At 71.6% G+C, this 56,331-nt stretch carries 52 protein-coding genes, 2 pseudogenes and 1 riboswitch (2 of these 55 running past the window's edge); of the genes and pseudogenes, 20 read left to right on the forward strand and 34 right to left on the reverse strand.

Features of this window, described 5'->3' with window-relative positions:
• The 14 genes from ACIBCU_RS01565 to rsmH form a co-directional block, all read right to left on the reverse strand.
• On the reverse strand, positions 1–340 hold the 5' portion of the coding sequence (locus tag ACIBCU_RS01565; RefSeq protein ID WP_362930431.1) for a cell division protein SepF. Its footprint begins 272 nt before the window's first position; 340 of the gene's 612 nt are visible here — the first part of the coding sequence; its start codon is at positions 338–340; the stop codon falls past the left edge of the window.
• Positions 341–467: 127 nt separating this feature from the next.
• A complete protein-coding gene (locus ACIBCU_RS01570) occupies positions 468–1,187 on the reverse strand; it encodes a YggS family pyridoxal phosphate-dependent enzyme (RefSeq protein ID WP_399228470.1) in 720 nt (239 codons plus the stop codon).
• A 6-nt stretch (positions 1,188–1,193) separates the two neighbouring features.
• The gene (gene pgeF / locus ACIBCU_RS01575) at positions 1,194–1,925 is read right to left on the reverse strand and encodes a peptidoglycan editing factor PgeF (protein ID WP_399228471.1); all 732 of its coding nucleotides are present in this window, start codon (positions 1,923–1,925) and stop codon (positions 1,194–1,196) included.
• 17 nt (positions 1,926–1,942) lie between these two features.
• Positions 1,943–3,157 carry a cell division protein FtsZ gene (ftsZ, locus tag ACIBCU_RS01580; protein WP_362930437.1) on the reverse strand — a complete coding sequence of 405 codons (1,215 nt, stop codon included), beginning with the start codon at positions 3,155–3,157 and terminating at the stop codon, positions 1,943–1,945.
• A gap of 276 nt (positions 3,158–3,433) precedes the next feature.
• Positions 3,434–4,228, reverse strand: coding sequence for an FtsQ-type POTRA domain-containing protein (locus ACIBCU_RS01585; protein ID WP_362930439.1), 795 nt, complete (start codon positions 4,226–4,228; stop codon positions 3,434–3,436).
• Positions 4,229–4,277: 49 nt separating this feature from the next.
• On the reverse strand, positions 4,278–5,372 hold the full coding sequence (murG, locus tag ACIBCU_RS01590; RefSeq protein WP_362930441.1) for an undecaprenyldiphospho-muramoylpentapeptide beta-N-acetylglucosaminyltransferase: 1,095 nt from the start codon (positions 5,370–5,372) through the stop codon (positions 4,278–4,280).
• A 6-nt stretch (positions 5,373–5,378) separates the two neighbouring features.
• On the reverse strand, positions 5,379–6,845 hold the full coding sequence (gene ftsW, locus ACIBCU_RS01595) for a putative lipid II flippase FtsW (protein ID WP_399228474.1): 1,467 nt from the start codon (positions 6,843–6,845) through the stop codon (positions 5,379–5,381).
• A 130-nt stretch (positions 6,846–6,975) separates the two neighbouring features.
• Positions 6,976–8,409, reverse strand: a complete 1,434-nt coding sequence (gene murD / locus ACIBCU_RS01600) for a UDP-N-acetylmuramoyl-L-alanine--D-glutamate ligase (RefSeq protein ID WP_362930445.1) — start codon at positions 8,407–8,409, stop codon at positions 6,976–6,978.
• On the reverse strand, positions 8,391–9,461 hold the full coding sequence (mraY, locus tag ACIBCU_RS01605; protein ID WP_362930447.1) for a phospho-N-acetylmuramoyl-pentapeptide-transferase: 1,071 nt from the start codon (positions 9,459–9,461) through the stop codon (positions 8,391–8,393). The genes murD and mraY overlap by 19 nt, the downstream gene beginning before the upstream one ends.
• Positions 9,458–10,876, reverse strand: a complete 1,419-nt coding sequence (gene murF / locus ACIBCU_RS01610; RefSeq protein WP_362930450.1) for a UDP-N-acetylmuramoyl-tripeptide--D-alanyl-D-alanine ligase — start codon at positions 10,874–10,876, stop codon at positions 9,458–9,460. Before murF ends, mraY begins: the two co-directional genes overlap by 4 nt.
• Before the next feature lie 4 nt (positions 10,877–10,880).
• Complete coding sequence (locus ACIBCU_RS01615) at positions 10,881–12,608, reverse strand: UDP-N-acetylmuramoyl-L-alanyl-D-glutamate--2,6-diaminopimelate ligase (RefSeq protein WP_399228478.1); 1,728 nt, start codon at positions 12,606–12,608, stop codon at positions 10,881–10,883.
• 16 nt (positions 12,609–12,624) lie between these two features.
• Positions 12,625–14,616, reverse strand: a complete 1,992-nt coding sequence (locus tag ACIBCU_RS01620) for a penicillin-binding transpeptidase domain-containing protein (protein WP_399228480.1) — start codon at positions 14,614–14,616, stop codon at positions 12,625–12,627.
• A gap of 4 nt (positions 14,617–14,620) precedes the next feature.
• Positions 14,621–15,142, reverse strand: coding sequence for a septum formation initiator family protein (locus ACIBCU_RS01625; protein ID WP_399228482.1), 522 nt, complete (start codon positions 15,140–15,142; stop codon positions 14,621–14,623).
• Between the two features lie 49 nt (positions 15,143–15,191).
• Positions 15,192–16,157 carry a 16S rRNA (cytosine(1402)-N(4))-methyltransferase RsmH gene (gene rsmH / locus ACIBCU_RS01630; protein WP_399228484.1) on the reverse strand — a complete coding sequence of 322 codons (966 nt, stop codon included), beginning with the start codon at positions 16,155–16,157 and terminating at the stop codon, positions 15,192–15,194.
• Between the two features lie 409 nt (positions 16,158–16,566).
• On the opposite strand from rsmH, the gene ACIBCU_RS01635 reads away from it, so the two are divergent.
• The 4 genes from ACIBCU_RS01635 to ACIBCU_RS01650 all read left to right on the forward strand — a co-directional run bounded on the left by ACIBCU_RS01635 (position 16,567) and on the right by ACIBCU_RS01650 (position 22,156).
• Entirely contained in the window at positions 16,567–17,130 is a 564-nt protein-coding gene (locus ACIBCU_RS01635) for a carbonic anhydrase (RefSeq protein ID WP_362930460.1), read from the forward strand.
• A 189-nt stretch (positions 17,131–17,319) separates the two neighbouring features.
• Positions 17,320–18,366 (forward strand): MoxR family ATPase, encoded by a 1,047-nt coding sequence (locus tag ACIBCU_RS01640; RefSeq protein ID WP_362930462.1) that lies wholly within the window; start codon positions 17,320–17,322, stop codon positions 18,364–18,366.
• Positions 18,366–19,739, forward strand: coding sequence for a DUF58 domain-containing protein (locus ACIBCU_RS01645; RefSeq protein ID WP_399228488.1), 1,374 nt, complete (start codon positions 18,366–18,368; stop codon positions 19,737–19,739). Before ACIBCU_RS01640 ends, ACIBCU_RS01645 begins: the two co-directional genes overlap by 1 nt.
• Entirely contained in the window at positions 19,736–22,156 is a 2,421-nt protein-coding gene (locus ACIBCU_RS01650) for a DUF3488 and DUF4129 domain-containing transglutaminase family protein (protein ID WP_399228490.1), read from the forward strand. Before ACIBCU_RS01645 ends, ACIBCU_RS01650 begins: the two co-directional genes overlap by 4 nt.
• A gap of 203 nt (positions 22,157–22,359) precedes the next feature.
• Here ACIBCU_RS01650 and ACIBCU_RS01655 read toward each other — a convergent pair whose 3' ends face one another.
• From ACIBCU_RS01655 to ACIBCU_RS01665, 3 genes are all read right to left on the reverse strand, one after another.
• Positions 22,360–22,764, reverse strand: a complete 405-nt coding sequence (locus tag ACIBCU_RS01655) for a DUF3040 domain-containing protein (protein ID WP_033303312.1) — start codon at positions 22,762–22,764, stop codon at positions 22,360–22,362.
• A gap of 289 nt (positions 22,765–23,053) precedes the next feature.
• Positions 23,054–23,824 carry a class I SAM-dependent methyltransferase gene (locus ACIBCU_RS01660; RefSeq protein WP_399228493.1) on the reverse strand — a complete coding sequence of 257 codons (771 nt, stop codon included), beginning with the start codon at positions 23,822–23,824 and terminating at the stop codon, positions 23,054–23,056.
• Between the two features lie 102 nt (positions 23,825–23,926).
• Positions 23,927–24,466: an SAV_6107 family HEPN domain-containing protein gene (locus ACIBCU_RS01665; protein ID WP_362930470.1), complete on the reverse strand. Its 540-nt coding sequence runs from the start codon at positions 24,464–24,466 to the stop codon at positions 23,927–23,929.
• Positions 24,467–24,633: 167 nt separating this feature from the next.
• Between ACIBCU_RS01665 and ACIBCU_RS01670 the strand changes: the two genes are divergently transcribed.
• The 5 genes and pseudogenes from ACIBCU_RS01670 (at position 24,634) to ACIBCU_RS01690 (ending at position 30,444) form a co-directional block, all read left to right on the forward strand.
• Positions 24,634–25,407 (forward strand): ATP-binding cassette domain-containing protein, encoded by a 774-nt coding sequence (locus ACIBCU_RS01670; protein ID WP_399228496.1) that lies wholly within the window; start codon positions 24,634–24,636, stop codon positions 25,405–25,407.
• Positions 25,379–27,466 (forward strand): YhgE/Pip domain-containing protein, encoded by a 2,088-nt coding sequence (locus ACIBCU_RS01675; RefSeq protein WP_362930474.1) that lies wholly within the window; start codon positions 25,379–25,381, stop codon positions 27,464–27,466. Before ACIBCU_RS01670 ends, ACIBCU_RS01675 begins: the two co-directional genes overlap by 29 nt.
• Positions 27,467–27,495: 29 nt before the next feature.
• Positions 27,496–28,107 carry a TetR/AcrR family transcriptional regulator gene (locus ACIBCU_RS01680; RefSeq protein ID WP_362930476.1) on the forward strand — a complete coding sequence of 204 codons (612 nt, stop codon included), beginning with the start codon at positions 27,496–27,498 and terminating at the stop codon, positions 28,105–28,107.
• A gap of 346 nt (positions 28,108–28,453) precedes the next feature.
• Positions 28,454–28,837: pseudogene (locus tag ACIBCU_RS01685) on the forward strand (DUF4126 domain-containing protein); the annotation flags it as partial.
• Positions 28,838–28,947: 110 nt separating this feature from the next.
• Entirely contained in the window at positions 28,948–30,444 is a 1,497-nt protein-coding gene (locus ACIBCU_RS01690) for a phytoene desaturase family protein (protein WP_399228498.1), read from the forward strand.
• A 55-nt stretch (positions 30,445–30,499) separates the two neighbouring features.
• Here ACIBCU_RS01690 and ACIBCU_RS01695 read toward each other — a convergent pair whose 3' ends face one another.
• From ACIBCU_RS01695 to ACIBCU_RS01715, 5 genes are all read right to left on the reverse strand, one after another.
• Positions 30,500–31,420, reverse strand: a complete 921-nt coding sequence (locus ACIBCU_RS01695) for a hypothetical protein (protein ID WP_362930480.1) — start codon at positions 31,418–31,420, stop codon at positions 30,500–30,502.
• A gap of 50 nt (positions 31,421–31,470) precedes the next feature.
• Complete coding sequence (gene metF / locus ACIBCU_RS01700) at positions 31,471–32,388, reverse strand: methylenetetrahydrofolate reductase [NAD(P)H] (protein WP_362930482.1); 918 nt, start codon at positions 32,386–32,388, stop codon at positions 31,471–31,473.
• A gap of 119 nt (positions 32,389–32,507) precedes the next feature.
• Positions 32,508–33,158, reverse strand: coding sequence for a thiamine phosphate synthase (gene thiE / locus ACIBCU_RS01705; protein WP_399228501.1), 651 nt, complete (start codon positions 33,156–33,158; stop codon positions 32,508–32,510).
• Positions 33,159–33,305: 147 nt separating this feature from the next.
• Complete coding sequence (locus ACIBCU_RS01710) at positions 33,306–33,671, reverse strand: Rv2175c family DNA-binding protein (RefSeq protein WP_104789789.1); 366 nt, start codon at positions 33,669–33,671, stop codon at positions 33,306–33,308.
• Positions 33,672–33,733: 62 nt separating this feature from the next.
• Complete coding sequence (locus tag ACIBCU_RS01715) at positions 33,734–34,975, reverse strand: NAD(P)/FAD-dependent oxidoreductase (RefSeq protein ID WP_399228504.1); 1,242 nt, start codon at positions 34,973–34,975, stop codon at positions 33,734–33,736.
• Between the two features lie 146 nt (positions 34,976–35,121).
• Positions 35,122–35,234, forward strand: a riboswitch (TPP riboswitch).
• Between ACIBCU_RS01715 and thiO the strand changes: the two genes are divergently transcribed.
• The 5 genes from thiO (at position 35,232) to ACIBCU_RS01740 (ending at position 40,478) form a co-directional block, all read left to right on the forward strand.
• On the forward strand, positions 35,232–36,446 hold the full coding sequence (gene thiO / locus ACIBCU_RS01720) for a glycine oxidase ThiO (RefSeq protein ID WP_399228506.1): 1,215 nt from the start codon (positions 35,232–35,234) through the stop codon (positions 36,444–36,446). It overlaps the preceding riboswitch by 3 nt.
• Positions 36,443–36,745, forward strand: coding sequence for a sulfur carrier protein ThiS (thiS, locus tag ACIBCU_RS01725; protein ID WP_399228508.1), 303 nt, complete (start codon positions 36,443–36,445; stop codon positions 36,743–36,745). The genes thiO and thiS overlap by 4 nt, the downstream gene beginning before the upstream one ends.
• 2 nt (positions 36,746–36,747) lie before the next feature.
• Positions 36,748–37,542, forward strand: coding sequence for a thiazole synthase (locus ACIBCU_RS01730; protein ID WP_362930490.1), 795 nt, complete (start codon positions 36,748–36,750; stop codon positions 37,540–37,542).
• Between the two features lie 128 nt (positions 37,543–37,670).
• Positions 37,671–39,593 (forward strand): Stk1 family PASTA domain-containing Ser/Thr kinase, encoded by a 1,923-nt coding sequence (gene pknB, locus ACIBCU_RS01735; RefSeq protein WP_399228511.1) that lies wholly within the window; start codon positions 37,671–37,673, stop codon positions 39,591–39,593.
• Positions 39,594–39,614: 21 nt separating this feature from the next.
• Entirely contained in the window at positions 39,615–40,478 is an 864-nt protein-coding gene (locus tag ACIBCU_RS01740) for a deoxyribonuclease IV (RefSeq protein WP_399228513.1), read from the forward strand.
• Positions 40,479–40,511: 33 nt separating this feature from the next.
• Here the strand turns inward: ACIBCU_RS01740 and ACIBCU_RS01745 are convergent, their stop codons facing one another.
• Positions 40,512–41,144, reverse strand: a complete 633-nt coding sequence (locus ACIBCU_RS01745; RefSeq protein ID WP_399228515.1) for a sulfite oxidase-like oxidoreductase — start codon at positions 41,142–41,144, stop codon at positions 40,512–40,514.
• Positions 41,145–41,299: 155 nt separating this feature from the next.
• On the opposite strand from ACIBCU_RS01745, the gene bfr reads away from it, so the two are divergent.
• The gene (gene bfr, locus ACIBCU_RS01750; protein ID WP_356707303.1) at positions 41,300–41,779 is read left to right on the forward strand and encodes a bacterioferritin; all 480 of its coding nucleotides are present in this window, start codon (positions 41,300–41,302) and stop codon (positions 41,777–41,779) included.
• A 42-nt stretch (positions 41,780–41,821) separates the two neighbouring features.
• Here the strand turns inward: bfr and ACIBCU_RS01755 are convergent, their stop codons facing one another.
• Entirely contained in the window at positions 41,822–42,091 is a 270-nt protein-coding gene (locus ACIBCU_RS01755) for a bacterioferritin-associated ferredoxin (RefSeq protein WP_399228518.1), read from the reverse strand.
• A 159-nt stretch (positions 42,092–42,250) separates the two neighbouring features.
• Positions 42,251–43,597 carry a class II 3-deoxy-7-phosphoheptulonate synthase gene (locus ACIBCU_RS01760; protein ID WP_187355852.1) on the reverse strand — a complete coding sequence of 449 codons (1,347 nt, stop codon included), beginning with the start codon at positions 43,595–43,597 and terminating at the stop codon, positions 42,251–42,253.
• Positions 43,598–43,701: 104 nt separating this feature from the next.
• Between ACIBCU_RS01760 and ACIBCU_RS01765 the strand changes: the two genes are divergently transcribed.
• The 3 genes from ACIBCU_RS01765 to ACIBCU_RS01775 all read left to right on the forward strand — a co-directional run bounded on the left by ACIBCU_RS01765 (position 43,702) and on the right by ACIBCU_RS01775 (position 46,372).
• A complete protein-coding gene (locus ACIBCU_RS01765; RefSeq protein WP_079159714.1) occupies positions 43,702–43,758 on the forward strand; it encodes a trp operon leader peptide in 57 nt (18 codons plus the stop codon).
• A gap of 95 nt (positions 43,759–43,853) precedes the next feature.
• Complete coding sequence (locus ACIBCU_RS01770) at positions 43,854–45,764, forward strand: anthranilate synthase family protein (RefSeq protein ID WP_399228520.1); 1,911 nt, start codon at positions 43,854–43,856, stop codon at positions 45,762–45,764.
• Between the two features lie 74 nt (positions 45,765–45,838).
• Complete coding sequence (locus ACIBCU_RS01775; RefSeq protein WP_362930500.1) at positions 45,839–46,372, forward strand: hypothetical protein; 534 nt, start codon at positions 45,839–45,841, stop codon at positions 46,370–46,372.
• On the opposite strand, the gene ACIBCU_RS01780 is transcribed toward ACIBCU_RS01775, so the two are convergent.
• The 5 genes and pseudogenes from ACIBCU_RS01780 to ACIBCU_RS01800 all read right to left on the reverse strand — a co-directional run bounded on the left by ACIBCU_RS01780 (position 46,369) and on the right by ACIBCU_RS01800 (position 51,292).
• Positions 46,369–47,364 carry a 2-hydroxyacid dehydrogenase gene (locus ACIBCU_RS01780; protein ID WP_399228522.1) on the reverse strand — a complete coding sequence of 332 codons (996 nt, stop codon included), beginning with the start codon at positions 47,362–47,364 and terminating at the stop codon, positions 46,369–46,371. The two genes, ACIBCU_RS01775 and ACIBCU_RS01780, sit on opposite strands and share 4 nt — an antisense overlap.
• Positions 47,365–47,461: 97 nt before the next feature.
• Positions 47,462–48,499 (reverse strand): 6-phosphofructokinase, encoded by a 1,038-nt coding sequence (locus ACIBCU_RS01785; RefSeq protein ID WP_399228524.1) that lies wholly within the window; start codon positions 48,497–48,499, stop codon positions 47,462–47,464.
• Between the two features lie 112 nt (positions 48,500–48,611).
• Positions 48,612–49,304, reverse strand: coding sequence for a response regulator (locus ACIBCU_RS01790; protein WP_399228526.1), 693 nt, complete (start codon positions 49,302–49,304; stop codon positions 48,612–48,614).
• A complete protein-coding gene (gene macS, locus ACIBCU_RS01795) occupies positions 49,301–50,518 on the reverse strand; it encodes a MacS family sensor histidine kinase (RefSeq protein ID WP_362930508.1) in 1,218 nt (405 codons plus the stop codon). The genes ACIBCU_RS01790 and macS overlap by 4 nt, the downstream gene beginning before the upstream one ends.
• Positions 50,505–51,292 (reverse strand): annotated as a pseudogene (locus ACIBCU_RS01800) (lysophospholipid acyltransferase family protein). The gene macS and the pseudogene ACIBCU_RS01800 overlap by 14 nt, the downstream one beginning before the upstream one ends.
• A gap of 232 nt (positions 51,293–51,524) precedes the next feature.
• Here ACIBCU_RS01800 and ACIBCU_RS01805 point away from each other — a divergent pair.
• Complete coding sequence (locus tag ACIBCU_RS01805; RefSeq protein WP_399228528.1) at positions 51,525–52,304, forward strand: alpha/beta hydrolase; 780 nt, start codon at positions 51,525–51,527, stop codon at positions 52,302–52,304.
• Entirely contained in the window at positions 52,297–52,965 is a 669-nt protein-coding gene (locus ACIBCU_RS01810; RefSeq protein ID WP_362930514.1) for a hypothetical protein, read from the forward strand. The genes ACIBCU_RS01805 and ACIBCU_RS01810 overlap by 8 nt, the downstream gene beginning before the upstream one ends.
• 17 nt (positions 52,966–52,982) lie before the next feature.
• Here the strand turns inward: ACIBCU_RS01810 and ACIBCU_RS01815 are convergent, their stop codons facing one another.
• From ACIBCU_RS01815 to ACIBCU_RS01830, 4 genes are all read right to left on the reverse strand, one after another.
• Complete coding sequence (locus ACIBCU_RS01815; protein ID WP_399228530.1) at positions 52,983–53,744, reverse strand: endonuclease/exonuclease/phosphatase family protein; 762 nt, start codon at positions 53,742–53,744, stop codon at positions 52,983–52,985.
• A gap of 71 nt (positions 53,745–53,815) precedes the next feature.
• Entirely contained in the window at positions 53,816–54,757 is a 942-nt protein-coding gene (locus tag ACIBCU_RS01820; protein WP_362930517.1) for an ROK family glucokinase, read from the reverse strand.
• A gap of 75 nt (positions 54,758–54,832) precedes the next feature.
• On the reverse strand, positions 54,833–55,324 hold the full coding sequence (locus tag ACIBCU_RS01825; RefSeq protein ID WP_362930519.1) for a DUF5304 domain-containing protein: 492 nt from the start codon (positions 55,322–55,324) through the stop codon (positions 54,833–54,835).
• 80 nt (positions 55,325–55,404) lie between these two features.
• Positions 55,405–56,331, reverse strand: partial view of an ArsA-related P-loop ATPase gene (locus ACIBCU_RS01830; RefSeq protein WP_399228533.1) — the 3' portion only. The gene runs 237 nt beyond the window's last position; 927 of the gene's 1,164 nt are visible here — the last part of the coding sequence; its start codon lies beyond the right edge, outside the window; it ends in the stop codon at positions 55,405–55,407.

Below are 56,331 nucleotides of genomic sequence, written 5' to 3' on the forward strand. Positions count from 1 at the left end.
TGTAGGGCTCCCGCTCGGACACGACCTTGGGCATGATCACCGGTGAGTTCTTCTCCATGTTCGGGCGGTCAGGTGTGATGGATGCCACGGGGGCGATTCGGGCGGGTCGTCCACTTTCCGCCGGGAGCTGAACCGGTTCCCGTGGCGCGGGCGGCTGTACCGATCGCACCGGTTCGTCCCGTTCCCGCTCCACAGGATGCGCGGGCTGGTGCCGCCGCCGGTCCCGCTCGGGCTCCGGCTCGGGTTCGAATTCGTCGTCGGGGTCGAACCCCGGACCGTCATACCCATCGTCCTCCACGAGGCCGAGGTAGACCGCCATCTTGCGCATCGCGCCGGCCATGCTCCGAGTCCTCCGCTCTGTGGTGGATCGGCATTCGTGTCACCAAGTGCCCGAGATCCACTCCGGCCTGCCCGCTTCAAGCGGGAATGACCATATTTTCTGCTGTGGTCCGACTTGCTTCGCGACGTTACCCGAGCCGGGGTCGGACTCCGAGTACCGCCGTACCGACGCGTACATGTGTCGCCCCGGCCGCGACGGCGTCCTCGAGATCCGCGCTCATCCCAGCAGAGACCATGTTCGCAGCCGGATGGTTCCCGCGCAGGCGGGATGAGAATTCCATCAGCCGGTCGAACGCGGCCCGTTGCCGGCCGGCGTAGGGACCGGCGAGCGGGGCGACGGTCATCAGGCCGTCGAGTCTGAGTCCTTCCGCCGCTTCCACCGAGGCCGCCAACTCCTCGATCGCGTCCGGCGCGACCCCGCCCCGGTCCCCTCGCTCACCGCTCTCGGCGTCGAGGGCGACCTGGACGAGGCAGCCGAGCTCACGCTCGCCCCGGACCGCCGCCGCCGAGAGTGCGGTGACCAGCTTCACGCGGTCCACCGACTGCACCACATCGGCATAACCGGCCACGGACCGGACCTTATTGGTCTGCAACTGTCCGACAAAGTGCCATGTGAGTGACAGATCCGCACAAGCCTCGGCTTTTGGCGCCGCGTCCTGATCACGATTCTCCGCGACCTGCCGCACACCGAGTTCGTGCAGAATGCGCACATCGCTCGCGGGGTAGGTCTTGGTGACCACGATGAGGGTCACTTCCTCCCGCTTGCGGCCGGCCGAGACGCAGGCGGAAGCAATGCGCTCCTCCACCTGTGCCAGGTTTGCCGCGAGTTGAGCCCTGCGATCCGTCATGCCCTATCAGTCCAACCAGACATATCCGGCGAGCCGTCCTGTGGTGCGGTCGCGGCGGTACGAGAAATGGTCGCCGGACTCCAGGGTGCAGAACGGCGAGCTGTGCAGGTCCCCGACGCCGAGCTCCGCGAGCTGGGCGTGGACCCCGGCCGTGACGTCCACCGCGGGTGTCCCCCAAGAGGTCTCCGACCACGACGCCGGGACGGCCTCGGCGACCTCCGCGCGCATCTGCTCCGGAACCTCGTAACACCGTCCGCAGACGGCCGGCCCGGTGTGCGCGGTGATCCGGGACGGTTCCGCCCCGAGTGCGATCATGGCCTCGACCGCGGCCGGTACGACTCCCGCGACCAGACCGGGCCTTCCCGCGTGGGCGGCGGCGACGACACCGGCCGCCGGATCGGCGAGCAGCACGGGCGTGCAGTCGGCGGTGAGCACCGCGAGCGGGAGTCCGCGCCGCGCCGTCACCACCGCGTCCACCGCGGGGATGTCAGCGGTGTCGCCCCAGGGGCCGTCCACCACAGCCACGTCACGCCCGTGCACCTGATTCATCCAGACCACCCGGTCCGGGTCGAGACCGAGGGAGCGGGCTGCGCGCGCACGGTTCGCGCCGACGGCGGCGGGATCGTCGCCGACCGCACCGCCGAGGTTGAGCTCCTCGTACGGAACGGCGCTCACTCCGCCCCACCTGTCGGTGAAGGCGAAATGGGCGCCGCCCGCCGAAGTCTCCGCGGCTTTCACCGCGTGCTGCGGACCTATCACTTCAAGAAGTCCGGTACGTCCAGCTCTTCGGCCTGGTTGTCCTGGTAGGGACGGGCCGTCGGGACGTGCGGCGGGGTGACCGGCGGCAGCGAGGTCTCGTTCGCCACCGGGGCCGGCTCGGCCGGCGTCTGGGGCTCCTCGCGCGGGGGCACGGAGCCCAGTCCGCCGGTCTGGCGGGCCGGTTCGGCGGTCCGGGCCGGCGGAGCCGACTCCTCGCGCTTGCCGGCACTGGATCCGAGGACGTTCTCCCGGCGGGCCGGCGGCTGTCCGCCGTCGAAGCCCGCGGCGATGACGGTGACCCGCACCTCGTCGCCCAGCGCGTCGTCGATGACCGCGCCGAAGATGATGTTCGCCTCGGGGTGGGCCGCCTCGCTCACCAGCTGGGCGGCCTCGTTGATCTCGAAGAGACCGAGGTCGCTGCCGCCGGAGATCGAGAGCAGGACACCGCGGGCGCCGTCGATGGACGCCTCCAGGAGCGGCGAGGAGATCGCCATCTCCGCGGCGGCCACCGCGCGGTCGTCGCCGCGGGCGGATCCGATGCCCATGAGAGCCGATCCGGCCTCGGACATGACCGACTTGACGTCGGCGAAGTCGAGGTTGATCAGACCCGGGGTGGTGATGAGGTCGGTGATGCCCTGGACACCCGAGAGCAGCACCTGGTCGGCCGACTTGAACGCGTCGAGCACGCTGACCTGGCGGTCCGAGATGGACAGCAGCCGGTCGTTGGGAATGACGATGAGGGTGTCGACCTCTTCGCGGAGCTCGGCGATGCCGTCCTCCGCCTGGTTCGCGCGTCGCCGGCCCTCGAATGTGAACGGGCGGGTGACCACGCCGATCGTCAGGGCGCCCAGCGAGCGCGCGATGTTGGCGACGACGGGTGCGCCGCCGGTGCCGGTGCCGCCGCCTTCTCCGGCGGTGACGAAGACCATGTCGGCCCCCTTGAGGACCTCCTCGATCTCCTCACGGTGGTCCTCTGCCGCCTTACGACCGACGGCCGGGTTCGCCCCGGCGCCGAGGCCACGGGTGAGTTCACGGCCGACGTCGAGCTTGACGTCGGCGTCGCTCATCAACAGTGCTTGCGCATCGGTGTTGATCGCGATGAACTCGACGCCCTTGAGACCGACCTCGATCATTCGGTTGATGGCATTGACACCACCGCCGCCGACACCGATGACCTTGATGACTGCGAGGTAGTTCTGCGGTGCTGCCACGTCGAAGGCCTCTCGCCTCGAGTTACGTGTCGTCGCTTCGCGGTAGTCCCGCCGCGACGACGGATGCCGATTGGGTCGGTCCGAACGCCGACCCAAACCCTAACCTTGAAGTTTAGGGTTACCAGTGTGTCTGCTTCTTGGACTCTTCCGAACAGGACACTAAGTCGACAAGTGGCGCACGTTCAACGAACACGCCGAACCTCCCGTTTTTCTTTTCACCCTATGTGATCACCCGTAGCGCTGACCAACCAGGGGGCTGGCCAGGCCAAACGTGCGTCAACTCTTCGACACCGCAGGGGCGGTGGGAGCACTCACGTCGAAGTGTCCCGCTTTGGGTGACGCTTTCATGAGAGCGGTGAGCACCCGCGCCTTCACGGGCCCTTCCTCACTACTGCCCCACATCACGGTCCGCCCCCGGGTCAGTTCGAGGACGGTGGAGTCGTACGAGGTGACCCGCACGGTCTTGGTCTCCCCCGCCACCTGCCCCGGAAGGTCCCCAGCGACACGGACCGCTTCGCGCAGCAGACGGTCACTGCCGAAGCGGCGCAGACTGGCCGACTGATCAGGCGTCAATTCGAGCATCGGTACATGCGTCGGCGCTCTGTCCACGGTTGCGAAGCGCACGCCTTTTGCGTCCACTTCAATGAACTTTGCGCCCTTTTCGACCAACAGGACCGCTTTCCGTTCGGTCACCTTAAGGCTGACACCGTGTGGCCATGACCGTACGACATCCACGGAGTCGATACGAGGCAACTTCTGGCGCAACCGGTCCGCGATCACCCCGGTGTCCACGGAGATCAGCGGTGATCCGACCGGGGCCGCCGCGGCGGCCTCCACCTCGCTCCGCGTCAGCACGTCGGTGCCGGTGGTCGTGACCCGCTCCAGCCTCAGCCAGGACGAGCCGTAGAGCACCCAGACCGTGGCGGCGGCGGTCAGCACGAGGCCGACAGCGGCCAGGACGAGCCGCGTACGGCCCGTCAGTCTTCGCCCCTGGGGGCCGATGTGCGGCGGGCGGGCCGGGGTGTCGGCCCGCTCGGCCTCACCGCGCTGGGCGGTCGTCGGTCCGGCCACGCTCGCTCCTTCGCCGGACCCGGGGCGCGTGCCCCGGGTCCGCACCGCCTCACGCCTTGCGGCGTGCGGCAATCGCTTCGTACACCATGCCGACGAGCAGGTCGTCGGCGTCCCGTCGCCCGAACTCCGCGGCGGCACGGGACATCTCGTACAGCCGGTGCGGGTCCGAGAGCACCGGAAGGACGTTGCCCTGCACCCATTCCGGGGTGAGCGCCGCGTCGTCCACCAGCAGACCACCGCCGGCGTTGACCACCGGCTGGGCGTTGAGCCGCTGTTCGCCGTTGCCGATCGGCAACGGGACGTAGGCGGCGGGCAGCCCGACGGCGGAGAGCTCGGCGACGGTCATCGCGCCCGCGCGGCAGAGCATCATGTCGGCCGCGGCGTAGGCGAGATCCATCCGGTCCACGTACGGTACCGGGATGTAGGGCGGCATCCCCGGCATGTTGTCGATGCGCGGCATTTCGTTCTTCGGGCCGACCACGTGCAGGATCTGGATCCCGGACCGCTGGAGCAGCGGGGCGATCCGCTGGACCACCTCGTTGAGGTGGCGGGCGCCCTGCGAGCCGCCGGAGACGAGCAGCGTCGGCAGGTTGGGGTCGAGACCGAAGGCGGCACGCGCCTCCGGGCGGACCCGGGCCCGGTCGAGGGTGGCGATGGTGCGGCGCAGCGGGATGCCGATGTAGCGGGCACCGCGCAGCTTGCTGTCCGGGGTGGAGACGGCCACGCCGTGGGCGTACCGCGAACCGATCTTGTTGGCCAGGCCCGGCCGGGCGTTGGCCTCGTGGACGACGATCGGGACTCCGGCGCGCTTGGCGGCGAGGTAGCCGGGCAGGGCGACGTAGCCGCCGAAGCCGACCACGCAGTCCGCCTTGGTGCGCTCCAGGATCTGCTCGGCGGCCTTGATGGTGCCGCGCAGCCGCCCCGGGACGGTGATCAGCTCGGGGGTGGGCTTACGCGGCAGCGGTACGGCAGGGATCAGTGCCAGTTCGTACCCCCGCTCGGGTACGAGCCTGGTCTCGAGTCCGCGCTCCGTGCCGAGGGCAGTGATTCCCACGGTCGGGTCCTGCCTCCGCAGGGCGTCTGCGAGGGCAAGCGCGGGCTCGATGTGCCCGGCGGTCCCCCCGCCGGCGAGTACGACATGCACCGAAATTCACCGCTCTCCGGACGGACGCTTCATGACGCGCCGTCTCATCGTCTTCCATCTGACCCCGGGCCTCCGCATGGCCAGGGCCGCTCTCGCCGCCGGGTCCTCTCGCGCGAAGGCGATCAGGAGTCCGACAGCGAACATGGTCGGCAGCAGGGCGGAACCCCCGTAGGAGAACAGCGGCAACGGGACACCGGCGATCGGCAACAGGCCGAGCACCGCACCGATGTTGATCACGGCCTGCGCCGTGATCCAGGTGGTCACGCCTCCCGCTGCGTACCTCACGAAGGGGTCCTCCGTGCGTCCGGCCACGCGGATACCCGCATAGCCTAGAGCCGCGAAGAGGGCCAGCACCGACAGCGTCCCCGCCAGGCCCAGTTCCTCCCCGGTGATGGCGAAGATGAAGTCGGTGTGCGGTTCGGGAAGTTGACCCCATTTTTCCACACTCGCACCGAGCCCGGAACCGAACCATCCGCCTGAAGCGAGAGCATAGATTCCGTGCACCGCCTGCCAGCACGAGTCGCCGGGGCCGGGTTCGGACGCTCCGATGCAGCCGAGCCGGGACATCCGGTTGGGGCTGGTCTTGATGAGCAGGAAGCCGATGAGGCACGCGAAGGCGAGCACACCGGCGAAGAGCCTGGTGGGAGCGCCTGCGAGCCAGAGCAGGCCGAAGAGGATCGCGGTGAGGATGATCGCGGTGCCCATGTCGCCGCCGAGCATGATCAGTCCGAGCAGCATGAACGCGACCGGCACGAGCGGCACGAGCATGTGCTTCCACTGGGCCAGCAGCCGCTTGTCCTGTTTGCGGGCGAGCAGGTCCGCGCCCCAGAGGATGAGGGCGAGCTTGCCGAACTCGCTGGGCTGGAGCTGGAAGGGGCCGCCGAGATAGATCCAGTTCTGGTTGCCGTTGACCGACATCCCTATCCCCGGCACCTGGACCAGGACCATCAGGAAGACCGTGCCCATGAGCAGCGGGTAGGCCAGCGCCCGGTGGAGTTTGACGGGCATCCTGGAGGCCAGCAGCATCAGGCCGGCCCCGATCACGGCGGCGATGAACTGCTTGCGGAAGAAGTAGGTGCCGGGCCGTGCCAGCTCCAGCGCCTTGATCATCGAGGCGGAGTAGACCATGACGAGGCCGAGCACGGTGATGAGCATGCCGGCACCGAGGATCAGGTAGTACGCGGTCAGAGGCCGGTCCCAGGCCCGTCGTGCCCGCTCGTACGTCCGCCGCACCCCGGCGCCCCGGCGCGGCCTGGGCTGCCCGCCGCCGGACCTGGACGGTCCCCCGCCACGCGGCGAGGGGGGCCGTCGGGGGCCGGTGGCGGGCCGGCTCCGCAGGGCGAGCCCGGCCAGCGGCCCTGGGCCCGCGGGCAGCGGTCCGGCGAGCAGGGGCGGGGTGAGCACCCGGTCGATCGCGGCGGTGGCCCGTGAACGGCCGGCTCCGCGCGCGGCTGAGCTCTCGTCGGCCGGCATTGTCGCTGTCCCCTCCACTGCTCGTGCCCGGGGCTGTCGCCCGGGGCCCCGGCCCCCGGCGGTGCTGCTCGTGCCGGGTCCCGGGACCCTCCCGGTCCTCCGGGACAGTACGACGCGGAGACCGGGTCCGTCAGGCGCTCTCGTCGGCGAGTTGGCGGACCGCGTCCGCGAACGCCTCGCCCCGCTTGTTGTAGTTGACGAACATGTCCATCGAGGCACAGGCCGGGGCCAGCAGGACGGTGTCACCGTGCCGGGCCAGCCGTGCCGCTTCACGGACCGCTGCGGACATCGCCCCAGTGTCGGTCCGGTCGAGGTCGACCACGGGTACCTCGGGGGCGTGTCGCGCCAGGGCTTCGCGGATCAGCGCCCGGTCGGCGCCCATCAGCACGACCCCCCTCAGCCGCTTCGCGGCCCCGCTGACCAGTTCGTCGAAGGTGGCGCCCTTGGCGAGGCCGCCGGCGATCCAGACGATCGGCTCGTAGGCGGCGAGGGAGGCCTCGGCGGCATGGGTGTTGGTGGCCTTGGAGTCGTCGATGTACGAGACCCCGGAGACATCGGCGACGTGTTCGATGCGGTGGGCGTCGGGGCGGAAGGCCCGGAGCCCGTCGCGCACGGCCGACGGCGGTACGCCGAAGGCGCGGGCGAGGGCCGCCGCCGCCAGGGCGTTGGCGATGTTGTGCGGGGCCGGCGGATTGACGTCGCCGACCTCGGCGAGCTCCTGGGCCTGCTTCTGCCGGTTGGCCACGAAGGCCCGGTCGACGAGGATGCCGTCGACCACCCCGAGCTGGGAGGGGCCCGGCGTACCGAGGGTGAACCCGATGGCCCGGCAGCCCTCCTCGACGTCGGCCTCGCGCACGAGGTCCTCCGTCGCCCCGTCCTGCGCGTTGTAGACGCAGGCGACGCTGTTGCCCTCGTAGATCCGGCCCTTGTCGGCGGCGTAACCCGCCATGGAGCCGTGCCAGTCGAGGTGGTCCGGGGCCAGGTTGAGCACGGCCCCGGAGTGGGCGCGCAGCGAGGGCGCCCAGTGGAGCTGGTAGCTGGAGAGCTCGACGGCGAGTACGTCGTACGTCTCCTCGCCGAGCACGGCGTCCAGCAGGGAGACCCCGATGTTGCCGACCGCGGCCGTGCGCAGGCCGGCGGCCTCGAGGATCGAGGCGAGCATCCGCACGGTCGTGGTCTTGCCGTTGGTGCCGGTGACCGCGAGCCAGGGTGCGGCGTCGGGGCCCCGCAGCCGCCAGGCGAGTTCGACGTCGCCCCAGACGGGGACACCGGCCACGGCGGCCGCCTGGAAGAGCGGCTTGCCGGGCTTCCAGCCGGGGGCCGTGACCACGAGCTCGGTGGACTCCGGCAGGGTGTCGCCGTCGCCGAGGCGCACGGTGACTCCGAGCGCCTCCAGATCGGCGGCCTGGGCGCGGGAGCGCTCGTCGTCGCCGTCGTTGACGACGGTGACGAGAGCCCCCCGCTCGTGCAGGGCGCGGGCCGCGGGGATACCGCTGACGCCGAGCCCGGCCACCGTGACGTGCTTGCCCTGCCAGTCCACGTCGTTCACTTCTTGGCTGCCCATCCCGCGTAGAAGAGGCCGAGTCCGACGATCACGCACATGCCCTGGATGATCCAGAAGCGGACCACGACAAGGACTTCGGACCACCCCTTGAGTTCGAAGTGGTGCTGGAGCGGCGCCATGCGGAAGACCCGCTTGCCGGTCATCTTGAACGAGCCGACCTGGATGACCACCGACATGGTGATCATCACGAAGAGGCCGCCGAGGATGGCCATCAGGAACTCGGTGCGGGAGCAGATCGCCAGACCGGCGAGCGCTCCGCCGAGGGCGAGCGAACCGGTGTCACCCATGAAGATCTTGGCGGGCGAGGTGTTCCACCACAGGAAGCCGAAGCAGGAGCCCATCAGTGCCGAGGCGACGACGGCCAGGTCGAGTGGGTCCCGTACCTCGAAACAGGCCTGTGGGTTGGTGAGGGTGATCGCGTTGGCGCAGGACTCCTGGAACTGCCACAGCCCGATGAAGGTGTACGCACCGAAGACCATCACCGACGCGCCGGTGGCCAGGCCGTCCAGACCGTCCGTCAGGTTCACGCCGTTGGACATGGCGAGGATCATGAACAGCGCCCAGACGACGAACAGCACCGGGCCGATGGACCAGCCGAAGTCCTCGACGAAGGAGAGCCGGGTCGAGGCCGGGGTGTTGCCCCGGAGGTCGGCGAACTGGAGCGAGAGCACGGCGAACGCGATACCGACGATCAGCTGGCCGGCCATCTTCGCCTTGGCGCGCAGGCCCAGCGAGCGCTGCTTGACGATCTTGATGTAGTCGTCGAGGAAGCCGACGAGGCCCATCCCGGCCATCAGGAACAGGACGAGGACGCCGGAGAAGCGGATGTCCTCACCGGTGATCACGTGCGCGAGCACGTACGCGATGATCGTCGCCAGGATGAAGGCGATGCCACCCATGGTGGGCGTGCCCTTCTTACTGCCGTGGGTACGCGGGCCGTCGTCCCGGATGAACTGCCCGTAGCCCTTGCGGGCCAGAAGTTTGATCAGCAGCGGGGTGCCGACCAGGGTCAGGAAGAGCCCTATGGCTCCCGCGAAGAGGATCTGCCTCATCGGACGGCGACCTCGCCCTCGGTCGTCTCCAGCAGTGCCAGGGCGACCTTCTCCAGGCCGACCGACCGGGACGCCTTCACCAGCACGACGTCTCCCGGGCGCAGTTCACTGCGCAACAGGTCGACGGCCGCCTGTGCGTCGGACACGTGCACCGACTCCTCACCCCACGAACCCTCGTTATATGCGCCCAGTTGCAGCCAGGAGGCTTCTAGTCCCCCGACAGCGACGAGCTTGCTGACGTTGAGCCGGACGGCGAGCCGTCCGACCGCGTCGTGCTCGGCGAGCGACGCGTCACCGAGCTCGGCCATCTGACCGAGCACCGCCCACGTGCGCCCCCCGGCTGCCTGTCGGGCCTTGCCCATGGCGGCCAGCGCACGGAGTGCGGCCTTCATGGATTCGGGGTTCGCGTTGTAGGCGTCATTGACGACCGTCACACCGTCCGGACGCTCGGTGACCTCCATGCGCCAGCGGGAGAGGGTGCCCGCCCCGGAGAGCGCATCGGCGATCTCGGTCACGGACATGCCCAACTCATGGGCGACGGCGGCCGCGGCGAGCGCGTTCGACACGTGGTGCTCACCGTACAGGCGCAAGGTCACGTCGCTGCACCCGGTCGGGGTGTGGAGCGCGAAAGCAGGGCGGCCGTCGTCCGTGAGCCGCACGTTCTCTCCCCGTACGTCCGCATCCGGGGCCTCTCCGAAGAGGAGCACCCGCGCTTCTGTACGGGACGCCATGGCCCGCACGAGCGGGTCGTCGGCGTTGAGGATCGCGGCGCCGTCCTCCGGGAGGACCTCGACGAGCTCGCCCTTGGCCTGGGCGATCGCCTCGCGGCTGCCGAACTCCCCGATGTGGGCGCTGCCCACGTTGAGGACCAGGCCGATCCGCGGGGGGGTCAGGTCGGCGAGGTAGTGGATGTGGCCGATACCCCGCGCACCCATCTCCAGCACGAGATGGCGAGTTTCCGCCGTCGCGCGCAGCGCGGTGAGCGGCAGACCGATCTCGTTGTTGAGGGAGCCCGGCGTCCAGACCGTGGGCGCCTTGCGCTCCAGCAGCTGGGCGATCAGGTCCTTCGTGGACGTCTTGCCGGCCGAGCCGGTCAGCGCGACGACGGTGGTGCCGAGGCGTTCCACGACGGCGCGGGCGAGGGCGCCGAGGGCGGCCACGACATCATCGACGACGATCGCCGGGGCACCGACGGGGCGGGCGGCGAGCACGGCCACCGCGCCCGCCTCGACGGCGCGCTGCGCGTAGTCGTGGCCGTCGACACGCTCACCGGCGAACGCGGCGAACAGGGAGCCCTGCCGCACCTCCCGGGAGTCGATGACGACGGGGCCGGTGACGACGGCGGAGCCGTCCGGTACGTCGTGCGGCTGCCCGCCGACGATTCCGGCGATCTCGGCGAGGGAAAGGGCGATCACTTGGTCATCCCTGACTGTTGTTCTCGTGGGTGTGTACGCGGTCCTCGGCGTGCGCGGCGTCCGTGCGCCCCAGGGAGCGTTCGATGGCCTCGCGCAGGACCTTCCGGTCGTCGAAGGGGCGCACCACTCCGTGGATGTCCTGGCCCTGCTCGTGTCCCTTTCCGGCCACCAGCACGGTGTCGCCGGGTTCGGCCCGGGCGACCGCGGCGGCGATGGCCGCGGCCCGGTCGGCCTCCACGAGCACGTCGCCGCGCTCGTGGACGGGTACCTCCGCCGCGCCGGAGAGCATCGTGGCGAGGATCGCGAGCGGATCCTCGGAGCGGGGGTTGTCGGAGGTCAGTACGGCCGTGTCGGCGAGCCGTGCCGCAGCGGCGCCCATCGCGCCGCGCTTCGTCGTGTCGCGGTCGCCGCCGCAGCCGAGCACGATGAGCACCCGGCCCTCGGTGACCTTCCGCAGGGAGCGCAGGACGGATTCGACGGCGTCGGTCTTGTGCGCGTAGTCGACGACCGCGAGGTACGGCTGTCCGGCGTCGACGCGTTCCAGCCGGCCGGGTACGCCGGGGACGGCCGCGATGCCGTCGGCCGCGGTCTGCGGGTCGACGCCCGCGACGGCCAGGGTGACGATCGCGGCGAGGGTGTTGGCGACGTTGAACGGGCCGGGCAGCGGGGCCCTGGCGGTGACGCGCTCGCCCTTGGGGCCGATCACGGTGAAGCTGCTGTCCCGGGGGCCGACTTCGACGTCCTCGGCCCGCCACTCGGCGTCCGGGTGGCCCTCCGCCGAGAAGGTGACGACCGGGACGGACGCCTCCTTGACCAGTCGGCGGCCGTACTCGTCGTCGAAGTTGACGACGCCGAGCTTGCTGCGCTCCGGGGTGAACAGCTGCGCCTTGGCCTGGAAGTAGTCCTCCATCCCGGAGTGGAACTCCATGTGCTCCGGGCTGAGGTTGTTGAACACGGCGACGTCGAAGACGCAGCCGTCGACCCGGCCGAGCACCAGGGCGTGGCTGGAGACCTCCATGGCGACCGCCTCGACCCCGCGTTCGCGCATGACGGCGAACAGTGCCTGGAGGTCGGTGGCTTCGGGAGTGGTGCGCTCCGACTTGATGCGCTCGTCGCCGATCCGCATCTCGACGGTGCCGATCAGTCCGGTGCTGCGTCCGGCGCCGCGCAGCCCGCCCTCGACGAGGTAGGCCGTGGTGGTCTTGCCGGACGTTCCGGTGATGCCGATCTGGAGGAGGCCGACGCCCGGCCGTCCGTAGATCTCGGCCGCGATGTCCCCCATCCGGCCGCGCGGGTCCCCGGTGACGAGGACCGGGAGGCCGGTGGCGGCGGCGCGCTCGGCGCCCGCCGGGTCGGTGAGGATCGCGGCCGCGCCGAGGCCCGCGGCCTGGGCGGCGAAGTCGGCACCGTGGAAACGGGCACCGGGCAGGGCCGCGTACACGTCTCCGGGACGCACGGCCCGGGAGTCGTGGGTGATTCCGGTGACCTCACCGGAATCCTGCGGTCCGGCACCGAGCCTGGCGGCCAGCTCTCCGAGGGACGTGGGCCGGAGCCTGTCCGGTCGGGGCGCTCCCGGGTAGGTCACAGGCGCGTCCTTCTGAGTGGTTTGACACTGATCAGCGTGGGGCACGGCGGTGAGCGTACCGGGCGGACCCGGCCTCTCGCGAAGTGAGGGGCCGGGGTTGCGGTACTTCTCGTTCCGGTTCCCGGGATCAGGGGTGATGGTCGTCACTGAGGGTTCCCCCGAGTTACTCGCCGGGCTTGAAGGACACCGGCAGCCGGGCGGGATCGCTGCCGGAGGGAGGGGTCTGGAGGGTCTTCAGGGCGAACTCCATGACCTTCTTGTAGATCGGGCCACAGATCTGGCCGCCGAAGTAGCTGCCCTTGGTGGGGTTCTGGATGGCGCAGTAGACGGTGATCTGCGGATCGTCGGCGGGGGCGAACCCCGCGAAGGACGCGGTGTAGCCCTTGTAGACGCCGCGTACGGGGTCGACACGGTTGGCCGTGCCGGTCTTGCCCGCGACCCGGTAGCCCTCGATGTGGGCCTTGGTCCCGGTGCCTTCCTCGTCGTCCACCACGGACTCCAGCATCTTCGCCAGCGTCTTGGCCGTCTTCTCGCTGACCACCCGGGTGCGTTCCGGGGCTTCGGACGCCGTGTAGCGGTCGTCCGCGTCCTTGGTCCCGCGGACCAGGGTGGGCTCGATCCGGACCCCGCCGTTGGCGATGGTCTGGTAGACCGAGGCGGCCTGCATGGCGTTGAGCGAGAGTCCCTGGCCGAACGGGATCGTGTACTGCTGCGAGGTCGACCAGTCCTTGGGGTGGGCGATGATGCCGGGCGACTCCCCCGGGTAGTCGAGCCCCGTGGTGCTGCCGATGCCGAACTTGCGCAGGTACGAGTACAGGACCTTGTTGGCCTCGGCCTGGGTCTTCCCGAGCTGCCCGGTGGCCAGGATGGTGCCGATGTTGCTCGACTTGGCCAGTACGCCGTTGAGCGTGAGGTACCAGGTGGGGTGGTCGATGTCGTCCCGGAAGAGCCGGTCGCCCCGGTGCAGCCGGTTGGGCACGGTGACGTGCGTACCGGGCGTGGCCGCCCCCTCCTCCAGCACCGCGGCCATGGACATGACCTTGCTGGTGGAGCCGGGTTCGTACACGTCCTGGAGCGCGGCGTTGCCCAGGGCGGCCGCGTTGCTCTGCGCGAGGTCGTTGGGGTCGTAGCCGGGGGCGTTGGCCATGGCCAGCACCTCACCGGTCTTCGTGTTCTGGACGACCACGTAGCCGCGGTCCGCCTTGGACTTCTCGACCTGGTCGGCGATGGCGCGCTGGGCCGCCCACTGGATGTCGCGGTCGATCGTCAGCTCGACATCGGTGCCGGCGACGGCCGGGATCTCCGTGGAGCCGGCGGTCGGCACGGGCCGGCCGCCCGCCTGGGCGTAGCGGATCTTGCCGTCCTCGCCCTGGAGCTGCTTGTTCAGCTGTGCTTCCAGGCCGCCGCCGCCCTTGCCCTCGGCGTTGACGAATCCCAGTATCCCGGCGGCGAGGTCGCCGTTGGGGTACACGCGCTTGGTGGTGGGCTCCTGGAGGACCCCGGCCAGGACGTTGGCTCCGGGGCCGCCCTTCGCCTTGTCCTCGGCCGCCTTCTCCGCGAAGACGGACTTGAGGTCCTTGATCTGCTTCCAGACCTGCGGGGTCTGGCGCCGTGCCAGCACCGTGTAGCGGCTCTTGGGGGCGGAGAGCTTCTTCGCCAGGTCCGCCTCGTCCTTGCCGAGGATCGGGGCGAGCAGGGCCGCCGCCTGCTGCGGCGCGTCCGGGGCCTTGCTGTCCTCGGGTGTGAAGAGCTTCGGATCGGCCGTGATGTCGTGCGCGTCGACGCTGGTGGCCAGGGCGATGCCGCTGCGATCGGTGATCTCACCGCGTTCGGCGGCGATCGTGTACTCCAGATAGCGGTTCTTCTCGGCCTTGGCGGAGTACGTGTCGGCGTCGACGGCCTGGACCTGGAGGAGCCGGACGACGAACGCCAGCATGACGAGGGTCAGGCAGAGGCTGATCAGGCGCAGCCGGGGGCGCGGGCTGCCCAGCCGGATGGACCGCGGGGAGCCGCCGCGTCGCTTCCTGGCCGCCGGGCTCCGCGGGCGCCGGGCGTCAGGACGGGCGGCGGGCCGGGGGCGCCCCGGTCCGCCGGCCGCGTTACGGGAGCGCGCGGGGCCGGGGACACGGCGGCGCGGCGGTTCCTTGGACGGCACTGCGTCACCTGCCGGGGCTCGTCGGGGGCGGGGTCGGGGTGTTCGAGGCCGGTGCGGTGGGGGCCGTCGACGGCGTCGCGGGGGACGCGGAGCCGGAGGACGAGGCCGGTCCGGCCGCAGTCGCCTCCGGCTCCGGGTCCTCGGTGGGGGGAGGCTGCGCGGTGGCCCGCTCGGGCTCTCCGCGAACGGTGCCGTCCGGGTTCAGGAAGGCGGGGCTCCCGCCGGGCACCATGCCGAGCTCCCTGGCCCGGCGCTCCAGCGCGTCGGGTTCGGAGTAGCTGTCGACGTCCCTCTGGAGGGCCTGCTGCTCGTCGGTGAGCTCGGTGGTCTCCCGCTTGAGCTTGCTCAGTCTGAACGATCCTTCATTGAGCGCCGAGTTCAGCAGCAGGAGCGAGATCAGGCCACCCGCGAGCAGGAGCACGACCAGCAGGACGAAGGGGGTGCGGGCGGCGGTGCTCGGCCCCGACGGCATCAGCCGGGCGAGCCGGCCGGCCCGCCCCTTCATCTGCTCGGCCGTCCTGGTCACCGCGGTGCCACCGTCCTCATGCGTGTCCGGCCGGCCCGGCGGGGTCCGCTCATCGCTCCTCCTCGCGGATCCGCTGGGCGCCGCGCAGCCTGGCGGGGGCGGCACGCCGGTTCTCGGCGACCTCGTCCTCGGTGGGCAGTTCGGCGCCGCGGGTCAGCAGCTTCAGCCTGGGCTGGTACCGCTCGGGGACCACGGGCAGTCCGGGCGGCGCCGTGTTGGCGGCGCCGGCGGCGAAGACCTGCTTGACGAGACGGTCCTCCAGCGAGTGGTACGAGAGGACGGCGATCCGGCCGCCGACGGCGAGACTCCGCACCGCCGCCGGAATCGCCCGCTCCAGGACGGTGAGTTCACCGTTCACCTCGATGCGCAGGGCCTGGAAGGTGCGCTTGGCCGGATTGCCGCCGGTGCGCTTGGCGGCCTGCGGCAGGGAGTCACGGATCAGCTCGACGAGGCGTGCGCTGTTGCTGAAGGGTTCCTTCTCGCGTTCGCGGACGACGGCGGAGACGATGCGCTTGGCCTGCTTCTCCTCGCCGTACGCGCGCAGGATCCGCACGAGTTCGCCCGGCGGGTAGGTGTTGAGCACCTCGGCCGCGCCGATGCCCGTCGTCTGGTCCATGCGCATGTCGAGCGGCGCGTCCTGGGCGTACGCGAAGCCGCGGTCCGCCTCGTCCAGCTGCATGGAGGAGACACCGAGGTCGAACAGCACCCCCTGAACCTTGGGGATCCCCAGCCGGTCGAGGACCTCGGGGAGTTCGTCGTAGACCGCGTGCACCAGCCTGGCGCGGTCGCCGTACGGGGCGAGGCGCTCGCCCGAGAGCCGCAGCGCTTCCTTGTCCCGGTCGAGGGCGACCAGCCGGACCTCGGGGAAGGCGGCGAGCAGGGCCTCGCTGTGCCCACCGAGCCCGAGGGTGCAGTCGACGACGACCGGGGGCCTCGGTCCCGTCGCCTCCAGAGCCGGGGCCAGCAGGTCCAGGCATCGCTGGAGCATCACCGGGACGTGTCGGGTCTGGCTCAAAGCGCCCTCTCAGGCTATGTCCCGTGTGGCCGCACATACGGCCTGGTCCCCGCCCGCCCGGAAGGGGAGGTCGGCCGGCGCCGGGGAAGGAGGCGTCGGCCGGCCGACGGGCGGGAGAGGGCCGGACCGCATGTACGCCGCACATCACGGGGAACTCGAAACATGTAAAAATATGCAGAATGTGCAGGCGTGTCGGTAACTTCGCGTCACTTTAGTCCACCCTGCCATTCGATCCATTCCCGATCAACGAACCGCGCAGCGCGTCGCACCGCCGCGACGGAGCGGGAACCTCACCCGGCCGGGTGCCCGACGGTGAAGCCTGTGGGTTACCTCACAACAAGCCACGTTGACGTTCTTTGTCCCCTTTCACAGCACGCCAAGCGCAGTCTCGAACGCTAACGTCATAGCTATGTCGACTTCTGCGCAGACTTCCGCCCAGACCGATTCCACTTCGTCCCCCGCCGCCCGTTCCGGAGGGACGGTCACCGACCGCCTGGTCGAACTGAACACGCGTTACGCGGAGGAGTTCAGCGACCCGGGCATGGACGCGCGGCCCGTGCTGCAGGTCGCCGTGGTCGCCTGTATGGACGCCCGCCTCGACCTCCACGCCGCGCTCGGCCTGGAGCTCGGCGACTGCCACACCATCCGTAACGCGGGCGGCGTCGTCACCGACGACGTCATCCGGTCGCTGACGATCAGCCAGCGGGCGCTCGGCACCCGCAGCGTCGTGCTCATCCACCACACGAACTGCGGCATGGAATCGATCACCGAGGAGTTCCGGAAGGATCTGGAGTTCGAGGTCGGACAGCGCCCGGCCTGGGCGGTGGAGGCCTACACGGACGCCGACCAGGACGTACGGCAGTCGATGCAGCGCGTGCGCACCTCTCCGTTCCTCCTGCACACGGACGACGTCCGCGGCTTCGTCTTCGACGTGACCACCGGCTCGCTGCGCGAGATCCTGCCCGCCTCCTGAACCCCTCGACATACGGACCACATCCGGCATTTCGCCCCCACTTATCCACAGGCGAGTGACACGAAGCGGTAACGGCAACAAGAATGCGGGTGTGACATCTCTCCGGGTCCTCCGGAGAGTGTCCGTATTTCGGGGCGGGCCGGGCAGCTTTGTGCGTCGGCCCGTGCACAAGGGGCCGAGGAGGGCCGGGTGACGACCTATGACGATCGAGCGAGCCTCACGGATCTGACCACCACAGCGGAGCGGGTACGCAGGTCGGTCGAGGGTGTGATCGAGGGCAAGCCTGAGGTCGTACGGCTTTCTCTGACCGTGCTGCTCGCCGAGGGGCATCTCCTGATCGAGGATGTGCCCGGGGTCGGCAAGACGATGCTGGCCAAGGCGCTGGCACGGTCCATCGACTGTTCGGTGCGGCGCATCCAGTTCACACCGGACCTGCTGCCCTCGGACATCACCGGGGTCTCGATCTTCGATCAGCAGCGACGGGACTTCGAGTTCAAGCCGGGCGCGATCTTCGCCCAGATCGTGATCGGCGACGAGATCAACCGCGCGTCGCCCAAGACCCAGTCGGCGCTGCTGGAGTCGATGGAGGAACGCCAGGTCACGATCGACGGGCACACCTACGAGCTGCCCGATCCCTTCATGGTCGTGGCCACCCAGAACCCGGTGGAGATGGAGGGGACCTACCCCCTGCCCGAGGCGCAGCGCGACCGCTTCATGGCCCGGGTCTCGATCGGCTACCCGAGCGCCGAGGCCGAGCTCCAGATGCTCGACGTGCACGGCGGGGCTTCCCCGCTGGACGACCTGCAGCCGGTGGCCCATGCCCACGACATCGTGAAGCTGATCGACGCGGTGCGCACGGTCCACGTGGCCGAATCCGTCCGGCGCTACGCCGTGCAGCTGGTGGCGGCCACCCGCCAGCACCCGGATCTCAGACTCGGGGCCTCGCCGCGCGCGACCCTGCATCTGCTGCGCGCCGCGAAGGCGTCGGCCGCGCTGAGCGGGCGGGACTACGCCCTGCCGGACGACGTCCAGGCCCTCGCGGTCGCGGTGCTCGCCCACCGGCTGCTGCCGACCGCCCAGGCGCAGCTCAACCGCCGTACGGCCGAGCAGGTCGTGCTGGACATCCTGCAGCGCACCCCGGTGCCGACGTCGGGCGGCCCGGCGGCCCCCGCGCAGCCCCAGCACCATCCGGGCACCCCGGTGTACGGCCGGCAGCCCGGCGCACGGCGGCTGTGATGACGTCCGGGGCGCCCGGCCCCGTGGACGACAGCGACGACAAGGGCGGCCTGCGGGCCGCGCTCGGCGGACTCACGACGCGGGGGCGGTCCTTCCTGGCCGCCGGCGTGGCGGCGGCGGTCTGCGCCTATGTGCTGGGCCAGGGCGACCTGCTCCGGGTGGGCCTGCTGCTGGCGGTGCTGCCGCTGGTCTGCGTCACCGTCCTCTACCGCACCCGCTACAGGGTGGCCGGCAGCCGCCGGCTGTCGCCGTCCCGGGTGCCGGCGGGATCGGAGGCGCGGGTCCATCTGCGCATGGACAACGTGTCCCGCCTGCACACGGGCCTGCTCATGCTCCAGGACCGCGTTCCGTACGTCCTCGGCCCGCGGCCCCGCTTCGTGCTGGACCGGGTGGAGCCGGGCGGCGTACGGGAGGTGTCCTACCGGGTCCGCTCCGACCTGCGCGGGCGCTACCCGCTGGGACCGCTGCAGCTGCAGCTGAGCGATCCGTTCGGGATGTGCGAGCTGACGCGCTCCTTCAGCGCCTACGACACCCTCGTGGTCATCCCCCGCACCGAGCCCCTTCCGCCGCTCCGGCTGGCCGGGGCGACCTCCGGGTACGGCGACGGCAGGCAGCGTTCGCTGGCGCTGGCCGGTGAGGACGACATCATTCCGCGCGGTTACCGCCACGGTGACGACCTGCGCCGGGTGCACTGGCGCTCCACCGCACGCTACGGCGAGCTGATGGTGCGGCGGGAGGAACAGCCGCAGCGCGCGAGGTGCACGGTGCTGCTGGACACCCGGCGGATCGCCTATCAAGGGGCCGGCCCCGGATCGGCCTTCGAATGGGCGGTGTCCGGGGCGGCGTCCACGCTGGTGCACATGCTGGAGCGGGGCTACGCGGTGCGGCTGCTCACGGACGAGGGGAGCTCCGTGCCGGGTGAGAGCGCGGACGGCTTCGCCGGATCTACCCAGGAGTCCGCGGACTCGGCTGGTCTGATGATGGACACCCTCGCGGTCGTCGACCACTCCGACGGGGGCGGTCTCTCCCGGGCGTACGACGTGCTGCGCGGGGGTAACGAAGGGCTGCTGGTGGCGTTCTTCGGCGATCTCGACGAGGAGCAGACGGCGGTGGCGGCCAGGATGCGGCAGCGCAGCCGGGGGGCCGTCGCGTTCGTGCTGGACGGCGACAAGTGGGCGCGCGGCGCGGAAGCCGTGCCGTCGGCACCCGTCTCCGACCGCTTGCGGCTGCTGCGCGAGGCGGGATGGACGGCGATGGCGGTGCCACCCGGGGCGGAGCTCGCCCGGCTGTGGCAGCAGACGGGCCAGGAGGGATCGGGCGACCGGTCGCCCGCGGCCGGAACGACGACGGGGCTCTCCGGGAGTTGGTCATGAGCGGGCGTACCCGGCTGGCGCTGTGCGCCTTCGCGGCCACGATGCTGGCGGCAGGCTCGTTGCTGCCCCTGGTCGAGACGTCGAAGTGGGTCCTGCAGGCCGCGTTCCTGCTGGCCCTCCAGAGCGGTGTGGGCGTGCTCGCCCGCCGGATGCGCGTGGCGCGGATCCTCACGGTCTCCCTCCAGGTGCTCGTGACCCTGCTGGCCCTGACCGTGGCGTTCGCCAGGGAGCACGCCCTGTTCGGTGTGGTGCCCGGGCCCCAGGCGGTCCAGCGGCTCGCGGAGCTGCTGACCCTGGGCGCCGACGACGTCAACAGGTACGCCATTCCGGCACCGGCGACGGACGGCATCCGGCTGATGCTGATCGGCGGCGTGCTGCTGATCGGGCTCACCGTGGACGTCCTCGCGGTGACCCTCCGCGCCGCGGCGCCGGCCGGTCTGCCGCTGCTCGCCCTCTACTCGGTCGCGGCCGGGCTCTCCGACGGCGGGGCCGGCTGGCTCTGGTTCCTGCTCGCGGCGTGCGGCTATCTGCTTCTCCTGCTGGCCGAGGGCCGGGACCGGCTGTCCCGGTGGGGACGGGTGTTCGGCGGTGTGTCCCGTACGTCGGGCGGTCTGGCAGCCGGCCTGGACGGGTCCGGGCGCGCCGTGGCGTCGGTCCGTACGGGGCGGCGCATCGGCGTCGTGGCGCTGGGCATCGCGCTGGCCGTACCCGCGGCCCTGCCCGCGCTCGACGGCGGGCTCCTGGGCGGCACAGGAGGAGGGTCGGGCAGAGGGAGCGGCGGGGGCACGATCTCCGCGGTGAACCCGCTGGTCTCGCTGCAGAACAATCTCAACCAGCCGGAGAACCGGGAGGTGATGTCGTACCGCACCAACTCGGGGAACCCGCAGGACTTCTATCTGCGCATCCTGGCTCTGGACCAGTTCAACGGCAGCGAGTGGCGTCCGTCGACCCGCCGGCTGAGGGACGTCCCGGCCAGGCTGCCGCAGCCGGCCGGCCTGGACGGCGGTGTCGCCGTCACCGAGATCCGGACGAACATCTCGGCGTCCCGCTCGTACCAGCAGACGTATCTTCCGCTCCCCTACCCGGCGAGCGAGGTGGACATCCAGGGCCGCTGGCGGTTCGAGCCCGAGGGGCGCACCCTCGTCGGCGACGACGGCCAGACGACGCGCGGCGCCCGGTACGAGGTCAGCAGTCTGGTGGTGGAGCCGACGGCTGCGCAGCTCGCCGCGGCCATGGAACCGCGTTCGGACCTGGCCCGTGAGTACACGCGGGTTCCCGCGTCGCTGCCCGATGTGGTCGAGGAGACCGCCCAGCAGGTGACCGCGGGTGCCTCCAACGACTACGAGCGTGCGGTGAAGCTGCAGGACTGGTTCGCCTCGGCGGGCGGTTTCCGCTACGACACGACGGTGACGTCGGGCACCGGCACCGCCGCGATCGAGCGTTTCCTGAAGGACAAGGAGGGCTTCTGCGTCCACTTCTCCTTCACGATGGCCGCCATGGCCAGGACCCTGGGCATCCCGGCCCGGGTCGCGGTGGGCTTCACGCCCGGCACGGTCCAGGCGGACGGTTCGGTGTCGGTCGGGCTGCGGGACGCGCACGCCTGGCCCGAGCTGTATTTCGAGGGCGTGGGCTGGACCCGCTTCGAGCCGACACCGTCCCGCGGCACCACCCCGGCGTACACCCTGCCGGACGCTCCCTCGCAGGACCCCAGCGATCCGGCGCTGCCGACGGAAGGTGCCTCCACGGCGCCCACGGCCGCCCCTTCCGCCACGGAGTCCTGCCCCGCGCAGATGCGTCAGCAGGGTGAGTGCGGTGCGTCCACGGCCCCCGGCGCGATGGACTCCGCCGACCCCGGGACCCCGGCCGGCACGGTGGCGCTGTGGGTGATCGGCGCCCTGGTGGTGCTCACCCTCCCGCTGCTGCCGATGCTCTGGCGAATACGGGCTCGTGGCCGGAGGCTCGGCTCGTCAGGAGGGCGTACGGCCGTCGACGCGGCGGCCAGGGTGATGGCCGCCTGGGGGGAGATCACCGATTCGGCCTGGGACCACGGCATTCCGCCGGACGAGTCGCAGACCCCTCGTAAGGCGGCGGCGCGCGTCGTACGGCTGGGGCAGCTCGACGGGCAGGCGGCCGCCGCGGTCCACCGGGTGGCGGGTGCGGTGGAGCAGGTGCTGTACGCACCCGAACCGGGCCCCGCCTCCGCGTCGGCCGATGATGTGCGGGCCGTCCGGGCGGGACTGTGGGCCTCGGCCGGCCGGTGGGCGAAGGTGCGTGCGACGCTCGCGCCCCGTTCGGCCATCCGGGTGATCTGGGCGCTCTCGGAACGCCGGACGGAGTTCGGCCGCCGGTGGTCGGAGCGCGCGGGACGCGACCGCTGGGCGGCGCGGCTGCGCCGCCCGTCACGGCAGCAGGGCTGATCCCCTGGAGCGGGGCCGGCGGCCAGCGGGCCCGGCTCCAGGAACGGGACGGTTGCGGGTCACCGGCAGAGCGGGAAACGCGTGAGGGGCGGTCGCTTCACAGCGACCGCCCCTCACGTGAGAGGTCCAGCGTCAAGTTCTCGGTGTGCGCGGACCGCGTCCGGTGCCGGCGGCTGCCCGCCGCCGGCCGGGAAGCGGAAAGCTCACTGGCCCTGTTCGTCGCGGCGGCGCTGCCACCGCTGTTCGATCCGGTTCATCATCGACCGGCGCTGCCTGGGGTGTCGGCGTTCGCCTCCGCCCCCGCTCGCACTCCCCGCCGGCTGCTGCTCACCGGGCTTCGGCGCCTTGCGCCATCCGGTGACCGCCAGCACGGCACAGCCCAGCATGACGAGGAACCCCGCCACGCTGACCCAGGTCTGCTGGAAAACCATTCCGGCCATGAGGAGCGCGATACCCACCAGAAAACCGGCTACCGCCTGGTAGACCCGTCGCCGGGTGTACCTGCGCAGCCCGCTTCCCTCAAGCGCTGTAGCGAACTTGGGATCTTCGGCGTACAGCGCTCGCTCCATCTGCTCGAGCATTCGCTGCTCGTGCTCCGAGAGCGGCACGGAGTCCTCCTCGTCGTCGGCCGCGGGGGCGACCGGTATGCGGCCCTTCCAGGATAGGCAGGGATTCGCCCCCGTGAAACCCGCCCTCTAGCCATAGCCAGTCCGGACCGCCATTTCGGCTCGGCTGCTGAGGCGTAGATTCCCCGACCTCCGATCCGTCATGCCGGATGGTGTCACCCGATCATACGGGGCTCGCGGCCCGATCGGGTGTTCCCGGCAGTACTCCGTCTGCAGCTGCGTTGCTGATCAGCCGTGCTCCCGCCGCTTTCGCGGCCGTACTCCGGCAGGGTCACCGTCGCGGCTGGGCGCGCTTCTCTCCCAGAACGTGCAGCTGGGTCGCCACCGAGTGGAAGGCCGGCACTTCCGCGACGGCCGCTTCCAGCTTGAGGAGCTCCTCCATCGCGCCCGGTTCGGTGTCCACGAGGACGCCCGGCACGAGGTCGCCGAAGACCCGGACACCGTGGACCGCGCCGACCTCGACGCCCGCGGCGGCGACCAGTCCGGTCAGCTGGTCGGCGGTGAACCTGCGGGGCACGGGGTCGCCGTCGCCCCAGCGCCCGGCGGGGTCCGTCAGCGCCTGCCGGGCCTCGGCGAAGTGGCCCGCGAGCGCCCGGGCCAGGACGGCACCGCCGAGGCCGGCGCCGAGCAGGCTGAGGGCACCGGACGGGCGGAGCGCGTCGACCGCGTTGCGCACGCCCTCGGCGGGGTCGTCCACGTACTCCAGGACGCCGTGGCAGAGGACCGCGTCGTAACCGGCACGGTCCACCACCTCGAAGAGGCCGAGGATGTCGCCCTGGACGCCTCGGACGCGGTCGGCGACACCGGCCTCGTCGGCCCGGCGCTCCAGCGCGAACAGGGCGTTCGGGCTGGGGTCGACGACGGTGACGCGGTGGCCGAGCCGGGCGACGGGCACGGCGAAGTTGCCGGTCCCGCCGCCGGTGTCCAGCACGTCCAGGGCTTCCCTGCCGGTCGCCTTGACCCGGCGCTCGAGAGCCTCCTTGAGGACCTCCCAGACCACGGCGGTACGGAGGGAGGCGCGGGGGCGCAGCTGGTCCGACACGGCAGTTGACTCCTCGGCACGGTGCCGCCACGGACGGCGGAGCGTGAACAGTGCAGGTGGTACGGGTGCTGTCCACCCTATTGCCTCGCACCGCCGGAGTGGTCATCCCGCGTCGGGCCGCAGACCGGAGCCGTCCCTCCGGGGCTGCGGCAGGACGGGCTGGAGGACCAGCATCCGCTCGACCAGGCGAAGGAACATGGCCGCGTCACGCAGCAGATCGTCGGCGTCGCGGCTGGTGGCCGCGCCCGGTATGCCCGCTTCCGCCCGGGCCCTGCGCGGGGCTCCGGAGGCGAACAGCGCACTCCATTCGGTGAGTTCCGGCGCGATGTCCGGGAGGACCTCCCAGGCGCTGCGGATCCGCTCCCTGCGGCGCCTGCCGGTCTCGGGCCGCCCGCGAGCGGCGAGCACGGCGGCCGCGGTGCGCAGCGCGGCGAGGTGGGCGGTGGCGTACCGCTCGTTGGGCACGTCGAGTACGGCGGCCTCGTCCAGGCCGGCGTGGGCCTGGGCGAGCAGATCGAGAGCGGCGGGCGGCGCCGTGGTGCGGCGCAGAACGGGGTGGACGTCGGTTGCCGGACCGGTCAGTGAGGGGGCAGGGCTGCCTGCGCGGCGCCGCGGGGCGGCGGCTGCGGACGAGCTGGCCATGACGAACCTCCTGTCGTCGTGTGACGGCTCCGTGGCCGTATGTATCCATCGTGACGGCCCCCACTGACAATCCCTCAGATCGCGCCTCTGGCCAGGCACTTTGCTTCGCGCACGAGTTCGGGCTAGTTTTTGCACTGACCAGTCAGTGCAAAAATGGGGGTGGGGTCGTGGACAGCCCGCACGGGGCGTCTCTGAGCGCCGAGGACTTCGGGCTGAAGGGTCCGCGCGGCTGGGCCTTCCGGGGGGTGCAGTTCACCGCCGGTCCCGGATCGCTCGTCGCGGTGGAAGGGCCCTCCGGCTCCGGCCGTACGTGTCTGCTGCTGGCGCTCACCGGCCGGATGCGTTCCACTCAGGGGCACGCCGAGGTCGGGGGTGAACGCCTGCCCGGACGGCTCGCCGCCGTGCGCCGCTTCAGTGCCCTCGGCCCGGTCCCCGGGGTCAGCGACCTGGACCCCTCCCTCACCGTGGCCGAGCACCTGCGGGAACGGGCCCTGCTGCGGCGCCGCTTCGGCGGTTCGCCGCGTGCCCTGCTGCGGCCCCGCGCCGAACGCGCCGCCACGGCCCGGGCGTCGATCGACACCGCGCTGGAGGCCGCGGGGCTCGATCTCGCGGTGCTGCCCAAGGCCGAACGGACCTCCGTACGCGACCTGGAGCGTCTGGAGGCCCTGCGCCTGTCCGTGGCCCTCGCCCTGATGAGCCGTCCGCGGCTCCTCGCCGTCGACGACACGGACCTCAAACTCTCCGCCACGGACCGCGCCCTGGCCTGGGAGCTGCTCCGCACCCTCGCGGCCGGCGGGACCACGGTGCTGGCCGTGTGCAGCGAGTCCCCGGAGGACGCGCTCACCGTGCGCACCCGCCCGGAGGCCGGAGCGGACATACCCGACGACACGACGACCGGGAAGGACACGGCCGATGCGATCGCCGAGACTGGCCGCGCTTGAGCTGCGGCGGTTCGGGAGGGGCCGGATGCCGCGCGCCGCACTCGTGGCGCTCCTCCTGCTGCCCCTGCTGTACGGAGCGCTCTACCTCTGGTCGTTCTGGGACCCGTACGGGCGCCTCGACCGCATCCCCGTCGCGCTCGTCAACGAGGACAAGGGGGCGGACACCGGCGGCGAACACCTCGCGGCCGGTGACGAGATCACCGGCAAGCTGCTCGACTCGAAGGTCTTCGACTGGCACCGGGTCGGCTCAGCCGAGGCGGAGAAGGGCGTCGAGGACGGGACGTACTACCTCTCGCTGACCATGCCGTCGGACCTCAGCGAGCGGATCGCGTCGAGCTCCGGGGACTCCCCCGGCACCGGCGCCCTGCGGGTGCGCACGAACGACGCCAACAACTACATCGTCGGGCAGATCTCCAGGACGGTCTTCGCCGAGGTCCGCAGCGCCGCCTCGGCCAAGGCCTCACGCGGCTTCCTGGACCGGATCTTCATCAACTTCTCGGGTCTGCACGACGCGACCGCGAAGGCGGCCAAGGGGGCGGACGACCTCGAGAGCGGCCTCACGAAGGCGAAGAAGGGCTCCAAGGACCTCGCGGACGGCCTCAAGGACGCCAAGTCGGGCAGCGGCACGCTCTCCACCGGCGTCACCAAGCTGGACAAGGGCGCCGGCGACCTCGAGACGGGGTCCCGGCAGGTCGCCGGCGGCACGCAGCTGCTCGCCGACAAGGTCAACGCGGTCGCCGAGGACGTACGCCCGTTCCTGAAGGACAACGGAAAGGCCATCGGGGACACCGCCCGGCTGGTCGCCGACTCCTCGAAGGCCGTACGCGACAACCTGGACCTGCTGGCCGAAGCGGCGCCCACCGCCTCGGCCGCCGCCCACACGGCCTCCGACGACCTGGCCGAGGTCTACCGCGACCGCTGCGAGGACCAGCCGCTGCCCGACCCCGGGGTCTGCCCGCAGCTGAAGCGCGCCAAGACCGCGGCAGAGGACGTCGCGAAGGTGTCCGACGATGTGAACGCCCTGGTCGAGAACCAGAAGGGCGACCTGGCGAAGCTGCGGACCCAGCTGACCACCCTGGAGAAGCAGGCCGACGCCCTGGCGAAGCGCTCGCCGAACCTGGACGCGGACCTGGAGTCCGCCGTGAAGAAGATCAACGCGCTCAACACGGGAGCGCACAAGGTCGCCAAGGGTGCCGACACGCTCCACACGGGCCTCGGGACCGCCAGGAAGGGCGCAGGGGACCTGGACGCCGGCGTCAAGAAGCTCAAGGCGGGCGCGACGACCCTGGACAGCGGGCTGTACCGGCTGGGCGACGGCTCCTCGACGCTCGCCCAGGGGCTGAACGACGGGGTCGGCAAGATCCCCGACTACGACAAGAAGGACCGTGACGCCCGTACCGGTGTCATGGCCGACCCCGTGCGGCTGGCCTCGTCCTCGCTGCACGCGGCGCCCAACTACGGCACCGGCTTCGCCCCGTACTTCATCCCGCTCTCGCTGTGGGTGGGTGCGATGGTGGCGTACATGCTGATCCAGCCGCTCAACCGGCGGGCGCTCGCGGCCGGGGCGCCGGCCTGGCGGATCGCCTTCGCGGGCTGGCTGCCCGTCGCCGCGACCGGCCTGCTCCAGGTCGCCGCCCTGATGTCGGTGCTGCACTGGCAGCTCGGCCTGCGGATGACGCACGCCGCCGGGACGATCGGCTTCCTGGCCCTGGTGACCTGCTGCTTCGCAGCGATCGTGCAGTGGCTCAACGCCCGCTTCGGCGCGGCGGGCCGGATTCTCGTCCTGGCGGTGCTGATGCTGCAGCTGACCTCGGCCGGGGGCACCTATCCCGTCCAGACCAGTCCTGGGTTCTTCGGGGCGATCCACCCCTACCTGCCGATGACCTACGTCGTGGACGGGCTGCGCCGGCTGATCACGGGCGGCGGGCTCGGCCCGGTCTGGCAGGGCTGCGCCGTGCTGCTGGCCTTCACCGCGGGTGCTCTGGCGCTGACCGCCCTGTCCGCCCGCCGCAAGCAGGTGTGGACCCTGGACCGGCTGCACCCCGAGCTGAGTCTGTGACCGTGCCGGGACCTGTGAGAATCAAGGGCATGGACAGCAGTGGCACCACGCGCCGACAGGTCACCCGGCAGAAGCTCTACGAGGCGGCGGTGACCCTCATCGCGGAAAAAGGGTTCTCCGCGACGACGGTCGACGAGATCGCCGAACGCGCCGGGGTGGCCAAGGGCACGGTCTACTACAACTTCAAGAGCAAGACCGAGCTGTTCGAGGAGCTGCTGCGGCACGGCGTCGGCCTGCTCACCCAGTCGCTGCGTTCGGCCGCCGACTCGACGGAGGCGGAGGGCGGCACCCGTGTGGAGGCGCTGGACGCGATGATCAGGGCCGGTCTGGTCTTCATGGACCGCTACCCGGCCTTCACCCAGCTGTACGTCGCCGAGCTCTGGCGCACCAACCGTGCCTGGCAGTCGACCCTCCTGGTGGTGCGCCAGGAGGCCGTGGCCGTCGTCGAGGAGGTGCTCCGCGAAGGCGTCGCGGGCGGCGAGCTCAGCGAGGAGATCGACATCCAGCTGACGGCCGCCGCACTGGTCGGGATGGTCCTGGTGGCGGCTCTCGACTGGCAGGCGTTCCAGCCCGAGCGGACGATCGACGACGTGCACTCCGCGTTGTCGCTGCTGCTGCACGGCCGGGTCAGCGGGCGCTGAGGCGGCCCGCGCACGGGAAACGCCGGTCCGGTGGAATTCGATCCCCCCGAATTCCGCCGGACCGGCGTCCCGTTCCGCCGCGAAGCCCTCCCCCGTGACCCCCGTGCTGTCCCCCGTGGTCCCGGAGCTCCGCGTCGTGCACCCCCGTTACGTCCGGGGTGCCGCGCCGTTCCGCCGCCCCGTGCCGGCGGTCCTGGCGCCACGCCCCTTCCGTGGTCTCCACTCTTCCGTCCGCGCAGGCGGGAGCCCATCCGCATCCCTACTCATCTCCCGCACTGGGTAGAGGTACTCAGGCCTGTGCCACAAGGCCCACCCGGGCCTCCCCCGACTGGTTACGATCGCGTCCGTGGCCGTACTCCCCCTGGTGTTCACGAGTGGCTGGGCGAGCGGGATCAACGCCTACGCGGTGGTCCTCCTCTTCGGCATCTTCGGCGCGACCGGTCTCACGGACGAGGTGCCCGAGTCCCTGCAGCGCACCGATGTGCTCGTGACCGCCGGTGTGCTGTTCCTGTGCGAGGCGGTGGCCGACAAGATCCCGTACGTGGACTCGGCCTGGGACACGGCGCACACGGTGATCCGGCCCGTGGCGGGCGCTGTCGTCGCCGCGCTGCTGGCAGGCGAGAGCGGCTCGCTGCCGGAGCTCGCGGCGGGAGCCGTGGGCGGCTCCACCGCGCTGATGAGCCACCTGGTGAAGGCCGGCACCAGGATGGCGGTCAACACCCCGGATCCTCCGGTTCCTGCGCCGTAGGCCCCAGCGCCGCGAGGAGAGACGTCTGGCCGGGGCGGGCAGGCACCGGCCTCACGAATGAGCTGTCGGTGGCACCCCTTAGGGTCACTGACATGGCACGAATTGCGGTGATCGGCGCCGGGACCGGCGCGATGGCGGCGGCTGCCCGGCTCTCCGTGGCAGGCCACCGGGTGACGGTGTACGAGCGGTCGGAGACCTACGGCGGCTCGCTCGGCCGGTACACGCGTGACGGTTTCGCCTTCGACACCGGCCCCGGGCTGCTGCATCTCCCCGCGGTCTACCGCGACCTGTTCGTGAAGACCGGCAAGGAGAGCCTGGAGCAGTGCGTCACGCTCACCCAGGTCGACCCGGCGAGCCGCCACCTCTTCGCGGACGGCACGACGGTGTCCCTGCCCAACGCCTCGCGGGCGGGAGTGGTCGGCGCGCTGGACCGTGCACTCGGTGAGGGGGCCGGGGCCCGCTGGGGGGACTTCCTCGGCCGGGCCGGGACCGCCTGGGACCGGTCGCGCAGGCCGCTGCTGGAGGAGCCGCTGCCCGAGGACCCTCGACCACTGGGCCGCGACCCCTACCCAGCGGTGCGCCGGCGCAGGCTGTTGCGCGCCGCCCGGGAGGCGGGGACGGTGGCGGAGGTGGGGGCCTGGGAGCTGGCGGACCCCCGCCTGGCGGCCCTGCTCGACGGTTACGCCCTGTCGTACGGGCTCGACCCCCGCCGCGCCCCGGCCGCCGCGGCCCTCCTGCCGTACATGGAGGAGACGTTCGGCACCTGGTACGTCGCCGGGGGCATGCGCGCGCTGGCCGACGCGGTGTACGAGCGGTGCCTGGCCCGCAGGGTGGAGTTCGTCTTCGGCGCCGAGGCGGTCCGTGTGTCCGAGAAGGACGGGCGGGTGGCAGGGGTCGAGCTGGCGGACGGCACAGGCGTGGACGCCGATCATGTGGTTCTCGGCGCGCAGCCGGCGCCCGGTCTCCTGCCGGTCAGGGAGGGGTGGCCCACCAGGGAGCACGGGGCTCCGGCACCGGGACGCTTCGTCGTCCTGCTGTCGCTGCGCGGCGCCCGGGAGCCCGGCGCCGTGCACCGGACCGTGGTGCACGCCGCGGACCCGGGCGCGGAGCAGGAGGCGGTCTTCGGCGGCCGGACGGCGGAGCGGCCCACGGTGACGGTGCTGCGCCCGGACGACCCGGCCACCCGTCCCGACGAGGAGCACGAGGCGGTGACCCTGATGGTGACGGTGGCGCCGCACGGTCCGGTCGACTGGACGGACGCCGCGCTGCGCCGGCGGTTCGCGGACGCGGTGATCGGCCGGGCCGCCGAGGCCGTTCCGGGTCTCCGCGAGCGGATGATCCACGCCGAGGTGCGCACGCCCGCCGAGACGGCGGCCGACACGGGAGCCGAGGGCGGTTCGGTGCCGGCTCCGGCCCTGGCCGGGGCGGGCGGCGCGTATCTGCACTCCGGGAACCGCACCCCGCTGCCGGGCCTGTATCTGGCGGGCGGCTGGTCGCATCCGGGCGGCGGGCCGGCCCACGCCGGGATGTCGGGCGCCCTGGTGGCCGGACTCGTCGTGGAGGGTGACGGCTTCCGCGGCTCGCAGTGAGCCCGCGGCCGGCACACCGGGGCCGGCCGCCGCGTGCCGGCGGCCGGTCCGCGGGTCAGTAGCGGTACTGCTCGTTCTGGCCGGGGTCGTATCCGTTGCCGTACGGAGCGGGCTGGACGGGTGCCTCCGGCGGCAGCGGGGGGTGGTACTGGTCGCTCTCGCGCTGCTGCGGGACCCAGACGCCGCCCGGCGGGGTGTCGGTGTACTGCCCGGCGTACGGCTCCGCGGGCTGCTGCCCGGCGCCGTAGGAGGGGTCGTAGCCGCTGCCGTAGCTGTCGTACGCCGCGTACTGCCCGGTGTCCGTGGTGGTGCCCGTGCCGATGTAGGGGTCGGAGTAGGCGGCGTGGCCGGCCTGGTCCGTCCCGTAGTCGTACTGGCCCGCGTAGGTGCCCTGGTCCTGGTGGGTGTCCTGGCCCCCGTAGCCGCTCTGCCCGCCGTAGAGATCCTGGCCGGCCGGCTGGCCGTAGCCGTTGTACGGGTCGTAGCCGGCGTACTGGGGCTGCGGTTCGCCGTGCTGGTCCTGGCCCTCGCGGCCCGCGGGGGCGGGGTCGGTGTAGATGCCGTACTGCCCGGTGTCGTCCGGCAGCGGCTCCGGCGCGTAGACCGCGGCGTGGGCTGCCTCCGTCTGCTGGTCTCCCTCGTACTCCAGGCCGGAGACCTCGAGCGTGGGCTTCTGGGCCCCCGGGCCGCCTGCTCCGCGCCGGCGGCGGCTCTCACCCGGGCTGCCGCCGATGGCCCATCCCGTCGAGAAGCCGCGCCTGAAGGAGAGCGTCACATACGTCTGGCCCGTCGCGAAGGCGATCGCCCCGAGGGCGATCACCGGCACCGAGGGGATCAGGACACCGAGGACCACACCCAGGAAGCCGCCGAAGGCGAGCAGCCGCCAGCGCAGGCGTGCCTTGTACTGCAGGAGCACCTCGCCCAGCAGCCACAACGCCACTATGCCGAATGCGATGTAGAGGACCGTCCAGCCCACGCCCGCCCCCTCCTACGGCCACCGCCCCGGTTGGTGGCGGGTACGGCCGGTCAGGACTGCTTGTGCAGTCCGAGATTCTCGTAGATCTCGAGTGTCGCCGTCGAGTTGTTGAGCGTGATGAAGTGCAGCCCCGGGACACCCTCGGAGAGCAGCTTCGCGCAGAACTCCGTGGCGAACTCGATGCCAATGGAGCGTACAGCCGCCGGGTCGTCCTTCGCGGCGAGGATGCGCTCTTTCAGCGAGGAAGGCAGGGACGCGTTGCTGAGCTGCGCGAATCTCTCCAGTTGTTTGACACTGGTGAGCGGCATCACCTCGGGGATGACCGGGGTGTCGCAACCCGCGGCGACCACGCGGTCACGCATCTGCAGATAGCTCTCCGGGTGGAAGAACATCTGGGTGATCGCGTAGTCGGCACCGGCGCGGCACTTGTCCACGAAGTGACCGATGTCGGTGTCCCAGTCGGCGGATCGCGGGTGCATCTCGGGAAAGGCCGCGACGCCGACGCAGAAATCACCGGCTTCCTTGATCAGCCGGACGAGATCCGCCGCGTACCGCACGCCTTGCGGGTGCTCGATCCACTCGCCCATCGGGTCGCCGGGCGGGTCTCCGCGCACCGCGAGGATGTTGCGGATACCTGCGTCGGCGTACTGCCCGACCATGTTGCGCAGCTCGGCCACGGAGTGGTCGACGGCGGTGAGGTGTGCGACGGGCGTGAGCGTGGAGTCCGCGGCGATCTGCTGGGTCGCCCGGACCGTCCCGGCGCGGGTCGAACCGCCGGCCCCGTACGTCACGGAGACAAAGCTCGGTCCCACCGCCTCGACCCGGCGCAGGGCGTTCCAGAGGTTCCGTTCGCCCTTCTCTGTCTTGGGCGCCCAGAACTCGAACGAGAACGACGTCTCGCCGGTCGCGAGCAGCTCACGCACGGTGCGCGCGTGATCTGTCCGGGTGGAAGGTGTACCAAGGGCCATACTGGGAGGTTAACCAGGGCCTGGCGGTACCCCAACCAGAGCGAGCGAATTGCCCGGAATGAGGTGGGTTTTGTCCACCCTTCGGACAGCCGCTCCGACGGGGTGCGGGGCCGTCCGGTTCAGATGGCGTGTGCCCGGATGCGCCGCGCGAGCGATGCTGCCGCCTCGGCCGGGTCCGCCGCCTCGGTGATCGCCCGCACGACGACGACGCGACGGGCGCCGGCGTCCAGCACCTCGTCCAGATTGCCGGCGTCGATCCCGCCGATGGCGAACCACGGCCGCGTCGTGCCGAGCGAGGCGGCGTGGCGCACCAGGCCGAGGCCCGGGGCGTGCCGGCCGGGCTTGGTCGGGGTGGGCCAGCAGGGGCCCGTGCAGAAGTAGTCGACGCCGGCCTCGGCGACAGCGGCGTCGACCTCGGCCTCGGCGTGGGTGGAGCGGCCGATCACCACGTCGTCGCCGATGACGGCGCGGGCGGCCGGCACCGGCAGATCGCCCTGCCCGAGGTGCAGCACGTCGGAGCCGATGGCATGGGCGACATCGGCCCGGTCGTTCACCGCGAGGAGCGCTCCGTGGCGCTTGCAGGCGTCGGCGAACACCGCGAGGTGTTCGAGCTCCTCGGCCGCCTCCATGCCCTTGTCCCGCAGCTGCACGATGTCCACGCCGCCGGCCAGCACGGCGTCGAGGAACTCGGGGAGGTCCCCCTGCCGCTTGCGGGCGTCCGTGCACAGATAGAGCCGGGCGCCGGAAAGCTGGTCGCGAGGCGTGGACATGAGGATTTCCCCCGTCGGTACGTCGTTGGATCACTGAGGCGGCGACAACTCACCGTACGTCGATGGATCGCCGTGCCGGCAGGCCCGGTTACGGCGGAGTGCGGGCCGTGATGTGCCACGGCCCGCACCTCGCCCACGGTCCTCCGGTCAGACGGCGAGCGCCTGGGCCCGGCGCTTCACCTCCGTACCGCGATTCTCGCTCAGGGCCTGCGCGGGCGTGCCGGGCAGGGTCGGGTCGGGGGTGAAGAGCCAGTCCAGCATCTCTTCGTCGTTGTAGCCGTCGTCCCTCAGGAGCGTCAGGGTCCCTGCGAGACCCTTGACCACCTTGTTGCCGTCGATGAAGGCGGCAGGCACCTGGAGCGCCCGGTTCTCACCACGTCGTACGGCGATCAGCTGGCCTTCCTTGACCAGCTGCCGTACGCGCGTCACCTCGACATCGAGCATTTCCGCGATGTCGGGAAGGTGGAGCCATGCGGGGACGAGAGCATCGATCTTTGCGTCAATCTCGGTCACAGGGACAAGCGTGCCATCCCGGACCGACAGTCGGTAGCCGGGCCCGGCGTACGAGGCCGTGCCTACCCCTGGAGCACCGTCGATTTCAGCGGGACGGAGGAGTCGGCGGCCCGCTCCGGGTCGATCCGCGCCCCCGCCTCGACGAGTTTGCGCCCCTGCGCCAGGTCGCGGGGCCTGCTGACGGCCAGCACGGCGACCAGGACCCCCTGGCGCAGCCAGCAGACCGTCCAGGACGGGTCACCCGGGTCGCCCCGCCACAGCAGCGTGTCGGCACCCGCGTGATGGCCGGCGTACTGCACGAAGCGGCCGAACTGCTCGGACCAGAAGTAGGGCACCGGGTCGTACGTCCTGACCGCACCGTCCGCGAGGGCGGCGGCGACCGTCCGCGGCCCCTGGAGCGCGTTGTCCCAGTGGTGGACCAGCAGCCGCTCCCCGTAGCGGGCGGACGGGAAGGAGGCGCAGTCGCCCACGGCGTAGACATCGGGCAGCGACGTGCGGAGCGCGCTGTCCGCGGTGACCGAGCCGTCGGGGCCGAGTGCGATGCCCGAGCCCGCGAGCCACGCGGTGGCGGGCCTGGCACCGATGCCGACGACCACCGCCCCGGCGGGGATCACCCGGCCGTCCGCGAGGTGGACGGCGCCCTGTTCGACGCGTGCGACCCGGGCGCCGGTGAGGAGTTCGGCTCCGCTCTCGGCGTACCAGGCGGCCATCGGCTCGGCGACCTCGGCGGGCATCGTGCCCGCGAGGGGACGGCCGGCGGCCTCCACGACGGTGACCGCGCACCCGGCCGCGCGGGCCGCCGTGGCGAACTCGGCGCCGATCCAGCCCGCGCCGACGACGACCACGTCGTGCTGCCGCTCCAGGACGGGCCGCAGCCGTGCCGCGTCGTCGAGGGTGCGCAGCAGATGGACGCCCGGCACGCCCTCGGAACCGGGCAGTGCGACGGGTTCCGCTCCGGTGGCGAGGATCAGGACGTCGTAGGCGACAGGCCCCTCCGGAGTGTCCAGTTCGTGCGCCCCGGCACGCAGTCCGGCCACGTCGAGACCCAGGCGCAGAGTGATGTCCAGGGCCTCGAAGTCGACGTCGAAGGCGGAGTCCTCCGCCTTGCCGAGCAGGACCGCCTTGGACAGGGGCGGCCTGTCGTACGGCTGGTGGGGTTCGGCCCCGATCAGGGTGACCGGGCCGGTGAAGCCCTGTTCGCGCAGGGCCACGGCCGTCTGCACTCCGGCCATGCCGGCGCCCACGATCACGACTCCGCTCGGCCGCTCTCCCGCTGCCGGGTCCTGTGTTGTCTGCTCGCTCACCTGTCCACCCTAGGGCCTCCCGTCCGGATCACGCCGGGCTCGTGGGACCTGGCCGGCGACCGGCGGGAGGACGGTCCGCCGGCCGAACGGGCCACGGGTGCCGGTCCCTTACCGGCTGCGAGGGGTGGGGTCTAGGCTGGCCACCGTAAGGCACTCGCGGGAGTCCGGGCGTACCGGGCTGAGAGGGAGGCTGGCCGGCCTCCGACCGTACGAACCTGATCCGGGTCATGCCGGCGAAGGGAGGGGCTGGACGCCCATGCGTATCTCCGCAGACAGTTCCGACGTCCTGGTCGTCGGAGGCGGCATCATCGGGCTGGTGACCGCCTGGCGGTCGGCCCAGCACGGCCTGCGCACCACGCTGGCCGATCCCGCGCCGGGCGGCGGCGCCGCCCAGGTCGCGGCCGGGATGCTCGCCGCCGTCACCGAACTCCACTACGGCGAGCAGACGCTGCTCGGTCTCAACGTGGCTTCCGCCGCACGCTATCCGGCGTTCGTGGCCGAGCTGGAGGAGGCGAGCGGGCAGGAGACCGGCTTCCGCGCCTGCGGCACCCTGTCCGTCGCGCTGGACTCGGACGACCGGGCGCATCTGCGGGAGCTGCACGCTCTGCAGCAGCGTTCCGGTCTGGAGTCCGAGTGGCTGAGCGGCCGCGAGTGCCGCCGTCTGGAACCGATGCTCGCCCCCGGCGTGCGCGGCGGGCTGCGCGTCGTCGGCGACCACCAGGTGGATCCCAGGCGGCTGGCCTCGGCCCTGGTCACCGCGTGCGAGCGGGCGGGAGTGGTCTTCCGCCGTGCCTGGGCCCAGCGGCTCTCCGTCACGGGCGGCAGCGCGACGGGAGCGGTCCTGGCGGACGGCACCGAGCTCGCGGCCGGCCAGGTGGTACTCGCCGGCGGCAGCCTCAGCGGCCGGCTCCAGGGCGTTCCCGAGGCGGTCCTGCCGCCGGTACGCCCGGTCAAGGGCCAGGTGCTGCGGCTGACCGTGCCTCCGGCCTACGCCCCCTTCCTCAGCCGGACGGTGCGGGCGGTCGTGCGCGGCAGCCAGGTCTATCTGGTCCCCCGTGCCAACGGTGAGCTGGTGGTCGGCGCGACCACGGAGGAGATGGGCTGGGACACGACGGTCACCGCGGGCGGGGTGTACGAGCTGCTGCGGGACGCCCATGAGCTGATGCCCGGCATCACGGAGCTCCCGCTGACCGAGACCCGGGCCGGTCTGCGGCCCGCCTCGCCGGACAACGCGCCGCTGCTGGGGCCCACGGCACTGCCCGGACTGCACCTCGCCACCGGGCACCACCGCAACGGGGTGCTGCTGACCCCTGTCACCGGCGATGTGATGGCCCATGTGCTGACCACCGGCGAGCTGCCCGAGCTGGGCCGCCCCTTCGCGCCGCGCCGCTTCGCCGCCGTCTCCCCGGAGAGCTCACCGGCCTCCTCCCCCGAAGAAACCGCCCCCGCGCCGCAGGAGCAGCCCGTATGACACAGCCCGCGCCCGCCGCCGTCCCGGGTTCCGAGCCCGAGGCCGGTTCCGTGCCCGCTTCCGAGTCCGTGCCCGTGTCCGAGTCCGTTTCCGAGTCCGTTTCCGTGTCCGTCAACGGGGAAGGCCGCACCGTGCCCGCCGGCACCGCGCTGGACACGTTGGTCGCGGCGCTGACCACAGCGCCCTCCGGGGTCGCCGCCGCGGTGAACGAGGCCGTCGTCCCCCGCGGCCAGTGGTCCGCCACCACGCTCGCCGACGGCGACCGCGTCGAGGTCCTCACCGCGGTCCAGGGAGGCTGACCATGTCCGACGATCTCTTCACGCTCGGTTCCACCGCGTTCTCGTCCCGGCTGATCATGGGGACGGGCGGGGCGCCCAGCCTCGACGTACTGGAGCGCTCCCTGATCGCTTCGGGCACCGAGCTGACCACCGTGGCGATGCGCCGGCTCGACCCGACCGTGCAGGGCTCGGTGCTCTCCGTCCTGGAACGCCTCTCCGTCCAGGTCCTGCCGAACACCGCGGGCTGTTTCACCGCGGGCGAGGCCGTGCTGACCGCCAGGCTGGCCAGGGAGGCGCTGGGCACCGACTGGATCAAGCTGGAGGTCGTGGCCGACGAGCGGACCCTCCTGCCCGACCCGATCGAGCTGCTGGACGCCGCCGAGATCCTGGTCGACGACGGCTTCACGGTCCTGCCGTACACCAACGACGACCCGGTTCTGGCCCGCAAGCTCCAGGACGTGGGGTGCGCGGCGATCATGCCGCTCGGCTCCCCCATCGGTTCCGGGCTCGGCATCCGCAACCCCCACAACTTCCAGCTGATCGTCGAGCAGGCCGCGGTCCCGGTGATCCTGGACGCCGGCGCCGGGACGGCCTCGGACGCGGCGCTGGCGATGGAACTCGGCTGTGCCGCTGTGATGCTCGCCTCGGCGGTGACCCGGGCGCAGGAGCCCGAGCTGATGGCGGCGGCGATGCGCCACGCGGTGGACGGCGGACGGCTGGCGTACCGGGCGGGACGCATCCCGCGCCGCCATTTCGCGGAGGCGTCCTCGCCGGCGGAGGGCCGCGCGGTGCTGGATCCGGAGCGCCCGGCCTTCTGAGGGCCGTGCACCGGCGGGGGTCTCCCCGTCACAGCACGCGCATGCCCCTGTCACGGCTCGGCACCGGAACGGTCCCCGGGATGCCTGGCCCACTCCGTGGTGTCCGTGGCAGCTCGTAGACTCGCCCCGTGGACACGACCCTCCAGGACCCCCTCGTCGGGCAGCTGCTCGACGGCCGCTACCGCATCGATGCGCGCATCGCCGTCGGCGGTATGGCCACGGTCTACCGGGCCGTGGACACCAGGCTCGACCGGGTGCTCGCCCTCAAGGTGATGCACCCGGCGCTGGCGACCGACGCGGCGTTCGTCGAACGCTTCATCCGCGAGGCCAAGTCCGTCGCCCGGCTCGCCCACCCCAATGTGGTGGCCGTCTTCGACCAGGGCGCCCAGGGCGCGTATGTGTACCTGGCGATGGAGTACGTCGCCGGGTGCACCCTGCGCGACGTCCTGCGCGAGCGGGGGGCACTGCAGCCCCGGGCGGCGCTGGACATCCTCGAACCGGTGCTGGCCGCCCTCGGCGCCGCGCACCGGGCGGGCTTCGTCCACCGCGACATGAAGCCGGAGAACGTCCTGATCGGGGACGACGGCCGGGTGAAGGTCGCCGACTTCGGTCTCGTACGCGCTGTGGGAACCGCCACGGACACCACCGGCTCGCTCCTGGGCACGGTCTCGTACCTCGCTCCGGAGCAGATCGAGCAGGGCACGGCCGACACCCGGTCCGACGTGTACGCCTGCGGTGTGGTGCTCTACGAGATGCTGACCGGCGGCAAGCCCCATGGCGGTGACACCGCCGCCCAGGTCATCTACCAGCATCTGAACGAGGACGTCCCGGCGCCGTCCGGCGCCGTTCCGGACCTGGCCGCCGGGCTGGACGAGCTGGTGGCCGCCGCGACGGCGCGCAACCCCGACGTCCGTCCGTCCGACGCGGTGGCCCTGCTCGCGCAGTCCCGTGAGATACGGGCGGCTCTCACCGAGGAGCAGCTCGACGCGATGCCTCCGCAGGCCATCACGGAGGGGCACGACGGCGCCGAGGACCGTACGAGCGTGATCCCCAGGGTGATCCCGGCCGGCCAGGGCACCGCGCACCACACCAGCCGGCTGGAGATGCCCCCGTCCTCGCCCCGGGAGCCCGGGCGGGGTCGACGCGGACCCTTCGCCGGCCGCGGCCGGCGCGGGACGCTCGCCGTGCTCGTCGCCGTCCTCCTGGTGCTGGGGGCAGGCGTGGGCGTCTGGTACATCAACTCGGGGCAGTTCACCCGGGTCCCGTCCCTCCTGGGCCAGACCCAGAGCGCTGCCGAGAAGCGGCTCGCGGAGGAGGGGCTGGACCTGAGGGGTGTCGAGCGCTCCTACAGCGACACGGTGAAGCGCGGCACGGTGATCAGCAGCGATCCGGGCTCCGGCGAGCGCATCCGGGGCAACGACGCGGTGAAGCTGGTGATCTCGCGCGGCCCGGAGATCGTGAAGGTCCCCGATGTCGAGGCGCTCGCCCTCGCCGAGGCACGGCGTGAGCTGAAGAAGGCGGGGCTCGCACCCGGAATGGTGACCCGGGAGTTCAGCGAGGAGATCGACCGGGGCAAGGTCATCCGTACGGATCCGCGGGTCGGCACCGAGCGCCATCCCGACTCGGCGGTCGCCCTGGTCGTCAGCAAGGGCAGCCCGGTCGACGTGCCCGACGTCTCCGGCCTCTCCGTCGAGGACGCCACGGCCGCGCTGGACGAGGCGGGTCTCAAGGCGGAGGTGCTGAGCGACCGGGTCAACTCACCCGAGGCCGCGGGCGAGATCGCCCGGCAGTCGCCCGGAAGCGGCGCGGAGGCCGCCGCGGGCGACACGGTGGAGCTGACGGTCTCCAAGGGCCCGCGCATGCTCCAGGTCCCCGATGTCACGGGGAAGGACGTCGACGATGCCCGGAGCACACTGGAGGACGCGGGCTTCGAGGTCAAGGTCGACCGCCCGTTCCTCTCCTTCGGTGACACGGTCGGCAGCCAGTCGGTCGAGGGCGGCGAGAAGGCCGCGGAAGGCTCCACGATCACCATCAGGACCAAGGCCCTGTAGACCCACGAGGACTGGCAGCACATGCGCAACCCCATCGGCGGTCACGTCCCCGTGGCCGGCGGACTCGCCAAGGTCGGCCTCGGCTACGCGCGGGAGCTGGCGGCGGAGACCGTGCAGGTCTTCGTCGCCAATCCGCGCGGCTGGGCGACACCGCCGGGGAACCCGGCACAGGACGAGCTGTTCCGCTCGGAGTGCGCCGCCGGGCAGATCCCCGCGTACGTCCATGCCCCGTACCTGATCAACTTCGGCTCGCACACCGAGGCCACGGTCGAGCGGTCGGTCCTGTCGCTGCGCCACTCGCTGCGGCGGGCGAGAGAGATCGGCGCCCTGGGCGTGGTGGTGCACACCGGCTCGGCGACCGGCGGACGCCCGCGCGAGGTGGCACTCGCCCAGGTACGTACGCACATGCTTCCGCTGCTGGACGAGCTGACCCATGACGACGACCCGTTCCTGCTGCTGGAGTCGACCGCGGGGCAGGGCTCCTCGCTCTGCTCGCGGACCTGGGACTTCGGCCCGTACTTCGAGGCCCTGGATTCCCACCCCAGGCTGGGTGTCTGCCTGGACACCTGCCACATCTACGCGGCGGGCCACGACCTGACCGGCCCGGCCGGCATGCGGCAGACCCTGGATCTGCTGGTGGACACGGTCGGCGAGGGCCGGCTGAAGCTGATCCACGCCAATGACTCCAAGGACGTGGTGGGCGCCCACAAGGACCGGCACGAGAACATCGGTGCGGGCCATATCGGTGCCGGGCCGTTCCGCGAGCTGTTCTCGCACCCGGCGACCGAGGGCGTGCCGCTGATCATCGAGACGCCCGGCGGCAAGGAAGGCCATGCGGCGGACGTGACGCGGCTGAAGGACCTCCGGAGCTCCGCCACCAGGTGAGAGCCACGCGTCTCCCATGGGAGACGCGGGACCTCAGAGCTCGGGGCCGTCCCCGGGCTCCTCCTGGTAGGAGTAGCGCTGCTCGCTCCACGGGTCGCCGATGTTGTGGTACCCGCGCTCCTCCCAGAACCCACGGCGGTCGGCCGACATGTATTCGATGCCCCGGACCCATTTGGGCCCCTTCCAGGCATACAGATGCGGCACGACGAGGCGCAGCGGAAATCCGTGTTCGGCAGTGAGCAGTTCGCCGTCCTTGTGGGTGGCGAACAGCGTCCGGTCGGACGTGAAGTCGGCGATCCGGAGGTTCGAGCTGAATCCGTATTCGGCCCAGACCATCACATGGGTGACGTGGGGCGCCGGAGGTGCAAGTTCCACCACCTCGCGGGCCAGGATTCCGCCCCATTCGGCGCCGAGCATGCTGAATTTCGTCACGCAGTGGAGGTCCGCGACGACGGAGGAGAAGGGAAGTGCCGTGAATTCCTGGTGATTCCAGCAGTGCTTGTCACCGTCGGCCGTGGCCCCGAAGACCCTGAACTCCCAGCGGTCCGGTTTGAACTTGGGCACGGGCCCGTAATGGGTGACCGGCCAGCCGCGCTGCAGCCGTTGCCCCGGTGGAAGCCCGGACTGTTCTGCTGTGCCGCGTTCCCGGCTTTCCGGCTGACCCATGCCTCCATGGTGACAGACAGGCAGGGGTGGTCATGACCAGGGGAGAGTCGATTCGGGCAACTCATACTAAGCATGCACTTACTGGACGGCCGCATGGTGCGATGCGAGGATGCGCGCAAACGTGCCCAGTTCACCGGTTGGAAGGAGCCTCTGCGATGCAGGGCGACCCCGAGGTCCTCGAGTTCCTGAACGAACAGCTGACCGCCGAATTGACTGCCATCAATCAGTACTTCCTGCACGCGAAGATGCAGGACAACTTCGGCTGGACGAAGCTCGCCAAGTACACGCGGGCCGAATCGTTCGACGAGATGAAGCACGCGGAGATCCTCACCGACCGGATCCTGTTCCTGGACGGCCTGCCCAACTATCAGCGGCTCTTCCATGTGCGGGTCGGCCAGACGGTCACCGAGATGTTCCAGGCCGACCGTCAGGTCGAGGTGGAGGCGATCGACCGCCTCAGGCGGGGCATCGAGGTGATGCGCGGCAAGGGCGACATCACTTCGGCGAACATCTTCGAGTCCATCCTCGAGGACGAGGAGCACCACATCGATTATCTCGACACCCAGCTGGAGCTGGTCGAGAAGCTCGGTGAACCGCTCTACATCGCCCAGCTGATCGAGCAGCCGGACAGCTGATCCACGGCTCCGGCAACGCTCCGCGCGGTCCGCGAGGAATTCTCAGGCGGCGTCGGAAAGCCTGACGTCCGGCGTGGCGCCGAGGGCGACGGGCGCACCGGCCGGGGCGCCGGTCGGCACCGTACGTCCCTCGATGAGCTCACGGCGCGGGCAGTCGCCACGGCCGAGCAGCGCCTGGATCCTGCGAACGCAACCGCCGCAGTCGGTGCCGGCCTTGCACGCGGAAGCGATCTGGCGAGGCGTGCACGCTCCGCCGTCCGCATGCTGTTTTACCTGGTCCTCCGTGATGCCGAAGCAGGAGCAGACGTACATGCGGTTCACCTCCCGACGGGTCGATCGCTGCGCCGTCCCGAATTCTCGGTGAGGCTAACCTAACCTTACCCGCGAGCTCCCGCACACAAAAGCCCCGGCAGGCCTGTGGGGCACGGATCACATCGATCCGTGCCCCACGTGCGTCACCAGGGGTGATCCCTACTGGTCGCGGTACATCTCGGCGACCAGGAAGGCCAGGTCGAGGGACTGGCTGCGGTTGAGGCGCGGGTCGCAGGCCGTCTCGTAGCGCTGGTGCAGATCGTCCACGAAGATCTCGTGGCCGCCGCCGACGCACTCGGTGACGTCGTCGCCCGTGAGCTCGACGTGGATGCCGCCGGGGTGCGTCCCGAGCTCCTTGTGCACCTCGAAGAAGCCCTTGACCTCGTCGAGGACGTCGTCGAAACGGCGCGTCTTGTGGCCGGACGCGGCCTCGAAGGTGTTGCCGTGCATCGGGTCGGTCACCCACACCACCTTGGCGCCGGACGCCGTGACCTTCTCGACCAGCTCGGGGAGCTTGTCGCGGACCTTGTCGGCGCCCATGCGGACGATGAAGGTCAGCCGGCCGGGCTCGCGCTCGGGGTCGAGGCGGTCGATGTAGCCGAGCGCCTCGTCGACGGTGGTCGTCGGGCCGAGCTTGATCCCGATGGGGTTGCGGATCTTCGAGGCGAACTCGATGTGCGCGCCGTCCATCTGGCGGGTGCGCTCACCGACCCAGACCATGTGGCCCGAGGTGTCGTACAGCTGGCCGGTGCGCGAGTCGGTGCGGGTCAGCGACGACTCGTAGTCCAGCAGCAGCGCCTCGTGCGAGGCGTAGAACTCGACCGCCTTGAACTCGGCCGGGTCCGTGCCGCACGCCTTCATGAAGTTCAGCGCGTTGTCGATCTCGCGGGCCAGGGCCTCGTAACGCTGCCCGGACGGCGAGGACTTCACGAAGTCCTGGTTCCAGGCGTGCACCTGGCGCAGGTCGGCGTAACCACCGGTGGTGAAGGCGCGCACCAGGTTCAGCGTGGAAGCGGACGCGTGGTACATCTGCTTCAGCCGCTCGGGGTCCGGGATGCGGGCGGCCTCGGTGAACTCGAAGCCGTTGACGGAGTCGCCGCGGTAGGTCGGCAGGGTCACGCCGTCGCGGGTCTCGGTCGGCTTGGAGCGCGGCTTGGAGTACTGCCCGGCGATCCGGCCGATCTTGACGACCGGCACGGAGGCCGCGTACGTCAGGACGGCGCTCATCTGGAGCAGCGTCTTCAGCTTGGCCCGGATGTGCTCGGCGGACACGGCGTCGAAGGCCTCGGCGCAGTCGCCGCCCTGCAGCAGGAACGCCTCGCCCTTGGCGACGGCTCCCAGACGGGCGCGCAGCTGGTCGCACTCGCCTGCGAAGACAAGCGGAGGATACGACTCGAGGTCCGCGAGTACGTCGCGCAGAGCCTCGGCATCGGGGTACTCGGGCTGCTGCGCCGCGGGAAGGTCTCGCCAGGTGTGGCCACCGGCGACGGAGGTATTGGCGTTCACGGTCACCTTGACAACATTACGGGGTCGGCGAGCGCGCCCCGTCCGCCCGCTCAACACATGAGACGCGCGCTCGTTTGTCCGCCGCGTCCGCTAGGGTACGTGGCATGTTCGCGCAGACAATCCAGAACTGGTGGTGGACCGCTCATCCGGCGGCCCGCTGATTCATCGCGCGTACAGACTTCGCGAAGGCCGCCCGAGGGGCGGCCTTCTCTGCGTTTCGGAGCCGGGAGCCGTTCCTCATCAGGAAGGAACGCCCATGCCCGAGCCCATGTCCCGGCCCACGTCCGGCCGTGCCGTCGACCTGCTGTCCATGCTGCTCCGTGACGACTCCCCGCCCTTCGCCCTGCTGCGCAGGCGCACGCCCGGCAGGGATCACGACGTCGTCGAGGTCCTGACCGGTGAGGTGCGGGAGGTGGAACGGCTCGCCGACATCCCGGTGGGTGAGCTGCCCTCGCTGGCCCTGGTGCCCTTCCGGCAGATCGCCGAGCGCGGTTTCGACGTACGCGACGACGGCACCCCGCTCTCCGTGCTGGTCGCCGAGAAGGCGTACGAACTGCCGCTGGCCGAGGTGCTCGCGCACCTGCCCGGCCATGACGTGCGGGTCGAGGACGGCGCCTTCGACGTCCCGGACGAGGAGTACGCCGAGATCGTCCGGCGGGTCATCGAGGATGAGATCGGGCAGGGCGAGGGCGCGAACTTCGTGATCCGGCGGACCTTCGGCGGCAAGATCCCCGGTTTCGGCCGGGCCGACGCGCTGGCGCTGTTCCGGCGGCTGCTGTCGGGCGAGCGCGGGGCGTACTGGACGTTCGTCGTCCGCACGGAGGACCGGACGCTGGTCGGCGCCAGCCCGGAGGTCCATGTGCGGATGTCCGGCGGGACCGTCGTGATGAACCCGATCAGCGGGACCTACCGCTACCCGGCCGAGGGGCCGACCGCGGAGAGCCTGCTGGCCTTCCTCGGTGACCGGAAGGAGACCGAGGAGCTCTCCATGGTCGTCGACGAGGAGCTCAAGATGATGTGCACCGTCGGCGACATGGGCGGCGTGGTGGTCGGGCCCCGGCTCAAGGAGATGGCCCATCTCGCGCACACGGAGTACGAGCTGCGCGGGCGTTCCTCACTGGATGTGCGCGAGGTCCTGAAGGAGACCATGTTCGCGGCCACGGTCACCGGCTCGCCCGTGCAGAACGCCTGCCGGGTGATCGAGCGGTACGAGCCGGGGGGCCGCGGCTACTACGCGGGCGCCCTCGCGCTGGTGAGCCGGGAGCCCGGCGGGGCGCAGACGCTGGACTCGCCGATCCTGATCCGCACCGCCGACATCTCGGCGTCCGGCCGGCTGCGGGTGCCGGTCGGGGCCACGCTCGTACGCCACTCCGACCCTGCGGGGGAGGTCGCCGAGACCCACGCGAAGGCGGCCGGTGTGCTCGCTGCGCTGGGTGTCCGGCCGGGGCGGCCCGAGACGGAGGCGGACCGTCCGCGGCTGGCGTCCGATCCGCGGGTGCAGGCGGCCCTTGACGACCGGCGCGGCGGGCTGGCCCCCTTCTGGCTGCGGATGCAGGAACGCACGCAGGACCTGTCCGGCCACGCGCTGGTGGTGGACGGCGAGGACACCTTCACCGCGATGCTCGCCCATCTGCTGCGCTCCTCGGGCCTCACGGTCTCGGTGCGCCGGTACGACGAGCCCGGGCTCGGCGAAGCCGTACGGGCGCACGAGGGGCCGGTGGTACTGGGGCCCGGGCCCGGCGACCCGGGGGACGCGGCCGACCCGAAGATGCGGCTGCTGCGCGGGCTGGCCGCCGAGCTGGTGCGGGAGCACCGCCACGGGCTGCTCGGCGTCTGCCTCGGCCATGAGCTGATCGCGGCGGAGCTGGGCCTGGAGATCGCGCGGAAGGCCGTGCCGTACCAGGGGGCGCAGACCCGGATCGATCTGTTCGGCAGGCCCGAGACGGTCGGCTTCTACAACAGCTTCACCGCGCTCTGCGACGAGGCGGCGGCCACGGAGCTGAGCGCGCACGGGATCGAGGCGAGCCGGGACACGGCCTCCGGTGAGCTGCACGCGCTGCGGGGCCGGGGCTTCGCCTCGGTGCAGTTCCACCCCGAGTCGGTGCTGACGCTGCGCGGCGCCGCGATCGTGACCGGGTTGCTGGCGGCGCTGCCCGTGCCCAGCTGAAGGGTCGGGCTCCGGCACACTCCGGCCGACAACTTTAGTTGCCTCGATCGATTGCGGTAACTATAGTTGTCGGCATGGCGGCGAACGAGGTAACTCCCAAGGAACTGACCGCACTCGAGCAATCCCTCTGCGACGCCCTGGCCCCCCTCGCAACGGCCCTGCGGGCCCGCGCCTCGGGGCTCCCCGAGGACCGCATGTGGGCGGCGGACCCCGTCGAGGTGTCACTGTCGGTCCTCGCCGGCTGGAAGGTCGTGGACTCGGCGGTCTCGCGGCTGACGGCACGCGCCGCACGGACCGCCGGCTCCTACGGCGCGAGCTACGAACAGCTGGGCGCGGCCTGGGGCATAACGCGGCAGGGCGCCCGCAAGAAGTGGCCCGACGCGGTCGACCGGCCGGCGGCAGCGGCGGAGCGGGGCACCGTCGAGCTGTTCGGGGGCACGGCCGAGCTCTTCCTGGAGTCCTCGTCGGGCAGCTGGCGGTGGACGGGGCGGGGTGCGGACGGCACGGACGGCGCGGCCGACGGGGACGCCCCCTGCGGCTCGAAGGAGGAGGCAGCGGCGTACGCGGGCGCGTTCCTGAAGGAGCACGCGAAGGCGCACGCGGGCTAACGCGCGGGGACCAGGACGTTGTCGCTGCGGCGGCCCGCCAGGTAGTCGGTGACGTTCCGCACCGTGGCGTCGATGATCTGCCCCACCGCGTCGCGCGTGTAGTACGCCTGGTGCGAGGTCACGATGACGTTCGGGAAGGTGACGAGCCGGGCGAGGGTGTCGTCGTCGATGCCCTCCATGGATTTGTCGACGTAGAAGAGCCCTGCCTCCGCCTCGTAGACATCGAGCCCCACCCCGGTGAAACGGCCGGTCCGCAGCTCGGTGACGAGAGCGCGGGTGTCGATCAGGCCGCCCCGGCTGGAGTTGACCAGGATCGCGTCGTCCTTCATCAAGGACAGGGCTTCCTCGCCGATGATGTGCTGCGTGGCCGGCAGCAGGGGCACATGGAGGCTGATCAGGTCGGACTCGGCGAAGAGGCGCTCCTTGTCCACGTACGTCATGCCGAGCGCGGTGCAGGCGGGATTCTCGGCGACGTCCCAGCCGAGCAGCTCCATGCCGAAGCCATGGGCGATCCGGGTGAACGCCTCACCGATCTTCCCCGTGCCGACCACACCTGCCGTGCGCCCGTGCATGTCCCGGCCGAGGAGCCCGTCGAGCCGGAAGTCGAAGTCCCGGGTGCGGCTCACCGCGCGGACGATGCGGCGGTTGACGGCCATGGCCAGGGTCCAGGCGAATTCGGCGACCGAGTGCGGCGAGTAGTACGAGACGCGGGCGACGCGCAGGGCGAGCCGTCCGGCGACGTCGAGGTCGATGTTGTTGAAGCCGGTGGAGCGCTGGGCGATCATCTGCGTGCCGCCCGCCGCGAGTGCCTGCAGGACGCGACTGCCGAGGTCGGCGTTGACGCTGGTGGAGATGATCTCGTAGCCCGCCGCGATCGGGGCGGTGTCCTCGGTGAGGAAGACGTCCAGGCAGCGGACGTCGTGCAGGCCGGCGAAGGCCTTCTCCATCAGTGGCTTCTCGTCGGACTGCACGCCGAATGCCAGGATTTCCACGACGTCTCCCGGAAGAGGGGGCGGGGCCGGTCCTCGCGAATATACGACCCGCACCCCCCGGGCGCCGCTCGGCCGGAGTGGGCCGGCCGGGGAGGGATCAGCCGAAGAAGACCCCCGCCTCCGCGTACAGGGCGGGGTCGACCGTCTTCAGGCGGGCCGTCGCCTCCGCCATCGGCACCCGCACGATGTCCGTCCCCCGGAGGGCGACCATCACCCCGGTGGCACCCTCGTGGACCGCGTCGATGGCGTGCAGCCCGAAGCGGGTCGCGAGCCAGCGGTCGAAGGCACTCGGTGTGCCGCCGCGCTGTACATGCCCGAGGACGGTCGTCCTTGCCTCCTTGCCCGTGCGCCGCTCGATCTCCTTGGCCAGCCATTCGCCCACACCCGAGAGCCGGACATGACCGAAGGAGTCGTGGGAGCCGTCCTTGAGGATCATCTCGCCCCGTGCGGGCGCCGCGCCCTCGGCGACCACCACGATCGGCGCGTAGCTCGCCCGGAAACGGGAGGTGACCCACTCGCAGACCTGGTCGGTGTCGAAGCGCTGCTCCGGGATGAGGATGACGTTGGCCCCGCCGGCCATGCCCGAGTGGAGCGCGATCCACCCCGCGTGGCGCCCCATCACCTCGACCACGAGGACCCGCATATGGGATTCGGCCGTGGTGTGGAGCCGGTCGATGGCCTCGGTGGCGATGGAGACGGCGGTGTCGAAACCGAAGGTGTAGTCGGTGCCGGAGAGATCGTTGTCGATGGTCTTGGGAACGCCCACGCACGGGACGCCGTAGTCGTCGGACAGCTTCGCCGCGACGCCGAGGGTGTCCTCCCCGCCGATCGTGATCAGGGAGCCGATCTCGTACTTGGCGAGGCTGTCCTTGATGCGGCGGACCCCCTGGCCGGCGTACTCGGCGTCGAACGGATTGGTCCGGGAGGAACCGAGGATGGTGCCTCCGCGCGGCAGGATGCCCCGCACCACCGGTATGGAGAGCGGCACGGTCACGCCCTCCAGGGGCCCGCGCCAGCCGTCGCGGAACCCGGTGAAGTCGTAGCCGTACTCCTGCACGCCCTTGCGGACGATCGCGCGGATGACCGCGTTGAGCCCGGGGCAGTCGCCGCCCCCGGTCAGTACTCCGACCCGCATGAAAGCATCCCTTCGCCGAAGTGAGCTCGCTACGGGCCACGCTAATGGTGACCCAGGTCACTCCGGGATGGGTCGGACGATCAATTCCGTTGCCGTACACGCCGGTTGTCCGTCAGGCGTCGTCGAGGCCGACCTCGATGGCGTAGCGGACGAGCTCCACCCGGTTGTGCAGCTGGAGCTTGCCCAGGGTGTTCTGGACGTGGTTCTGCACGGTGCGGTGGGAGATGACCAGGCGCTCGGCGATCTGCTTGTACGAGAGCCCCTTGGCGACCAGCCGCAGGACCTCCGTCTCACGGTCGGTGAGCTGCGGGACCTTCGGCTGGTCGGGGGCCGCGGGGGCCGGGTCGGAGGCGAGCCGGCGGTACTCGCCGAGGACCAGTCCGGCGAGGCCCGGTGTGAAGACCGGGTCGCCGGCCGCGGTCGCGCGCACGGCGTCGGTCAGCTCCTGGGTGCTCGCCGACTTCAGCAGATAGCCGGTGGCGCCCGACTTCACTGCCTCCAGGACGTCGGCGTGCTCGCCGCTGGCGGAGAGCACCAGGACGCGCAGCCCCGGGTGCGATCCGACCAGCTCCTTGCAGACCTGGACGCCGGGCATCCCCGGCAGGTTCAGGTCGAGCACCAGGACGTCGGGCCCTGCGGCCCTGGCACGGCGCACGGCGCCCGGGCCGTCGCCGGCCGTCGCGACCACGTCGAAGCCGGACTCGGCCAGATCGCGGGCGACGGCGTCGCGCCACATCGGGTGGTCGTCCACGACCATCACCTTGATGGCCCGTTCCTCGGATGCCTGTGTCTGCGGTGTACTCATCGGGCCGTTCCTGCCTTCCCCCGTGAAACCTTCGGGACCTTCAATTCGACCTCGGTGCCCTGGCCCGGGACCGAGATCAGTTCCGCTGTGCCGCCCAGATCGCGCAGCCGCCCGCGGATCGAGAGCGCGACGCCGAGCCGGCCTTCCCCCTCCGCCTGGTCGAGTCTGCCCTCCGGGATGCCCGGGCCGTCGTCGCGGACCGTGACGATCACCTCGTCCGGCTCGTCCTCGACCAGGATCCACGCCTGGGCGTCCGGCCCCGCGTGGACCCGGACGTTGTCCAGCGCGGCGCTCACCGCGGCGGCCAGCTCACGCGCCGCGCCGGCCGCCAGCACCACCGGGGCGCCGGGCTCCGCGAAGGTGACCCGGGATCCGGCGTGCGGGGCGAGCAGCGCGCGCAGGTCGGCCTCGGCGCTCTCCTCCTCCGGGGTCTCCACCGCGCGGACCACCGCGCCCTCGGCGCTGTCCTCGGAGACCCGGGTCGTCGGCACCAGGCCGCTGGAGACCAGGGTCCGCAGGGCGACCTCCTGCTCCCCGGCCATCCGGCCGAGCTCCGCGGCCTCGCCACCCAGGGCCGTGCCACGCCGCTGGACCATGGCCAGGACCTGGAGGACGCTGTCGTGGATGTCGCGGGCGAGCCGCTCCCGCTCCCGGGTGGCGGCCTCGATCTCCAGAGCCCGTGCCAGGGTGCGCTCGCTGGCCCGGGCCACCTCGACGACGTAGCCGATGGCGATGGAGGCGACCCAGACCAGCAGCACGTTGTGGAAGGTGTCCTCGCTGGGCTCGCCGCGCTCGACGATGTTGGCGGCGGCGACGAGGGTGGAGGCGAAGGCCGCCCAGCGCCAGCCGCCCTTGAGCGCGAAGGCGAGGACCGAGCCCGCCGTCCAGATCGACGGGAGCGTCGGGCCGTCCATGTGCTGGGCGTCGAAGTCGGCCAGCGGGGTCAGAAGGATGCCGGTCAGGGCGACCGTGAGGTCCAGGCCGAGGAAGCGCTTCGTGCAGCTCGCCGCGTTGGCCACCCTGGGAAGGGTGACGAGCGTCCAGAGCGCGAGGAACGCCAGGAAGGCGACGGCGACCCAGGGGCGCTCCCACTTGTCACGGCCGAAGCCGGCGAGCAGCGCCGCGTAGATCAGCGTCAGCACGCGGTACGCGGTCAGCGCACGCCACAGCGGCTGCTCGACCGACATCCGTACGACTCTTTCACGCCCGGCCATGTCCCCTGCGTCCCCTCCCCCGGTTCCCGCCCCTGCCGTGCTGCCCGTTCCGGGCGGCCGACGCTCTTACGCGCCGCCGGGCCTCTGCGGCCCCTTGTTCTTCGCCTCCTCGGCGATCTGCCGTTTGGCCGCGGTCGCGTAGATGTCCACGTATTCCTGACCGGAGAGCTTCATGATCTCGTACATGACCTCGTCGGTCACCGAGCGCAGGATGAACCGGTCACCCTCCATGCCCTGGTACCGGCTGAAGTCCAGCGGCTTGCCGATCCTGATCCCGGGCCGCATCAGCTTGGGCATCACCTGGCCGGGGGGCTGGATCTTCTCCGTGTCGATCATCGCCACGGGGATGACGGGCGCACCGGTGGCGAGGGTCACCCGGGCGAGGCCGCCGGGCTTGCCCCGGTAGAGCCGGCCGTCGGGCGACCGGGTGCCCTCCGGGTAGATGCCGAAGAGCCCGCCGCTCTCGATGACCTGGATGCCCGCCCTGATGGCCGCCTCGCCCGCGCCGCGGCCGCCGGAGCGGTCCACCGGGAGCTGCCCGACGCCCTTGAAGAAGGCGGCGGTGAGCTTCCCCTTCACCCCGGGGGCGGTGAAGTACTCCGCCTTGGCGATGAAGGTCACCTTGCGGTCGAGGACCGCCGGCAGGAAGAAGGAGTCCGAGAACGACAGATGGTTGCTCGCGAGAATCGCCGGCCCGTGTGCGGGGATGTTCTCCAGGCCCTCCACCCACGGCCTGAACGCGAGCTTCAGAGAGCCGCCGATGGAGAACTTCATTGCGCCGTAGATCAACTCGGGTGCCTCCTGTGTGCCGTCGATGAGACCTTAACCTGTGGGGCCGCGGCCTCCCCCGCCCGCTCGGGACCGTGTACTTCGCGGACGCCCCCGCAGGTGACGCCCGCTCGGGACGGTGACGGCCCTGGTCGGTGTCGGTCCGGTCGCGTACGGTGAAGTAATCCTTTTGCACACGCCCCGCACCCCCGCCCCGCTTCATGAACAGGAGACCCCGGTGCCGGTCCTCCCTGGAGCCGAGCCGTTCCGCCACGAGGGCGGAGAGGTCGGCGTCCTCCTCTGTCACGGATTCACGGGTTCGCCGCAGTCCCTGCGTCCCTGGGCCGGTTATCTGGCGGAGCGTGGACTGACCGTGTCCCTCCCTCTGCTGCCCGGCCACGGCACGCGCTGGGAGGACATGGCGGTCACGGGCTGGCAGGACTGGTACGCGGAGGTGGACCGTGAGCTGCGGGCGCTGCGGGCCCGGTGCGAGCAGGTCTTCGTCTTCGGCCTCTCCATGGGCGGCGCCCTCGCGCTGCGCCTCGCCGCGAAGCACGGTGACGAGATCACGGGCCTGGTGCTGGTGAATCCGGCGAACAAGGTGCACGGCCTCTCGGCCTACGCCCTGCCGGTGGCCCGCCATGTGGTGCGTACGACGAAGGGGCTGACCAGCGACATCGCGCTGGAGGGCGCCGAGGAGATCGGCTACGACCGGGTGCCGCTGCACGCCGCCCACTCCGTGCGGGCGTTCTTCCGGCTGGTCGACGCCGATCTGCCGCAGGTCACCCAGCCGATCGTGCTGCTGCACAGCCCGCAGGACCATGTCGTGCCGCCGGCCGACTCGGCGCGGATCCTCAGCCGGGTCTCCTCCAGGGACGTCGAGGAGATCCTCCTGGAACAGAGCTACCACGTGGCGACGTTGGACCACGATGCGGAGCGGATCTTCGACGAGAGCCACCGGTTCATCGGCCGCCTCGCAACCGACGCCGGCAAGAAGGGGAGCACCTCCGGTGGCTGAGCACGACGCGGAGCGCGCGGGCAGTGACGAGGAGCGCGAACCGCGCCCCACAGAAGGAACGGCTGTCCCCGAGGGCACGGAGGGGGCCCGGCTCGACGAGGCCGCGGCCTGGGAGGCGATCGTCGCGGGGTACGGCGAGGAGCCGCCGGACCCGCCGGGCGCCAAGCCGTTCAAGTCGATCGAGGATCTGGCCCTCCTGGAGGACGACCAGGTCAACGTCCTGGACCCCTCTCCGGAGTCCGGCGCGGGTGACGACGCCGACAAGGGCGTGGGCGGGAAGACGTCCGGCGGGCCGCCGGAGAAGAAGCCGCTCGGCGGTTCGGTGGTCTTCGCGCCCGGGGTCGCGGGCCCGCGCGACTACGGCCTGGAGGAGCCCGAGGACGGCGACGTCGACGATCCGGACGGCAGCGAGGAGGGACACTTCGTCCCGCCGGAGCCGCCGCCGCTTCCCGAGGCCGATGTGACGGCCAAGTTCGCCTGGCTCGCGGTCGTCGGCGGCCCGGTGCTGATGCTGGTCGCGGTGCTGCTGCAGTGGGAGATGACGTGGTGGCTCACCACTCTCTGCATCGGCGGCTTCCTGGGCGGGTTCGCCACCCTGGTGGCGCGCATGCCCCACGACGACGAAGAGGACGACGACCCAGGGCGCGGCGCGGTCGTCTGACCCGCCCCGGGACCGGCTCAGCTGCCCGCGGGCACCCTGAGGGCGGCGAGCACGGGCAGATGGTCCGTGGCCGCCCGCAGGTCCGCGCCGGTGACCCCGGGAAGGTCCTCGGGGACGCCGCAGCCGAGCACCTCGATGCCGCCGGTCGCGAACACCGCGTCGATCCGCTTGCGCGGCGCGTCGGGCGGGAAGGTGAGCTCGCCGCCCCAGGGCCGCACGGTCCGGCAGTCCTGCAGCCGCCCCGCCAGCCGTCCGAAGGCGCTCCCGTCCGGTACGTCGTTGAGGTCGCCGGCCACGACGGCGTGCGGGACGCCCATCGCGTCGATCCGCTCCAGCAGCAGTCCCGCCTGGGCCTGCCGTTCCTCCCGCTGCAGGCTGAGGTGGCAGCTGACGACACCGATCCGCGCCCCGGCGATCCGTACGACCGCCGTGGCCAGGCCTCGGCGGTGCAGCCCCGGTGTGAGCGGCAGCAGGATGTCCTCGGTGCGTTCCACGGTGGCCCGCAGGGAGCAGAGCAGCAGCGGTCCGGCCGCCGTGGCCCCGCCGCTGAGGACCACCAGGTCGGTCGTGGCCGCGAGCCGGGCCGCCGCCTTGCGCCAGCGGAAGAAGCGCGGGGCCTCCTGGACGCACACCAGGTCGGGTGCGCAGGCGCGGATGACACGGGCCAGCGCCTCGGTGTCGTCGCGCAGCGAGCGGACGTTGTAGCTGAGCACCCGGATGACGGCCGAACCGTCCGGCTCGGTACGGGAGTCGGGCAGCGGCATCGGCGTGGTGACCATGGAACGCACGATACGACGGACGCCCGCCGCTCCCCGGAGGGCGCGACGGGCGTCGGACGTGCTGTGCGGGGTCAGCCCTGGCGTGCCAGGTCCGCCGCGCCCACCAGACCGGCCTTGCCGCCCAGTTGGGCCGCGAGGACCTGCGCGTGCGGGCGCCACTCGCCGCCGATCAGCCAGCGCCGGAACGACTTGCGGATCGGGTCGAGGACCAGCTCGCCCTCGTCCGAGACGCCGCCGCCGACGATGAAGGCCGACGGGTCGAAGAGCGAGGCGAGGTCGGCCAGTCCGGCTCCGGCCCAGCGGGCCAGCTCACGGAAGGAGTCGACGGCCACCGGGCAGCCCTGCCGGGCGGCCTCGCTGATGTGCTTGCCCTCGATGCCCTCCACGGTGCCGTCGCCGAGCCCCAGGAGGATCGGTGCGTTCTCCGGGGTGGCGTTGGCGCGCTGCTTCGCGTACCGCACGAGAGCGCGCCCGGAGGCGTACTGCTCCCAGCAGCCCTGGCTGCCGCAGCCGCAGAGCAGGCCGTCCGGGACGACCCGGATGTGACCGAATTCCGCCGCCACACCGAAGCGTCCCCGGCGCAGCTTGTTGCCCATGATGATGCCGCCGCCCAGGCCGGTGCCGAGCGTGATGCAGATGACGTCGTCGTGGCCCTGGCCGGCACCGAAGCGGTATTCGCCCCAGGCCGCCGCGTTGGCGTCGTTCTCGACGACGACGGGCAGGCCGACGCGCTGCTCGACCTTGTCCTTGAGCGGCTCGTGGCGCCAGTTGATGTTCGGGGCGAACAGCACGGTGGCACGCTTGTCGTCGACGTATCCGGCCGCGCCGATGCCTACCGCCTCGACGTCGTGCCCTTCGCTCGCCCCGGACACGGCGGCGCTGATCGCGTCCACGATGCCTTCGGCGGTCGGCGGGGTCGATACCTTGAACGTCGAGAGGATCCGGCCCTCTTCGTCGACCACTCCAGCCGCGATCTTCGTGCCGCCGATATCGACGCCGATGGTGAGTCCCATGAATCCCTCAGTTTCGGTCGAGCCCCGCTACGGCCAACCGTACCCGAGCCGGGGACGGGTATTTCCTGCCCACGGTCAGTCCAGGTCGATGTGTTCGCTGCCGCCGGTGCCCTCGTCGCGCGGGTCCGAGGGGTCGTCGGCCGGCTTCCTGGCGGTGCCGGGGGTGGATCCGGTGCCGCCCGAGGTGCCTCCGGCGCCCTCTGTACCCCGGGTCCAGCGGCCCTCCTGGCCCTCGACGGCGGAGCGGTAGGCGGCAAGGAGTTCGTTCCCCGCGGCGGCGAGATGGTCGAAGAGGTCCGGGTTCCGCTCGATGACGGGCTCGACCGCGGACTTGGCCTGCCGGATCACCTGCTGGACGGTGCCCTGGGCGGCCATGCCGAGCAGCGGCGACTGGAGCGAGGAGACCTTGTCGGCCACCGCGTCGATCAGTTTGCGCAGCTCCTCGGCGGCGGACCCCGGCTGCTGCCCGTACCGGGCCCGGCGGCGGGCCTTCTCCGCTTCGAGGTCCTCGGCGCAGGCCTCCGCCCACGCGTCGTCGTCGACGGGACGATCGGTGGCTTCACTCATGGCGGACTCCTGCGACGCGGTTGCCTGCGTGACCGTGCGGGCCACGTACTACCGACGTTACCCGAACGGTGGTACGCCGTTCATTGTGTCCGGGGCCAGAGCGCGGGGTCAGGTGTGAACCGGACACGCAGGACGCCGTCGGCGAGCGCGGCCCCGGAGACGGTGCAGCGGCGCAGCGCGGACTCCAGGCGGACGATCCGGTGGAACGGTCCGGCGGTGAGGAAGAGTTCGTCGCCGCGCCGGACGAGCTTGAGGTCCTCCTTGACCGCCCCGGGCAGTGGGAGGCACCACGCGATGACGCCGTCCCCGGCGTCCTCGGTCCACCAGGGGTCCCCGGCGTGTCCCGGCGCCCGGTCGTCCGTCGCGCAGGTCTCGGCGAGCAGGGCCAGGTCCTCGACGGTGCGCGGCTCGCGGCCGAGGTGGGCGGTCTCGAGTACGGACGCCCCGGGCGTCCACTCCTGGTGCCAGTGGTCCAGGTACTTCTCCTGCCGGGCTGCCAGGTCGGCGAACCAGGGGTCGGCGGAGTGCCGGGGCAGGACCCGGGAGGCCACGACGGAGTCGACGCGCAGCCCGTGCAGGGCGAGTCCGGTACGGGCGGAGCGCAGCGCCTCGCCGGCGGCGTGCCCGGGTTCGGCGACCAGGCGCACGGTGGTCGCGTTGTCCTCGACGAGGGCCTCGACGGCGGCCAGTTCGGCGTCCTTGCGGGCGGCGGCCTCGTACAGCCACTGCGCGGGCATGGGGACGCCGGCGAGCTGGGCCAGCACCGGGCGCAGGGCGCGGGCCGCCTGGCGTTCGGCGGGCAGGAGGCGGCGCAGATAGCGGCGCAGCTGTCCGGGCAGTGCGAGCAGGGCGAGTGCGTCGGGGAGCGGGGGCAGGTCGACGACGAGGACCTCGTGGCCGGCCTCCGGCCCGTCCCCCTCGGCCGCCCGGCGCAGGGCGTGCAGGACGGCGAGCTGTGCGCTGCCCGGCAGTTCGGTGAGTTCCTCGCCGTCGAGCCGGTTGGCGCC

The sequence above is a fragment of the Streptomyces sp. NPDC051064 genome (assembly GCF_044455985.1).
GTDB lineage: Bacteria > Actinomycetota > Actinomycetes > Streptomycetales > Streptomycetaceae > Streptomyces.

Bases quoted from the DNA above. Each gene is read 5' to 3' on its own strand.
- ACIBCU_RS01570 (WP_399228470.1), bottom strand. From the start codon at position 1,187: ATGACGGATCGCAGGGCTCAACTCGCGGCAAACCTGGCACAGGTGGAG.
- ftsW (WP_399228474.1), bottom strand. From the start codon at position 6,845: ATGCCGGCCGACGAGAGCTCAGCCGCGCGCGGAGCCGGCCGTTCACGG.
- murD (WP_362930445.1), bottom strand. From the start codon at position 8,409: ATGGGCAGCCAAGAAGTGAACGACGTGGACTGGCAGGGCAAGCACGTC.
- mraY (WP_362930447.1), bottom strand. From the start codon at position 9,461: ATGAGGCAGATCCTCTTCGCGGGAGCCATAGGGCTCTTCCTGACCCTG.
- ACIBCU_RS01635 (WP_362930460.1), top strand. From the start codon at position 16,567: ATGTCGACTTCTGCGCAGACTTCCGCCCAGACCGATTCCACTTCGTCC.
- ACIBCU_RS01645 (WP_399228488.1), top strand. From the start codon at position 18,366: ATGACGTCCGGGGCGCCCGGCCCCGTGGACGACAGCGACGACAAGGGC.
- ACIBCU_RS01650 (WP_399228490.1), top strand. From the start codon at position 19,736: ATGAGCGGGCGTACCCGGCTGGCGCTGTGCGCCTTCGCGGCCACGATG.
- ACIBCU_RS01665 (WP_362930470.1), bottom strand. From the start codon at position 24,466: ATGGCCAGCTCGTCCGCAGCCGCCGCCCCGCGGCGCCGCGCAGGCAGC.
- ACIBCU_RS01675 (WP_362930474.1), top strand. From the start codon at position 25,379: ATGCGATCGCCGAGACTGGCCGCGCTTGAGCTGCGGCGGTTCGGGAGG.
- ACIBCU_RS01680 (WP_362930476.1), top strand. From the start codon at position 27,496: ATGGACAGCAGTGGCACCACGCGCCGACAGGTCACCCGGCAGAAGCTC.
- ACIBCU_RS01690 (WP_399228498.1), top strand. From the start codon at position 28,948: ATGGCACGAATTGCGGTGATCGGCGCCGGGACCGGCGCGATGGCGGCG.
- metF (WP_362930482.1), bottom strand. From the start codon at position 32,388: ATGGCCCTTGGTACACCTTCCACCCGGACAGATCACGCGCGCACCGTG.
- thiE (WP_399228501.1), bottom strand. From the start codon at position 33,158: ATGTCCACGCCTCGCGACCAGCTTTCCGGCGCCCGGCTCTATCTGTGC.
- thiO (WP_399228506.1), top strand. From the start codon at position 35,232: ATGCGTATCTCCGCAGACAGTTCCGACGTCCTGGTCGTCGGAGGCGGC.
- thiS (WP_399228508.1), top strand. From the start codon at position 36,443: ATGACACAGCCCGCGCCCGCCGCCGTCCCGGGTTCCGAGCCCGAGGCC.
- ACIBCU_RS01730 (WP_362930490.1), top strand. From the start codon at position 36,748: ATGTCCGACGATCTCTTCACGCTCGGTTCCACCGCGTTCTCGTCCCGG.
- ACIBCU_RS01740 (WP_399228513.1), top strand. From the start codon at position 39,615: ATGCGCAACCCCATCGGCGGTCACGTCCCCGTGGCCGGCGGACTCGCC.
- ACIBCU_RS01745 (WP_399228515.1), bottom strand. From the start codon at position 41,144: ATGGGTCAGCCGGAAAGCCGGGAACGCGGCACAGCAGAACAGTCCGGG.
- bfr (WP_356707303.1), top strand. From the start codon at position 41,300: ATGCAGGGCGACCCCGAGGTCCTCGAGTTCCTGAACGAACAGCTGACC.
- ACIBCU_RS01755 (WP_399228518.1), bottom strand. From the start codon at position 42,091: ATGTACGTCTGCTCCTGCTTCGGCATCACGGAGGACCAGGTAAAACAG.
- ACIBCU_RS01770 (WP_399228520.1), top strand. From the start codon at position 43,854: ATGCCCGAGCCCATGTCCCGGCCCACGTCCGGCCGTGCCGTCGACCTG.
- ACIBCU_RS01775 (WP_362930500.1), top strand. From the start codon at position 45,839: ATGGCGGCGAACGAGGTAACTCCCAAGGAACTGACCGCACTCGAGCAA.
- ACIBCU_RS01785 (WP_399228524.1), bottom strand. From the start codon at position 48,499: ATGCGGGTCGGAGTACTGACCGGGGGCGGCGACTGCCCCGGGCTCAAC.
- ACIBCU_RS01790 (WP_399228526.1), bottom strand. From the start codon at position 49,304: ATGAGTACACCGCAGACACAGGCATCCGAGGAACGGGCCATCAAGGTG.
- macS (WP_362930508.1), bottom strand. From the start codon at position 50,518: ATGGCCGGGCGTGAAAGAGTCGTACGGATGTCGGTCGAGCAGCCGCTG.
- ACIBCU_RS01815 (WP_399228530.1), bottom strand. From the start codon at position 53,744: ATGGTCACCACGCCGATGCCGCTGCCCGACTCCCGTACCGAGCCGGAC.
- ACIBCU_RS01820 (WP_362930517.1), bottom strand. From the start codon at position 54,757: ATGGGACTCACCATCGGCGTCGATATCGGCGGCACGAAGATCGCGGCT.
- ACIBCU_RS01825 (WP_362930519.1), bottom strand. From the start codon at position 55,324: ATGAGTGAAGCCACCGATCGTCCCGTCGACGACGACGCGTGGGCGGAG.